The 57,225-nt window shown below is 39.3% G+C and carries 56 protein-coding genes and 1 pseudogene (2 of these 57 only partly in view); 31 read left to right on the plus strand and 26 right to left on the minus strand.

The features are described 5' to 3' along the window. A protein-coding gene (topA, locus tag HPSH112_RS00585) for a type I DNA topoisomerase (RefSeq protein WP_000681459.1) crosses the window boundary here: on the plus strand, positions 1–2,021 show its 3' portion. 190 nt of this gene lie to the left of the window's left edge; the window shows 2,021 of its 2,211 coding nt (coding positions 191–2,211); its start codon lies off the left edge, out of view; it ends in the stop codon at positions 2,019–2,021. Next, on the plus strand, positions 2,014–2,940 hold the full coding sequence (locus HPSH112_RS00590) for a radical SAM protein (RefSeq protein ID WP_001040770.1): 927 nt from the start codon (positions 2,014–2,016) through the stop codon (positions 2,938–2,940). The genes topA and HPSH112_RS00590 overlap by 8 nt, the downstream gene beginning before the upstream one ends. A gap of 149 nt (positions 2,941–3,089) precedes the next feature. On the opposite strand, the gene HPSH112_RS00595 is transcribed toward HPSH112_RS00590, so the two are convergent. Together HPSH112_RS00595 and ppsA are read right to left on the minus strand one after the other, a co-directional pair. Further along, positions 3,090–4,229 carry a DUF874 family protein gene (locus tag HPSH112_RS00595; protein ID WP_000843725.1) on the minus strand — a complete coding sequence of 380 codons (1,140 nt, stop codon included), beginning with the start codon at positions 4,227–4,229 and terminating at the stop codon, positions 3,090–3,092. Positions 4,230–4,328: 99 nt separating this feature from the next. Continuing rightward, positions 4,329–6,767: a pyruvate, water dikinase gene (ppsA, locus tag HPSH112_RS00600; protein ID WP_001269183.1), complete on the minus strand. Its 2,439-nt coding sequence runs from the start codon at positions 6,765–6,767 to the stop codon at positions 4,329–4,331. Positions 6,768–7,127: 360 nt separating this feature from the next. Here ppsA and thrS point away from each other — a divergent pair, with 360 nt between their 5' ends. The 6 genes from thrS (at position 7,128) to HPSH112_RS00640 (ending at position 12,039) form a co-directional block, all read left to right on the plus strand. Further along, entirely contained in the window at positions 7,128–8,966 is a 1,839-nt protein-coding gene (thrS, locus tag HPSH112_RS00610) for a threonine--tRNA ligase (RefSeq protein WP_001271870.1), read from the plus strand. Next, positions 8,963–9,574, plus strand: a complete 612-nt coding sequence (gene infC / locus HPSH112_RS00615) for a translation initiation factor IF-3 (RefSeq protein ID WP_000089221.1) — start codon at positions 8,963–8,965, stop codon at positions 9,572–9,574. Before thrS ends, infC begins: the two co-directional genes overlap by 4 nt. Then, on the plus strand, positions 9,555–9,749 hold the full coding sequence (rpmI, locus tag HPSH112_RS00620) for a 50S ribosomal protein L35 (RefSeq protein ID WP_001125542.1): 195 nt from the start codon (positions 9,555–9,557) through the stop codon (positions 9,747–9,749). Before infC ends, rpmI begins: the two co-directional genes overlap by 20 nt. Positions 9,750–9,843: 94 nt before the next feature. Then, a complete protein-coding gene (gene rplT / locus HPSH112_RS00625; RefSeq protein ID WP_001264172.1) occupies positions 9,844–10,194 on the plus strand; it encodes a 50S ribosomal protein L20 in 351 nt (116 codons plus the stop codon). A 200-nt stretch (positions 10,195–10,394) separates the two neighbouring features. Next, the gene (locus HPSH112_RS00630) at positions 10,395–11,255 is read left to right on the plus strand and encodes an outer membrane protein (RefSeq protein ID WP_000750206.1); all 861 of its coding nucleotides are present in this window, start codon (positions 10,395–10,397) and stop codon (positions 11,253–11,255) included. A gap of 352 nt (positions 11,256–11,607) precedes the next feature. Next, complete coding sequence (locus tag HPSH112_RS00640) at positions 11,608–12,039, plus strand: DUF1104 domain-containing protein (protein ID WP_000731667.1); 432 nt, start codon at positions 11,608–11,610, stop codon at positions 12,037–12,039. A 244-nt stretch (positions 12,040–12,283) separates the two neighbouring features. Here the strand turns inward: HPSH112_RS00640 and HPSH112_RS08680 are convergent. Next, positions 12,284–12,522, minus strand: a pseudogene (locus HPSH112_RS08680) (hypothetical protein). Here HPSH112_RS08680 and HPSH112_RS00645 point away from each other — a divergent pair. Beyond that, positions 12,446–13,315 carry a hypothetical protein gene (locus tag HPSH112_RS00645; RefSeq protein WP_000821527.1) on the plus strand — a complete coding sequence of 290 codons (870 nt, stop codon included), beginning with the start codon at positions 12,446–12,448 and terminating at the stop codon, positions 13,313–13,315. The pseudogene HPSH112_RS08680 and the gene HPSH112_RS00645 sit on opposite strands and share 77 nt — an antisense overlap. Before the next feature lie 609 nt (positions 13,316–13,924). On the opposite strand, the gene HPSH112_RS00650 is transcribed toward HPSH112_RS00645, so the two are convergent. Together HPSH112_RS00650 and HPSH112_RS00655 are read right to left on the minus strand one after the other, a co-directional pair. Next, positions 13,925–15,292: an L-serine ammonia-lyase gene (locus HPSH112_RS00650; protein WP_000146057.1), complete on the minus strand. Its 1,368-nt coding sequence runs from the start codon at positions 15,290–15,292 to the stop codon at positions 13,925–13,927. After that, on the minus strand, positions 15,292–16,533 hold the full coding sequence (locus HPSH112_RS00655; RefSeq protein ID WP_000046343.1) for a serine/threonine transporter: 1,242 nt from the start codon (positions 16,531–16,533) through the stop codon (positions 15,292–15,294). The genes HPSH112_RS00650 and HPSH112_RS00655 overlap by 1 nt, the downstream gene beginning before the upstream one ends. A 181-nt stretch (positions 16,534–16,714) precedes the next feature. Between HPSH112_RS00655 and HPSH112_RS00660 the strand changes: the two genes are divergently transcribed. After that, a complete protein-coding gene (locus HPSH112_RS00660) occupies positions 16,715–18,064 on the plus strand; it encodes a class II 3-deoxy-7-phosphoheptulonate synthase (RefSeq protein ID WP_000072722.1) in 1,350 nt (449 codons plus the stop codon). A gap of 78 nt (positions 18,065–18,142) precedes the next feature. Further along, positions 18,143–18,277, plus strand: a complete 135-nt coding sequence (locus HPSH112_RS08855; RefSeq protein ID WP_001222904.1) for a hypothetical protein — start codon at positions 18,143–18,145, stop codon at positions 18,275–18,277. A gap of 229 nt (positions 18,278–18,506) precedes the next feature. Here the strand turns inward: HPSH112_RS08855 and bcp are convergent, their stop codons facing one another. From bcp to HPSH112_RS00685, 4 genes are read right to left on the minus strand one after another with little or no spacing between them, the layout of a single operon-like run. After that, entirely contained in the window at positions 18,507–18,965 is a 459-nt protein-coding gene (gene bcp / locus HPSH112_RS00670) for a thioredoxin-dependent thiol peroxidase (RefSeq protein ID WP_000412973.1), read from the minus strand. 9 nt (positions 18,966–18,974) lie between these two features. Next, positions 18,975–19,610 carry a LutC/YkgG family protein gene (locus HPSH112_RS00675; RefSeq protein WP_000032027.1) on the minus strand — a complete coding sequence of 212 codons (636 nt, stop codon included), beginning with the start codon at positions 19,608–19,610 and terminating at the stop codon, positions 18,975–18,977. Further along, positions 19,603–21,048 (minus strand): LutB/LldF family L-lactate oxidation iron-sulfur protein, encoded by a 1,446-nt coding sequence (locus HPSH112_RS00680; protein WP_000417266.1) that lies wholly within the window; start codon positions 21,046–21,048, stop codon positions 19,603–19,605. Before HPSH112_RS00680 ends, HPSH112_RS00675 begins: the two co-directional genes overlap by 8 nt. A gap of 28 nt (positions 21,049–21,076) precedes the next feature. Then, positions 21,077–21,805: a (Fe-S)-binding protein gene (locus tag HPSH112_RS00685; protein ID WP_000867260.1), complete on the minus strand. Its 729-nt coding sequence runs from the start codon at positions 21,803–21,805 to the stop codon at positions 21,077–21,079. A gap of 220 nt (positions 21,806–22,025) precedes the next feature. On the opposite strand from HPSH112_RS00685, the gene HPSH112_RS00690 reads away from it, so the two are divergent. Together HPSH112_RS00690 and HPSH112_RS00695 are read left to right on the plus strand one after the other, a co-directional pair. Then, complete coding sequence (locus HPSH112_RS00690) at positions 22,026–23,675, plus strand: L-lactate permease (protein ID WP_000398112.1); 1,650 nt, start codon at positions 22,026–22,028, stop codon at positions 23,673–23,675. A gap of 48 nt (positions 23,676–23,723) precedes the next feature. Then, positions 23,724–25,379 (plus strand): L-lactate permease, encoded by a 1,656-nt coding sequence (locus HPSH112_RS00695; RefSeq protein WP_001288505.1) that lies wholly within the window; start codon positions 23,724–23,726, stop codon positions 25,377–25,379. A gap of 23 nt (positions 25,380–25,402) precedes the next feature. Here HPSH112_RS00695 and HPSH112_RS00700 read toward each other — a convergent pair whose 3' ends face one another. Together HPSH112_RS00700 and HPSH112_RS00705 are read right to left on the minus strand one after the other, a co-directional pair. Beyond that, positions 25,403–26,389, minus strand: a complete 987-nt coding sequence (locus tag HPSH112_RS00700; RefSeq protein ID WP_080024684.1) for an adenine-specific DNA glycosylase — start codon at positions 26,387–26,389, stop codon at positions 25,403–25,405. Beyond that, the gene (locus tag HPSH112_RS00705) at positions 26,390–27,838 is read right to left on the minus strand and encodes a DASS family sodium-coupled anion symporter (protein ID WP_000595282.1); all 1,449 of its coding nucleotides are present in this window, start codon (positions 27,836–27,838) and stop codon (positions 26,390–26,392) included. Between the two features lie 169 nt (positions 27,839–28,007). Between HPSH112_RS00705 and ccoN the strand changes: the two genes are divergently transcribed. From ccoN to HPSH112_RS00745, 8 genes are all read left to right on the plus strand, one after another. Then, positions 28,008–29,474, plus strand: a complete 1,467-nt coding sequence (gene ccoN, locus HPSH112_RS00710) for a cytochrome-c oxidase, cbb3-type subunit I (RefSeq protein ID WP_001157669.1) — start codon at positions 28,008–28,010, stop codon at positions 29,472–29,474. A 12-nt stretch (positions 29,475–29,486) separates the two neighbouring features. After that, a complete protein-coding gene (gene ccoO / locus HPSH112_RS00715; RefSeq protein ID WP_000490767.1) occupies positions 29,487–30,185 on the plus strand; it encodes a cytochrome-c oxidase, cbb3-type subunit II in 699 nt (232 codons plus the stop codon). Positions 30,186–30,195: 10 nt separating this feature from the next. Further along, positions 30,196–30,414: a cytochrome c oxidase, cbb3-type, CcoQ subunit gene (locus tag HPSH112_RS00720; protein WP_014662185.1), complete on the plus strand. Its 219-nt coding sequence runs from the start codon at positions 30,196–30,198 to the stop codon at positions 30,412–30,414. 1 nt (position 30,415) lies between these two features. After that, a complete protein-coding gene (gene ccoP, locus HPSH112_RS00725; RefSeq protein WP_000346814.1) occupies positions 30,416–31,294 on the plus strand; it encodes a cytochrome-c oxidase, cbb3-type subunit III in 879 nt (292 codons plus the stop codon). A gap of 10 nt (positions 31,295–31,304) precedes the next feature. After that, positions 31,305–31,511 (plus strand): DUF4006 family protein, encoded by a 207-nt coding sequence (locus tag HPSH112_RS00730; protein WP_000670499.1) that lies wholly within the window; start codon positions 31,305–31,307, stop codon positions 31,509–31,511. A 100-nt stretch (positions 31,512–31,611) separates the two neighbouring features. Further along, complete coding sequence (locus HPSH112_RS00735; RefSeq protein ID WP_001222054.1) at positions 31,612–32,196, plus strand: hypothetical protein; 585 nt, start codon at positions 31,612–31,614, stop codon at positions 32,194–32,196. An 11-nt stretch (positions 32,197–32,207) separates the two neighbouring features. Further along, positions 32,208–32,789 (plus strand): hypothetical protein, encoded by a 582-nt coding sequence (locus HPSH112_RS00740; RefSeq protein WP_000660354.1) that lies wholly within the window; start codon positions 32,208–32,210, stop codon positions 32,787–32,789. 87 nt (positions 32,790–32,876) lie between these two features. After that, positions 32,877–33,644 carry a hypothetical protein gene (locus HPSH112_RS00745; protein WP_000506354.1) on the plus strand — a complete coding sequence of 256 codons (768 nt, stop codon included), beginning with the start codon at positions 32,877–32,879 and terminating at the stop codon, positions 33,642–33,644. On the opposite strand, the gene HPSH112_RS00750 is transcribed toward HPSH112_RS00745, so the two are convergent. Then, a complete protein-coding gene (locus HPSH112_RS00750; protein WP_000626269.1) occupies positions 33,641–34,504 on the minus strand; it encodes a menaquinone biosynthesis family protein in 864 nt (287 codons plus the stop codon). The two genes, HPSH112_RS00745 and HPSH112_RS00750, sit on opposite strands and share 4 nt — an antisense overlap. 98 nt (positions 34,505–34,602) lie before the next feature. Between HPSH112_RS00750 and recA the strand changes: the two genes are divergently transcribed. From recA to HPSH112_RS00780, 6 genes are read left to right on the plus strand one after another with little or no spacing between them, the layout of a single operon-like run. Then, positions 34,603–35,646, plus strand: a complete 1,044-nt coding sequence (gene recA / locus HPSH112_RS00755) for a recombinase RecA (RefSeq protein ID WP_000952101.1) — start codon at positions 34,603–34,605, stop codon at positions 35,644–35,646. Between the two features lie 11 nt (positions 35,647–35,657). Further along, entirely contained in the window at positions 35,658–36,938 is a 1,281-nt protein-coding gene (gene eno / locus HPSH112_RS00760) for a phosphopyruvate hydratase (protein ID WP_000955633.1), read from the plus strand. Further along, positions 36,931–37,206, plus strand: a complete 276-nt coding sequence (locus HPSH112_RS00765; RefSeq protein WP_000146217.1) for a hypothetical protein — start codon at positions 36,931–36,933, stop codon at positions 37,204–37,206. The genes eno and HPSH112_RS00765 overlap by 8 nt, the downstream gene beginning before the upstream one ends. 15 nt (positions 37,207–37,221) lie before the next feature. Continuing rightward, on the plus strand, positions 37,222–37,818 hold the full coding sequence (locus tag HPSH112_RS00770) for an AMIN domain-containing protein (RefSeq protein WP_014662186.1): 597 nt from the start codon (positions 37,222–37,224) through the stop codon (positions 37,816–37,818). 4 nt (positions 37,819–37,822) lie between these two features. Then, positions 37,823–38,311 carry a shikimate kinase gene (locus HPSH112_RS00775; RefSeq protein ID WP_001216267.1) on the plus strand — a complete coding sequence of 163 codons (489 nt, stop codon included), beginning with the start codon at positions 37,823–37,825 and terminating at the stop codon, positions 38,309–38,311. Between the two features lie 21 nt (positions 38,312–38,332). Next, a complete protein-coding gene (locus HPSH112_RS00780) occupies positions 38,333–39,289 on the plus strand; it encodes a PDC sensor domain-containing protein (protein ID WP_000952256.1) in 957 nt (318 codons plus the stop codon). Here the strand turns inward: HPSH112_RS00780 and rfaJ are convergent. Then, positions 39,286–40,407 carry an HP0159 family lipopolysaccharide 1,6-glucosyltransferase gene (gene rfaJ / locus HPSH112_RS00785; protein WP_000022434.1) on the minus strand — a complete coding sequence of 374 codons (1,122 nt, stop codon included), beginning with the start codon at positions 40,405–40,407 and terminating at the stop codon, positions 39,286–39,288. The two genes, HPSH112_RS00780 and rfaJ, sit on opposite strands and share 4 nt — an antisense overlap. A 150-nt stretch (positions 40,408–40,557) precedes the next feature. Here rfaJ and HPSH112_RS00790 point away from each other — a divergent pair, with 150 nt between their 5' ends. Beyond that, positions 40,558–41,475, plus strand: coding sequence for a tetratricopeptide repeat protein (locus HPSH112_RS00790; RefSeq protein WP_000597861.1), 918 nt, complete (start codon positions 40,558–40,560; stop codon positions 41,473–41,475). A 753-nt stretch (positions 41,476–42,228) separates the two neighbouring features. Here HPSH112_RS00790 and HPSH112_RS00795 read toward each other — a convergent pair. The 12 genes from HPSH112_RS00795 to HPSH112_RS00850 form a co-directional block, all read right to left on the minus strand. Next, positions 42,229–42,951 (minus strand): YebC/PmpR family DNA-binding transcriptional regulator, encoded by a 723-nt coding sequence (locus tag HPSH112_RS00795; RefSeq protein WP_000532140.1) that lies wholly within the window; start codon positions 42,949–42,951, stop codon positions 42,229–42,231. Next, entirely contained in the window at positions 42,952–43,923 is a 972-nt protein-coding gene (gene hemB / locus HPSH112_RS00800) for a porphobilinogen synthase (protein ID WP_000476543.1), read from the minus strand. Positions 43,924–43,945: 22 nt separating this feature from the next. After that, positions 43,946–45,277, minus strand: coding sequence for an acid-sensing histidine kinase ArsS (gene arsS, locus HPSH112_RS00805; protein ID WP_001212428.1), 1,332 nt, complete (start codon positions 45,275–45,277; stop codon positions 43,946–43,948). A 25-nt stretch (positions 45,278–45,302) separates the two neighbouring features. Next, complete coding sequence (arsR, locus tag HPSH112_RS00810; protein ID WP_000573717.1) at positions 45,303–45,980, minus strand: acid response regulator transcription factor ArsR; 678 nt, start codon at positions 45,978–45,980, stop codon at positions 45,303–45,305. Between the two features lie 234 nt (positions 45,981–46,214). Next, the gene (locus HPSH112_RS00815; protein ID WP_014662187.1) at positions 46,215–46,676 is read right to left on the minus strand and encodes a CiaD-like domain-containing protein; all 462 of its coding nucleotides are present in this window, start codon (positions 46,674–46,676) and stop codon (positions 46,215–46,217) included. After that, positions 46,667–46,930, minus strand: a complete 264-nt coding sequence (locus HPSH112_RS00820; RefSeq protein ID WP_001127852.1) for a tetratricopeptide repeat protein — start codon at positions 46,928–46,930, stop codon at positions 46,667–46,669. Before HPSH112_RS00820 ends, HPSH112_RS00815 begins: the two co-directional genes overlap by 10 nt. Before the next feature lie 32 nt (positions 46,931–46,962). Further along, positions 46,963–48,243 (minus strand): peptidase U32 family protein, encoded by a 1,281-nt coding sequence (locus HPSH112_RS00825; RefSeq protein ID WP_001077531.1) that lies wholly within the window; start codon positions 48,241–48,243, stop codon positions 46,963–46,965. Between the two features lie 2 nt (positions 48,244–48,245). Next, positions 48,246–48,965 (minus strand): protein phosphatase CheZ, encoded by a 720-nt coding sequence (gene cheZ / locus HPSH112_RS00830; RefSeq protein WP_000189984.1) that lies wholly within the window; start codon positions 48,963–48,965, stop codon positions 48,246–48,248. Between the two features lie 74 nt (positions 48,966–49,039). Then, entirely contained in the window at positions 49,040–50,131 is a 1,092-nt protein-coding gene (gene prfB / locus HPSH112_RS00835; protein WP_000371099.1) for a peptide chain release factor 2, read from the minus strand. A gap of 60 nt (positions 50,132–50,191) precedes the next feature. Then, positions 50,192–51,367, minus strand: coding sequence for a molybdopterin molybdotransferase MoeA (locus tag HPSH112_RS00840; RefSeq protein WP_000253360.1), 1,176 nt, complete (start codon positions 51,365–51,367; stop codon positions 50,192–50,194). Positions 51,368–51,376: 9 nt separating this feature from the next. Beyond that, entirely contained in the window at positions 51,377–52,144 is a 768-nt protein-coding gene (gene fliR / locus HPSH112_RS00845; protein WP_000883704.1) for a flagellar biosynthetic protein FliR, read from the minus strand. Further along, a complete protein-coding gene (locus HPSH112_RS00850; protein WP_041199816.1) occupies positions 52,119–52,865 on the minus strand; it encodes an EI24 domain-containing protein in 747 nt (248 codons plus the stop codon). The genes fliR and HPSH112_RS00850 overlap by 26 nt, the downstream gene beginning before the upstream one ends. Positions 52,866–53,345: 480 nt before the next feature. On the opposite strand from HPSH112_RS00850, the gene cbf2 reads away from it, so the two are divergent. The 3 genes from cbf2 to efp are packed head-to-tail and all read left to right on the plus strand — an operon-like array spanning position 53,346 to position 55,770. Further along, positions 53,346–54,245, plus strand: coding sequence for a peptidylprolyl isomerase CBF2 (gene cbf2 / locus HPSH112_RS00860; RefSeq protein ID WP_000739407.1), 900 nt, complete (start codon positions 53,346–53,348; stop codon positions 54,243–54,245). 16 nt (positions 54,246–54,261) lie between these two features. Then, complete coding sequence (locus tag HPSH112_RS00865; protein WP_000960448.1) at positions 54,262–55,185, plus strand: class II fructose-bisphosphate aldolase; 924 nt, start codon at positions 54,262–54,264, stop codon at positions 55,183–55,185. A 21-nt stretch (positions 55,186–55,206) separates the two neighbouring features. Next, positions 55,207–55,770, plus strand: coding sequence for an elongation factor P (gene efp, locus HPSH112_RS00870; protein ID WP_000974265.1), 564 nt, complete (start codon positions 55,207–55,209; stop codon positions 55,768–55,770). A 538-nt stretch (positions 55,771–56,308) separates the two neighbouring features. Here the strand turns inward: efp and pseI are convergent. Beyond that, on the minus strand, positions 56,309–57,225 hold the 3' portion of the coding sequence (gene pseI, locus HPSH112_RS00875) for a pseudaminic acid synthase (RefSeq protein ID WP_000941829.1). Its footprint extends 112 nt past the window's final position; the window shows 917 of its 1,029 coding nt (coding positions 113–1,029); its start codon lies off the right edge, out of view; its stop codon occupies positions 56,309–56,311.

Raw genomic sequence — 57,225 nt, forward strand, 5'->3', positions numbered from 1 at the left:
TCAAACAAATCATTGAGCTTTCTAAAAAGGCATCTACCACCTATATCGCTACCGATGAAGACAGAGAAGGGGAAGCGATAGGCTATCATGTGGCATGTTTGATTGGGGGGAAATTAGAGAGCTATCCTAGGATTGTTTTTCATGAGATCACGCAAAATGCGATTTTAAACGCTCTAAAAACCCCACGAAAAATTGACATGTCAAAAGTCAATGCCCAACAAGCTAGGCGCTTTTTGGATCGGATCGTGGGTTTTAAACTCAGCTCGTTGATTGCATCAAAAATCACTAAAGGTTTGAGTGCTGGGCGGGTGCAAAGCGCGGCTTTAAAGCTTGTGATTGATAGGGAGAGGGAGATTAAAGCCTTTAAGCCTTTAACCTACTTCACGCTAGACGCTTATTTTGAGCCGCATTTAGAAGCGCAACTCATTAGCTATAAGGGCAACAAACTCAAAGCCCAAGAGCTTATTGATAAAAAAGAAGCTCAAGAGATTAAAAACGAATTAGAAAAAGAAAGCTACACTATTTCTAGTATTATTAAAAAATCTAAAAAATCCCCCACACCGCCCCCTTTCATGACTTCTACTTTACAGCAAAGTGCTTCCAGCCTTTTAGGCTTTTCGCCCACAAAAACCATGAGCATCGCTCAAAAATTGTATGAAGGCGTAGCCACCCCGCAAGGGGTTATGGGGGTGATCACTTACATGAGGACCGATAGCTTGAATATCGCTAAAGAAGCTTTAGAAGAAGCGAGAAATAAGATTTTAAAAGACTATGGCAAAGACTACTTACCCCCTAAAGCCAAAGTCTATTCCAGCAAGAATAAAAACGCCCAAGAAGCCCATGAAGCGATCAGACCCACTTCTATTGTTTTAGAGCCAAACGCTTTAAAAGACTACCTTAAGCCTGAAGAATTAAAGCTCTATACCTTAATTTACAAACGCTTCTTAGCTTCTCAAATGCAAGACGCTCTTTTTGAAAGCCAAAGCGTGGTTGTGGCTTGCGAAAAAGGCGAGTTTAAAGCCAGTGGCAGAAAACTCCTTTTTGATGGCTATTATAAAATTTTAGGCAATGACGATAAGGACAAATTGCTCCCCAATTTGAAAGAAAACGACCCCATTAAATTAGAAAAACTAGAAAGCAACGCCCATGTTACAGAACCTCCAGCGCGCTATTCAGAAGCGAGCTTGATTAAAGTTTTAGAAAGTTTAGGCATAGGCAGGCCCAGCACCTACGCCCCAACGATTTCCCTCTTACAAAACAGAGATTACATCAAGGTAGAAAAAAAGCAAATCAGCGCTTTAGGAAGCGCTTTTAAGGTGATAGAAATTTTAGAAAAGCATTTTGAAGAAATCGTGGATTCCAAATTCAGCGCTTCTTTAGAAGAGGAACTGGACAATATCGCTCAAAATAAAGCCGACTATCAGCAAGTCTTAAAGGACTTTTACTACCCCTTTATGGATAAAATTGAAGCCGGGAAAAAGAATATCATCTCTCAAAAAGTGCATGAAAAAACCGGCCAATCATGCCCTAAATGCGGGGGGGAATTGGTCAAAAAAAATAGCCGTTATGGGGAGTTTGTCGCTTGCAACAATTACCCTAAATGCAAATATGTCAAACAGACTGAAAACACCAATGATGGAGCCAAGCAAGAATCGTGCGAAAAATGCGGAGGGGAAATGGTGCAAAAATTTGGCAGAAACGGGGCGTTTTTAGCTTGCAACAACTACCCTGAATGCAAAAACACCAAATCGTTAAAAAACACCCCTAACGCAAACGAAATAATAGAAGGCGTGAAATGCCCAGAATGCGGGGGGGATATTGCCTTAAAAAGGAGCAAGAAAGGCTCGTTTTATGGTTGCAACAATTACCCTAAATGCAATTTTTTATCCAACCATAAGCCCATCAATAAGCGCTGTGAAAAATGCCATTATTTGATGAGTGAAAGAACCTATCGCAAAAAAAAGGCGCATGAATGCATCCAGTGCAAAGAGCGCGTGTTTTTAGAGGAAAATGATGGCTAAAGAAAATCTGCCTATCGTTTTTGGGCCTGTTTTATCCAGGCGTTTTGGGAAGTCTTTGGGCGTGGATCTATCGCCCTCTAAAAAACAATGCAATTACAATTGCATTTATTGCGAGTTGGGTAAAGCCAAGCCCATTGAACGCATGGAAGAAGTGATAAAAGTAAAAACCTTGATTAACGCCATTCAAAACGCCCTAAACAACCTCACCACCCCCATTGATGTTTTAACCATTACCGCTAATGGCGAACCCACTCTATACCCTCATTTATTAGAGCTTATCCAAAGCGTCAAGCCTTTTTTAAAGGGCGTTAAAACTTTGATTTTAAGCAACGGCTCATTATTTTATGAGCCAAAAGTCCAGCAAGCCTTAAAGGAATTTGACATCGTTAAATTTTCTTTAGACGCTATTGATTTGAAAGCCTTTGAAAGAGTGGATAAGCCCTATTCTAAAGACATTGATAAGATTTTAGAGGGGATTTTGAGCTTTTCTCAAATTTATCAAGGGCAACTGGTGGCTGAAGTGCTGTTAATTAAGGGCGTGAATGATAGCGCGAACAACTTAAAACTCATCGCTGACTTTTTAAAAAAAATCAATACCGCTAGAGTGGATTTAAGCACCATAGACAGGCCCTCAAGCTTTAAAGCCCCTAAATTGAGCGAAGACGAATTATTGAAATGCTCTTTATTTTTTGAAGGGCTTTGCGTGAGTTTGCCTAAACGATCCATTGCTCAAGCCAAAAAATTGATTTCTTGCGGTATAGACGAATTGCTCGCTTTAATTTCTAGGCGCCCTTTAAGCGCAGAAGAAGCCCCCCTAATACTGGATCCTAACGCTTTTAAGCATTTAGAAACCTTATTAAACCATCAAAAAATTACGATTAAAAAAGTCGGCTCTTTGGAGTTTTATTGCGCGTTTTAATCTTCATTTGTAACTTGTAGTTTTACCTTATTTTAGGGATAGCTTAAGCTTTTAAATAAGGATCTCTTTTATTGTCAAATAACGCCACGACACCATAAAAGATGATCTCAAAAGCCGACAGATAATTAAAAACTTAATGTTTTTAACCGCTACATCCTTTTACTATAACCATAACCCACTTTTTCTGCTTTTTTTTCAGTACTAGCCGCTACTTCTATTTCTTTATTAATATCAGCAACGATGTTTTGAATGATTGAAAAGCTTTGAAAGGGTGAAAGGTTGGCTTGTGGGTTTCTCATTTCAAGCATTTTAGCTTGAGCTTTAGAGCGTATTTTTAGATTTTCGTTTTGCCATTCTTCTGTAACATTAAAATCTCTAGGGTCTAGTTCTAAATAGGCGATAGAACTTGGTCTATAAAAATTCACTTGTTTAGCGATAGTTTTTTGTGAATAGGGCAGAGATTCTAGCTCTTTTTGCAAATAAGCTATAAGCTCTTGCGCTTTTGATCCTCTTTGAGAGTGGGGTTGTTTAGAGTTTGGAAGGTGTTTTGGCTGGATAGGGGTTTGGTTTGTTTTTGTGGGTTTAGGGGTTTTGCATTCAGCTTCTACTTCTATAGAAATACTATCTTTAATTCTTGCTTTTTTGATAAAGAATTGACCATGTTTTTCTTCGCAATTTTGTTCTAGGTCTTTAATGAAATCTTTCTGTGCTTTAATGGTCTTTTGTTTTTCTTGTTCTGTTTTTTGTCTTTCTTGTTCTAACTCTATCCCACTCTTGTTTGTCTTTTGTTTTTCTTGTTCTGCTTTTTGTCTTTCTTGTTCTAACTCTATCCCACTCTTGTTTGTCTTTTGTCTTTCTTGTTCTGTCTTTTGTTTTTCTTGTTCTAACTCTATCCCACTCTTGTTTGCCTTTTGCTTTTCTTGTTCTAGTTCTATTTGTTTATCAGTATCAACACTACAAGCGGCTAATAAGAAACTTGTCGCTATTGTTAATCCTGAATATTTCCACCAATTGATTTTATTCTCTTTTTCAGCTTGTTTGGATTTATCTTGGACTTTATCGTCTAATTCTTTTGCTTTCTTGCATGCAACATGGGTTAATACCACTAATGCCGCATTGCTTTTCTTGGGATGTTTTTTTACAAATTCTCTAACTTTCTTTGCAATTTTTGTAAAAATTCCACCAATTTGATCTGATCCTTTAAAATAAGTCTCTTTATTTGTCTTTGTGTTAGCCATCTCTGTATTCTTGCCAACTTTATTTGTTTTTCCTATTTTTACCGATTTCATTACCAACCTTTTTTTCAAAAAACAATCCTACCCATCAAAATTAAATCAATAGAAACTAATATGAAAAAATCCACTCAAGTTAGATCAACCCCTTCATTATCAATGTGCAGTTAAGCCATGGTCTTTCAATTCTTTTTCTAACTTGGCTACAGCGTTCCAAGTGGGGATCACGCTATCAGGGTTTAAAGAAATGGAAGTGATACCCTCTTTGACTAAAAACTCTGTTACTTCAGGGTAATCGCTTGGGGCTTGCCCGCAAATCCCGCAATATTTGTTGTGCCTTTTGCAAGCTTCAATCGCTTTTTTAAACATTTTTAGCATCGCTTCATTCCTTTCATCAAAGACATGGCTGACTAATTCGCTGTCTCTATCCACGCCTAAAGTGAGCTGGGTTAAATCATTAGAGCCAATAGAAAAGCCATCAAACAAGCTTAAGAAATCATCAGCCAAAATGACATTCACCGGTAATTCGCACATGATATAAATTTCAAGCCCGTTCTTACCGGATTCTAGATTGTTTTTTCTTAAGATTTCTAGGACTTTTTTACCCTCTTCAATGGTTCGCAAAAAGGGGATCATCACTTTCATGTTCGTCAAGCCCATTTCTTCTCTCACTAACGCTAAAGCTTCACACTCCCACGAAAACGCTTCATTATAGCTCTCTGAATAATACCGACTAGCCCCCCTATAGCCAAGCATGGGGTTTTCTTCATTAGGCTCATAGCTAGAGCCGCCAAGCATGCGCATGTATTCATTGGATTTGAAATCGCTCGTTCTCACAATGACAGGTTTAGGGTAAAACGCTGCGCTGATCATGCCAATACCTTCAGCGATTTTTTTCACAAAAAAATCTTTAGGGTTAGCATAGCCTGCCATAAGGTTTTCAATTTCATTTTTTTCTTTCACGCTTTTTTTGTGGTGCAAATCCACTAAGGCTAAGGGGTGGGCTTTGATTTGATTTAAAATAATCATTTCCATTCTGGCTAGCCCTACGCCGTGATTAGGGAGCTGAGAAAAGCTAAAGGCTTTTTCAGGGTTTCCAATATTGATGTAAATTTTTGTTTGAGTTTCTTGCATGTTAGAAAGCTCCACCCTTTCAATTTCATGCTCATAAATGCCCGCATACACATAGCCCTCTTCGCCCTCAGCGCAAGAAACCGTGATTTCCATGCCGGTATAAAGGCTATCAGTCGCCCCGCTCACCCCAACAATAGCTGGCACGCCAATTTCTCTAGCCACAATAGCGGCATGGCAAGTGCGCCCTCCACGATTAGTGATAACCGCGCTCGCTTTTTTCATGCAAGGCTCCCAGTCTGGGTCGGTGTTATCCGTAACTAAAATTTCGCCCTCTTTAAAAGAATTCATGTGCTCCAAATCATTGATGATGCGCACTTTCCCTGAGCCAATTTTACTCCCAATCGCTCTGCCTTGTAAGATAATCTCTTTCTTTTCGTTAGGGTTTTTGAATTTGAATTTTTCAAAGACTTGACTTTCTTCTTTGGTTTTTTGGCTTTGAACGGTTTCTGGGCGCGCTTGAACGATAAAGATTTCCCCGCTATCGCCATCTTTAGCCCATTCTATATCCATAGGGCGGTATTGTTTGGCTTCTTTAGAGTAATGTTTTTCAATTTCAATGGCGTATTTGGCTAAAATCAACACATCTTCATCGCTCAATGAAAAGGATTGCCATTCTTTTTTGGTGGTTTTAATGTTTCTGGTGGGGTGTTCGCTACCCCTCGGGGCATAGACCATTTTTTGCGTTTTATTGCCGAGTTGGCGTTTGATAATGGGGCGTTTGTTTTGCTCTAAAGTGGGCTTAAACACATAAAATTCATCAGGGTTTATCGTGCCGCCCACCACATTTTCGCCTAACCCCCACGCTGAAGTGATAAACACCGCGTCTTTAAAACCGGTTTCGGTGTCAATAGAAAACATCACGCCCGCACTGCCTTTATCCGCTCGCACCATTTTTTGCACCCCCACGCTCAAGGCGACTTTTAGATGATCAAACCCACGACTCGCTCTATAACTAATCGCTCTATCGGTAAAAAGCGACGCTAAACAGGATTTGATATAGTGGATCAATTCTGTTTTACCCTTAATGTTTAAGTAAGTGTCTTGCTGCCCGGCAAAAGAAGCGTCCGGCAAATCTTCTGCGGTAGCGGAACTCCTTACGGCCACATCGGCTTCTTTCATGTGGTATTGCTGGCTTAAAGTTTCATAAGCTTGAAAAATCTCATCTCTTAAATCGCTAGGAAAAGGCGTGCCAAAAATAAGCTCTCTGATTTGTTTGGAGCGGATTTTTAACACATCAATTTCCGTGGCATCAACATTTTCTAAAAGTTCTATGATTTTTTGTTTAGCCCCCCCTTGCTCTAAAAGATACCAATACGCTTCGCTTGTGATCGCAAAGCCATCAGGCACTTTAATGCCAATAGGCACTAATTCTTGAAACATTTCACCAATGCTAGCGTTCTTGCCCCCAACCAGATTCACATTCTTATTGTTCAACTCTTTGAAAAACTTGATATATCGCACAAAACTCCCTTAAAATTATCATTAAGTTTCTTAAACCAAAAATATAACAATGATAGCATGATAGAGCTTTAGTTTTAGCTAGTTTGTATTACTAAGCTTTTTGATAAGGGGTGTATTCTTTTTTTGGTTTATGATTTTATTGTATAATGAGCGATTAGTTAGGTATTTTTGAATAGAAAGGGTGGTTTTGTATAGGCGGTTATTGTTGAATTTGTTTTGTATGGTATTTTTACAAGCGTGTTTGAAGCCTATGAGCGACCCTAAAGCTGAGAAAGTGGATTCGCAAGTGCAATGCGGGTTTGGCTCAAAAGATTGCTAAATTTTAAGGTTTATAAGAAAGGAAATATTAAGTTTTAAAGAATGAGTGCGGAACTGATTGCTGTTTATAAAGACGAGCAAATAATAGATTTAGAGAGCGCGAAAGTCTTAGGGCTGAGCGATGGGGTTAAAGCGTTAAACGGGACAGAGCCGATATATTTTGATGATTCGCCTTTGGCTTTAGAAGTGATCAGGCATTCATGTGCGCATTTGCTTGCGCAAAGCTTGAAAGCCCTTTATCCGGACGCGAAATTTTTTGTAGGCCCTGTGGTAGAAGAGGGGTTTTATTACGATTTTAAAACCGCTTCAAAAATCAGCGAAGAGGATTTGCCTAAAATTGAAGCGAAAATGAAAGAATTTGCGAAATTAAAGCTCACTATCACTAAAGAGGTTTTAACCAGAGAGCAAGCCTTGGAGCGTTTTAAGGGCGATGAATTAAAGCATGCGGTCATGAGTAAAATCAGTGGCGATGTATTTGGCGTGTACCAACAAGGCGAGTTTGAAGATTTGTGTAAGGGACCGCATCTCCCAAACACTCGTTTTTTAAACCATTTCAAGCTCACTAAACTGGCTGGGGCTTATTTGGGCGGCGATGAAAACAATGAAATGCTCATTAGAATCTATGGCATCGCTTTTGCCACCAAAGAGGGCTTAAAAGACTATCTTTTCCAAATGGAAGAAGCGAAAAAACGAGATCACAGAAAGCTAGGCGTGGAGCTAGGGCTTTTTAGTTTTGATGATGAGATAGGGGCGGGCTTACCCTTATGGCTACCTAAAGGGGCAAGACTCAGAAAACGCATTGAAGATTTATTGAGTAAGGCGTTACTTTTAAGAGGTTATGAGCCGGTTAAAGGCCCTGAGATTTTAAAGAGCGATGTGTGGAAAATCAGCGGGCATTATGACAACTATAAAGAAAACATGTATTTCACCACGATTGATGAGCAAGAATACGGCATAAAGCCTATGAACTGCGTGGGGCATATTAAAGTCTATCAAAGCGCTTTGCACAGCTACAGGGATTTGCCCTTAAGGTTTTATGAATACGGCGTGGTGCATCGGCACGAAAAAAGCGGCGTGTTGCATGGGCTTTTAAGGGTGAGAGAATTTACCCAAGATGATGCGCATATTTTTTGCTCTTTTGAACAGATCCAAAGCGAAGTGAGCGCGATTTTAGATTTTACGCATAAGATCATGCAAGCGTTTGATTTTAGCTATGAAATGGAATTATCCACAAGGCCGGCTAAATCTATAGGCGATGATAAAGTGTGGGAAAAGGCCACTAACGCTTTAAAAGAAGCCCTAAAAGAACACCGCATTGATTATAAGATTGATGAAGGGGGAGGGGCTTTCTATGGGCCTAAGATTGACATTAAAATCACTGACGCTTTAAAGCGTAAATGGCAGTGCGGCACGATTCAAGTGGATATGAATTTGCCTGAACGCTTCAAGCTCGCTTTCACTAATGAGCATAATCACGCTGAACAGCCGGTGATGATCCACAGAGCGATTTTAGGCTCGTTTGAAAGGTTTATTGCGATTTTGAGCGAACATTTTGGGGGGAATTTCCCTTTCTTTGTCGCGCCCACTCAAATCGCTCTCATTCCTATTAATGAAGAGCATCGTGCTTTTGCTTTGAAATTAAAAGAGGAACTAAAAAAGCGCGATATTTTTGTAGAAGTGTTAGATAAAAACGACAGCTTGAATAAAAAGGTGCGATTAGCCGAAAAGCAAAAAATCCCTATGATTTTAGTGTTAGGGAATGAAGAAGTGGGAACAGAAATTTTATCCATTAGAGACAGAGAAAAACAAGCTCAATATAAAATGCCCTTAAAGGAGTTTTTAAACATGGTTGAATCTAAGATGCAAGAGGTTAGTTTTTGAGTAGAAACGAAGTGTTGTTAAACGGAGATATTAATTTTAAAGAAGTGCGTTGCGTGGGCGATAATGGCGAAGTGTATGGGATCATTTCTTCCAAAGAAGCGCTCAATATCGCTCAAAATTTAGGTTTGGATTTGGTTTTGATTTCAGCGAGCGCGAAACCTCCCGTGTGTAAGGTGATGGATTATAATAAATTCCGCTACCAAAATGAAAAGAAAATCAAGGAAGCCAAGAAAAAGCAAAAGCAAATTGAAATCAAAGAGATCAAGCTTTCCACTCAAATCGCGCAAAACGATATTAACTACAAAGTCAAGCATGCGAGAGAATTTATTGAATCCAATAAGCATGTCAAATTCAAAGTGGTTTTAAAGGGTAGGGAGAGCCAAAACTCAAAAGCCGGGCTTGATGTGCTTTTTAGAGTCCAAACGATGATGCAAGATTTAGCCAACCCTGAAAAAGAGCCAAAAACCGAGGGGCGTTTTGTTTCATGGATGTTTGTGCCTAAGGCTAAAGAAACCCCCAAAAACGAAAAGAAAACCAAAGAAAATAACCCGCCTTTTAATCGTATTAACCTTATGAAAGGAGAAAATCATGCCAAAAATGAAGACTAATCGCGGCGCGTCTAAGCGTTTCAAAGTTAAAAAAAACTTGATTAAGCGTGGCAGTGCTTTTAAAAGCCATATTTTGACTAAAAAAAGCCCCAAGCGTAAAGCCAATCTAAACGCGCCAAAACATGTGCATCACACTAACGCGCATTCTGTCATGTCGTTGCTTTGCAGGGCTTAAGAATGCTAATTAGAAAGTGGAGTTAATCCCCTTGTTTAAGGGAAAGTCGTTGTAAAAACGCACCTAAAAATATTTTAAAAAGAAAGGTAAAGAAATGAGAGTTAAAACAGGCGTTGTGCGCAGAAGACGCCATAAAAAAGTCTTAAAACTCGCTAGAGGGTTTTATAGTGGCAGAAGAAAGCATTTTAGAAAGGCTAAAGAACAGCTTGAAAGAAGCATGTATTACGCCTTTAGGGATCGCAAACAAAAGAAAAGAGAATTCAGGAGTTTATGGGTGGTAAGAATCAATGCGGCTTGCAGAATGCACAATACAAGCTATTCGCGCTTCATGCATGCCCTAAAAGTGGCTGGCGTGGAGTTAGACCGCAAGGTTTTAGCAGACATGGCGATGAATGACATGCAAGCCTTTGAGAGCGTGTTAGAGAGCGTGAAAGAGCATCTTTAATCTCTATTGGCTGTTAGGTTTTAGTTTTAGCCTAAAAAAAGGTGAGAGGATTTAGGACTTTTTACTAAAAAGTTCCTAAAATTGATTTTTGTTTCAATTTATTCTCATTCAATCGCTATATTTAATCAAAAAGAAAGCAATTTTATAGTAGAATGTAGCATTTAGAACTCAAGTAGAGAAAATGTAGAAGGAAGGAATACATGAAGAAATCTGTTATAGTAGGTGCTATCTCTCTAGCGATGACGAGCTTATTGTCAGCAGAGACCCCTAAGCAAGAAAAAGCTATTAAGACTAGCCCTACCAAAAAAGGTGAAAGAAATGCTGCTTTTATAGGGATTGATTACCAGTTGGGTATGCTTAGCACTACCGCTCAAAATTGTTCCCATGGGAATTGCAATGGTAATCAAAGTGGGGCTTATGGCTCTAACACGCCTAACATGCCTACAGCGTCAAACCCAACAGGAGGGCTTACTCATGGCGTTCTAGGGACTCGTGGGTATAAAGGCTTAAGCAACCAACAATACGCTATCAATGGTTTTGGGTTTGTTGTAGGGTATAAGCATTTTTTTAAGAAATCCCCGCAATTTGGAATGCGTTATTACGGATTCTTTGATTTTGCAAGCTCTTATTATAAGTATTACACTTATAATGATTATGGCATGAGAGACGCTCGCAAGGGTTCTCAAAGTTTCATGTTTGGCTATGGGGCTGGCACAGATGTGTTGTTTAACCCGGCCATTTTCAATCGTGAGAACTTGCATTTTGGGTTTTTCGTTGGCGTTGCGATTGGTGGCACTTCTTGGGGTCCAACAAACTATTATTTTAAGGACTTAGCTGATGAATACAGAGGGAGTTTCCACCCATCAAATTTCCAGGTCTTAGTGAATGGCGGGATCCGATTAGGCACTAAACACCAAGGTTTTGAAATTGGCTTGAAAATCCAAACCATTCGCAACAATTATTATACCGCTAGTGCGGATAATGTTCCTGAAGGGGTTACTTATAAATTCACCTTTCACCGCCCTTACGCCTTTTATTGGCGTTACATTGTAAGCTTTTAAGGTGTTTTAGGGTTAATCTTATGGGGGCATAGAAAAGGGCTTTTGCTCTTTATGGCCTTTTATGGTTTTCTTGCATCAAAGGCTTTAAAAAATCAATACGGCTACTTGGCAAAAATTAAAGCACAATCCTTACAAGCAATTGAACTTACCAACAACAGCACACAAACAAGTCTTTGAAAAATCAAAAATGGATTAATTGTTTTTGAAAATAATAATAGGGGATACAGGTTAGCTGTTTTAATGGGTGCTGATCATAAAATCTAAAAATCAATTGGCTGTTAAAGCGCTATAAGTTATCTTTAATCAATCAAATGATAGAATCTATTTTTTATTTTTGAATTGGGAGCATTTGATGAAAAAATTGGCGTTTTCTTTATTGTTTACAGGGACTTTTTTGGGGCTTTTTTTGAATGCGAGTGATTTTAAGAGCATGGATGATAAGCAACTATTAGAGCAAGCAGGGAAAGTTGCTCCTAGCGAAGTTCCAGAGTTTCGCGCAGAAATCAATAAGCGATTAGCAGTGATGAAAGAAGAAGAGCGTAAAAGTTATAAAGCGGATTTTAAAAAAGCGATGGATAAAAATTTAGCTTCTTTAAGCCAAGAAGATCGCAACAAGCGTAAAAAAGAAATTCTTGAAGCGATTGCTAACAAAAAGAAAACAATGACCATGAAAGAATACCGCCAAGAGGGGCTAGATTTGCATGATTGCGCATGTGAAGGCCCTTTTCATGATCATGAGAAAAAGGGAAGAAAAGGGAAACAATCAAGCCATCATAAGCATTAACGCTTAAGGTGTGCTAACTTTTTTTGATTTTTGTAAAACCACGCCGTAAGTTTTTAGCTTTTGGCTAGGGGATATAAGGCGTTTTCGTGTTATAATTCTATCATAGCGTTTGGCACTTAAAATAGAGGCTACCTGCTTGGTGGGTGGGCTTTGTTGATTCTAAAATCCTTTAGCTGTGAAGGGCATGCCAGTTTTTTAGAGTTAAAGTTTTTGGGGTGTTTGTATTTTTTGGATATTTATAGTATCATACCCAATAGTAAAGACCCTTTGAAAGCCTGTATTTTAAGATGACTAAAATGGCTCGAATTCTAAGGTGGTTTTTTATCAATAGAAGAAATTTCAAAAGAGAGCTTATGAAGAACGGTGTCTATTTTTGTTGCGGTTATATATTAATTAGGAGTTTGGTGTGAAACGGATTTTATTTTTTTTAGTAGCTACGGCTTTTTTGTTGAGAGCAGAAACGGATTCTGCCACTATTAACACTACAATTGATCCCAATGTTATGTTTTCTGAAAGCTCCACAGGGAATGTGAAAAAAGACCGCAAAAGGGTTTTAAAGAGTATGGTTAATTTGGAAAAAGAGCGCGTGAAGAATTTTAACCAGTATTCTGAAACCAAGATGAGTAAGGGCGATTTATCCGCTTTTGGAGCTTTCTTTAAGGGGAGTTTGGAAAGTTGTGTGGATCAAAAGATTTGTTATTATGAGCATAAAAACGGCAAGGTTTCTTTTGTGGTGAATGACAGGGAGAAGTTTTATAAACATGTGCTTAAAGACTTAGGGACAGAGCTTTCACTCCCTTTGTTTAACTGGCTTTACAAAGGCTCGGATTTTGGGGCTTTGCATGAGCAGTTTGGGGATATGTATGATGGGTATATCAAATATTTGATCAGCATGGTTAGAGTAAGCCAAAAAGAAAAGACTAGAAAACTGGATGCAGTCACTCTTAAAAAAATGGAAGATCAAGCTGAGAAAGACACTAAGGCAGCGTTTCAAAAGAGGAGCAATGGGGAGCTTGAAAGCCATACTGATAGCCCTGAATTTATAAGCTCTTCTAAGAAAACACAGAACGCTTCTAATCCGGATCTAGATTCTACGACTAATGCTAACGCACTCAAAGAAATAGCTTCAAAAGAGCCAGAAATTTCTTCCAAAAAAGAGGAAAAGTCTAAGAAAAAACGCCGCCTTTCAAAGAAAGAAAGGCAACAACAAGCCTTGCAACAAGAGTTTGAAAGGCAAATTAGTGACTCTAGTAAGTCTGAAAATATAGCAAAATAATCAGCTTACCTTTTAGGGGGCTTAAAATAAATCTCTTAAGCACTCCTTTTTAGGCTTTATATTTAGGCTTTTAGCTCTCTATCACTCCGCCTTGTGTTAGGATTATCTTTTTTAAAAACCACCGCTTTTTTAAAATCTTTAGACTTTAAGCTTTTTGGCTTTTTGCGGTAACGATTAACTTAAGGTTTTGTTACGCAAAAATCTTTGAAATATAGCGATTGATAGAGTTAAACTTAAGACATTCCAACGCATTTTATAAAGCTTATAAAAATTTTTAATGGAGTATCGGTAATCAAATTGATGCCTTTTGAGTGTTTTTACAATCAAAATAAAAGAGCCTGCACCAACAAGCTTTCTTAACATGCTCTTATAGGGTAGGGGATTTAGTTTTTGGGGGTTGTAGGGGGAATTATTTCCAAATGCCTCCTATCCCCTTATGGGTTTGAATAAACTTTTTTACTATAAAATGGAATCCAAAACGATGGAATAACGCTTTAAAACCCTATTAAAATTTTTGAAGGATATTAAAGTTGGAAAAGCTTGTTCGCATTTGATAAAAACAAAGCCTTTTTTTAGGAATTTAAAACCCCTAAAGTTTGGATTTATCCTTTAGCATTTTAAGGTTTTGGCTAATCCCCCTAACGAAGTCTCTTTGTATTTTTCATTCATGTCTTTTCCGGTCGCATACATCGTAGCGATCACTTCATCCAGGCTCACTTTAGGCTTGTATTCATCTTCTAAAGCTAGTTTAGAAGCGCTGATCGCTTTGATCGCTCCTAAAACATTGCGTTCAATGCAAGGGATTTGCACCAAGCCCCCCACGGGATCGCATGTCAATCCTAGATGGTGTTCCATAGCGATTTCACTAGCGATTAAAACCTGTTGCGTGGTCGCTTGGCACAAACAGGCTAACCCCCCCGCAGCCATAGAGCTTGCCACGCCAATTTCAGCCTGACACCCCGCTTCTGCGCCGCTCAAGGAAGCGTTTTTTTTGTAAAGATAGCCAATCGCTGCACTGGTGAGTAAAAAATCATTGATGGCCTTTTGCGATAAATTTTCAAACAAATGGTTTTTAGCGTATAAAAGCACGCTTGGCACCACCGCGCACGCTCCATTAGTGGGGGCGGTTACCACCTTTCCTCCGCTAGCGTTTTCTTCAGCGATGGCACGAGCGTAAAGCGAAATGTAATCAATCAGTGCTAAGGGGTCTTTCCCGCTTGTGGGGTGTTTTTCTAAACGAGTTTTAATGCTTGGGGCTAATCGTGTTACTCTCAAAGAACCGGGCAGATACTTTTCTTTAGAATTAGCCCCATTATCATAACACTCAAACATCGCATGATAAATTTTAGCCATCATTGCATCAGGGCGGTTTTTCAGGGCATCTTCTCTCAAACGCACGATTTCAGCGATGTTTTTTTGGTGTTTTTGGCATAATTCTAGCAATTCCTTAGCGCTTGAAAAATCATAGGCAACACTTTCATTTTCACCCTCTTCAGACAAGTTGTCTAATTCTTTTTCAGTATAGACAAACCCTCCACCGACAGAATAGTAAGTTTCTTCTTTTAAAACCTCATTTTTAGAATTGAAAGCTTTTAAAATGAGAGCGTTTTGGTGTCTGGCTAAAGGTTTATTGTCAAAAATCAAATCTTTAGAATAATCAAAATGGATGCAATGTTGGTTAGCGAGTTTTAAAACCTTGTTTTCAAGCGCTTCATGCAATAAGGCTTTTTTGGTTGTTACCTCCAATTCGTTAGCGTAAATGCCATGCAAGCCAATTAAAACCGCCTCATCGCTCAAATGCCCTTTACCGGTTAAAGCCAATGAGCCATGCAAGGTGATTTGAACGCGCATAACCTGCTCTAAAACGCCTTTTAACAACCCGCAAAATCTCGCTCCAGCTTCCATAGGCCCTATGGTGTGTGAAGAGCTAGGCCCCACGCCGATTTTAAAAATAGATAAAATAGAAAAACTAGCCATTAAAATAGTCCTAAAAACACGCTCAAAGCCGTCAAGCTCCCAAAAACAAACACAAAAATATCCACTTTAAGGTTTCTAAAACGCTTCAAACTAGAAATGCTATAAAAAGCTATCATAGGCATCACAAACAGAATGAGCGCGATAATGGGACCGCCTAAATTTTCAATAAAATCCAAGATATTAGGGTTAATATAAGCCACAAGCGTGATAGTCAGCCATAAAAAAATCGTTACGCTAACACTTAGGGTTTTAGAAGTTTTTTTCAATTTTAAACTTTGAATAATAATGCCTTCTAAACCCTCCTTAGCCCCATAATAATGCCCAAAAAAAGATGAAAAAATCGCTAAAAAAGCCACCACAGGCCCCGCATAGTTGATTAAAGGGTTGTTTAAAGTGTTAGCAAAATAGCTTAAAATGGGGATATTTTGTTCCCTTGCTTTCACAAAATCATCAGCATTCAAGCACATGACGCACGAAAACACAAAAAACATCACAAACCCTAAAAGCATCAGCGATGTCCCTAATTCAATTTGATTGAGTTTATACTCTTTGAAAGCGCCGTATTCTTTTTCTACATTTTGAGTGAAGGTTGAAATGATGGGGCTATGGTTGAATGAAAACACAAGCACCGGTAAGGTTAGCCAAATAGCTAACACAAATTCTTTAAAACTCGGCACTACAAAAAGGTTAGCGCCTTGCCAATAAGGGATAAGATACAAAGAAAAAAGCAATAAGATCAAGCATAAAGGATACACTAAAGCGTTACAAATGCGCGTAACAATCGTAGCGTTAAAAACCATCACCAACATCATTAAAGAAACTAACGCTACAGCCAGTAAGCCCCGATGGAAAGGCGCTAAATGCAACTGGTTAGTGAAAAAATGATCAAACACATTAGTGATACCCACCCCATAAGCCAAACAAATAGGATAAATCGCAAAGAAATAAAGCAAAGTGATAAGAAAACCCCATTGAGCGCCAAAATGAGAGCGAACGACCATGGTAATGTCTTCTTTATCTTTAGATCCTATGAAATAAGCTAAAGCTCTATGCCCCAGATAAGTTAAAGGGAATATAATCGCGCTCATCACCACAATAGCCCATATCCCATGCCCACCGGCTCTAATAGGCAAAAATAAAATCCCTGCCCCCACCGCCGTGCCAAATAAAGACGCCATCCAACGCAAATCAAACGCGTTGAGCTTTTTAGGATCTCTTATAAGCGCTTTTTCTTGTGCCATGCTGTTAAACCACCCTTTTATCGTGTTAAAGAGTTTTCATTGTAGCATAAAGCTTTTTATGATTGGGTTTTTTTGAGATTAGGGGGGTAGTTTTTAGCGCGCATTTATTTCCTAAAATCCACGATTTAACCCGCACAAGCTATAATAACGCTTAAAAAAAGATTAATAAAGGATTGTAGAAATGTCAAACACAACTTGGTCGCCCGCTTCATGGCATTCTTTTAAGATAGAGCAACACCCCACTTATAAAGATAAGCAAGAATTAGAAAGGGTCAAAAAAGAATTGCGCTCTTACCCTCCCTTAGTGTTTGCTGGTGAAGCGAGGAACTTGCAAGAGCGCTTAGCCCAAGTCATTGACAATAAGGCGTTTTTGTTGCAAGGGGGCGATTGCGCGGAGTCGTTTTCTCAATTTAGCGCTAACAGGATTAAAGACATGTTTAAAGTGATGATGCAAATGGCGATTGTCTTAACCTTTGCTGGCTCTATACCGATCGTGAAAGTGGGGCGCATTGCTGGGCAATTTGCCAAGCCTCGCTCTAATGCGACTGAGATACTAGATAATGAAGAAGTGCTGAGTTATAGAGGGGATATTATCAACGGGATTTCCAAAAAAGAAAGAGAGCCAAATCCTGAAAGAATGCTTAAAGCCTACCATCAAAGCGTAGCGACTTTAAACCTTATTAGAGCCTTTGCTCAAGGCGGGTTAGCGAATTTAGAGCAAGTGCATCGTTTCAATTTGGATTTTGTCAAAAACAACGACTTCGGGAAAAAATACCAGCAAATCGCTGACCGGATCACGCAAGCTTTAGGGTTTATGCAAGCATGCGGGGTGGAGATAGAAAAAACGCCTATTCTTAGGGAAGTGGAATTTTACACCAGCCACGAAGCGTTACTGCTCCATTATGAAGAGCCTTTGGTGCGTAAGGATAGTTTGACTGACCAGTTTTATGATTGCTCCGCACACATGCTGTGGATTGGCGAAAGGACAAGAGATCCTAAGGGCGCGCATGTGGAGTTTTTAAGGGGGGTTTGTAACCCTATTGGCGTGAAAATCGGGCCTAATGCGAGCGTGAGCGAAGTGTTAGAATTGTGCGATGTTTTAAACCCGTGCAACATTAAGGGGCGTTTGAATTTGATCGTGCGCATGGGTTCTAAGATGATTAAAGAGCGTTTGCCTAAACTTTTACAAGGGGTGTTGAAAGAAAAACGCCATATTTTATGGAGCATTGATCCCATGCATGGCAACACGGTTAAAACCAGCTTGGGGGTTAAAACAAGGGCTTTTGATAGCGTGTTAGATGAAGTGAAAAGCTTTTTTGAAATCCACAGGGCTGAAGGGAGTTTGGCTTCAGGGGTTCATTTGGAAATGACAGGTGAGAATGTTACAGAATGTATCGGTGGCTCGCAAGCGATCACTGAAGAGGGTTTGAGCTGCCATTACTATACGCAATGCGATCCAAGGCTAAACGCCACCCAAGCCCTAGAACTCGCTTTCTTAATCGCTGACATGCTCAAAAAACAGCGTGCTTAATTAAAAAGAGATTAATTTTTCTTTAACTCTTTTTCTTTATAATTATCGTTAGCATTTTAATATTCAAAGGAGCTTGAAATGAGAATTTCTCTTTTAGCTGTAATTTTAGCGCTATTATTTGTAGCTTGTCGTGAAACCAAACAACAAATTTTACAAAACGAAGCCGATAGCACCCCTTCAGAAAAAACCATTTGGCAGCCTGAACAAAAATAAAAATTGTAAAAACACTCAAAGGCATTTTTAAAATAAACGCAATAAAAGAGCTAGCGGGTGGTCGTCTTTTGTAAAGCGATCTTAAGGGCTATTAAAGGGGAATGATTCCAAAACACTCCCTATCTCTTATGAAGTTTGTTATCAAACAAAATTTAAAAAAACAATTTTTTAAAAGTGAGAGAATGGCTAAAAATCTCAAATTAAAATGGGCGAAAGCTAGAGAGTTAAACTACAAACTCTCTAAAACTTTTTGAGCATGGCCTTTCGCTTTGACATTGTAGAAGCATTTTTCTAAAACGCCTTGCGTGTTGATGATGAAAGTGGAGCGGATAATCCCCAAATGCTCCTTCCCATAAAGCATGCGTTTGCCATAAGCTTTGTAAAGATTGGCGGCTTTTTTATCTTCATCGCAGAGCAAAATCACATTCAAAGAGCATTGGCTGATAAATTTTTGATGCGATTGAGCGTTATCAGGGCTTACGCCTACGACAACAGCGTTTTTCTTTTCAAATTCACTAAACAGATCGCTAAAGTCTTTGGCTTCTAGAGTGCATCCGGGGGTGTTGTCTTTAGGGTAGAAATACAGCACCACTTTTTTATGGAGCAAATCTTTTAAAGAAATCTCTACGCCATCGCTGTTTTTCAACCTGAAATCAGGGGCTAATTGCCCCACTTCTAATTTTTCCATCCTTATCCTTTAATAGAGAATGATAGCGACTTTTTGAGGCCCATGCACCCCAAAAACGGTTTTTAATTCAATATCGGCTGTCCGGCTAGGCCCGCCAATAAGGAGCATGTTTGTGGGTAATACGCCGTTTTTACTTTGGTTTTTTAAAGCTTGCATGCCTTCACTCAAATTGCGCACAATGGATTCTTTTTTCAATAAGATGATGCAATTAAGGGTGATGAGCGAAAGTAACCTTGGGCTTGCATGCGAAGAAACCGCTCCAATCATGCCCAAGCTTGAAATCCCACAAACCCCATGCAATAAAGCCGTATCAATCTCAAACAGCTCTTCACGCATCGCTTCAATTTCTTTATCATAAGGTTGTAAAGTAAAATCCTTGAACGCTTCAAAATTCAAATTCAAATCTGTAGAGTGTAAGACTTTTTTGCTTTTAAAATTTTCTAAAGCCTTTAAAATTGCTTGCTCTAAATTTTCTTTAGCGCTTTCAATGACTTCAGCTTTATTCAACACTTGGAAATGCTTGTATTCTTCCACCAAGTCTTCAAACTCCACTTTAATGATATTCCTGTAAGCAGGGTTTGCTCCCTGAATGGCATGCTTGGCTCTGGCTTCTTTAATGCGCTTTAAAATAAGCTCTTTACTCATAAATCACCCCTTCTAAGTGCTGGACTTTTGCATGCAAGCTTGTGTCCATATTGGGTAAGGTTCTTACGCTCGCCCACTCTTTGACTAAAGGCAGTATGGGAGCTAAAAGCTTGCCTAAAGGCGAGAAAAATTGAGCCATTTTCAATTGGAAACGCCACTTAGCCCCATCGCTTGCCATTTTGGCAAACATTTTCATAGAGAATTTTTCCATCCCGCCGTGTTGGGTGCTTTTAGCCCCCTTAACTACGCCTCTGCCCTCGCCCACTTTATCCGATCGTAAATCTCTAATGAGCTCGGCTAAAGGGATTTCTACAGGGCAAACTTCAGTGCAACGCCCGCAAAGACTGCACAAATTGGGGATATGCCCGTAATTATTCAGGCCAAAGAGTTGGGGGGATACCACCACGCCTATAGGGCCAGGATAAGTAGAAAGATAGGCATGCCCACCGATTTTGTCATACACGGGGCAGTGGTTCAAACAAGTCCCGCAACGGATGCATGAAAGAGCGCGATAATACTTTTCATCAGCCAAAATATTAGAGCGGTTGTTGTCTAATAAAATGATGTGGGCTTCTTTAGGGCCGTCTAAATCGCCCTCTTTTCTGGGGCCTGTGATAATGTTTTGATAGCATGTGATAGGCACACCCACAGCGCTTGGAGCGAGCAGATTGTTTAAAATCGCCGCATCATCAAAGCTTTCTACTAATTTTTCAATCCCGCAAATAGCGACATGCACATCGCATGCGGTGGTGCTCATGCGGCCATTGCCTTCATTTTCAACTAACCAGATCGCACCCTCATTAGCGATAGCGAAATTCACCCCACTGATCCCCATTTTAAAGCTTTCAAATTCTTTGCGCATGTGTTTTCTGGCGATCGCATTAAGCTTTTCAGGCTCTTCTTCATAAGCGGCGTTGAGTTTTTCTTCAAAAATCTTACCGATTTGCTTGCGGTTTTTATGGATAGCCGGCACGACAATATGCACGGGGTGTTCATTAATGAGCTGGATAATCAATTCGCCCAAATCCGTTTCTTGTGCTTGAATGCCCTTTTCTTTGAGGTAATGGTTCAAGCCAATTTCTTCGCTCGCCATGGACTTTTGCTTTAAAATGCGCTTGATATTCTTTTCTTTAGCGAGGTTGTAAATGATTTCATTAGCTTCATCACCGTCTTTAGCGTAATGGATTTTAAAGCCGTTTTGAGTGGCGTTTTTTTCAAACAATTCCAAATACTCATCAAGCCTGGATAAAATTTTAAGCTTGACTTCTTTGCCTAATTCCCTTAAATTTTCCCATTCGCTGTAACGATTTTTAATCAAATTCTTACGATTAGCCCTTAAGGTGTCCATTGCAGAACGCAAATTTTCCCTTAATTGCATATCGCCTAATTGGTCGGTGATGATTTCTTCGTATTCTTGGTCGCTATGATATTTTTCCATGATTATTCCTTAAAATAATTCTTTAATGTTAAAGCCCAAGCCTTGAGGCTAAAAAGTCATAAAAATGCATGGGTTTTGTGGGAGAACCCATTTTTTGCATAGCGGTGCTGATATTCATCAAACACCCAGCGTCCGCTGAAACAATCACATCCACCTGACGGCTTTCTATGTCTTTAATCTTTTCTTTGACCATAACCGCTGAAATTTCAGGCTCTTTGACTGAAAAAGTCCCCCCAAACCCGCAGCATTCTTCTTCTTTTTCCAATTCAATGAGTTCCACATTTTTAAGCTGTCTGATGAGATTTTTCGCCGAGTCAATCACTTTAGCCACCCTTAAAGCATGGCAATTAGAATGCCATGTGATTTTAAGGGGTTCGCCCTTATCTTCATATTTGACTTGCAATTTTTTATCCAAAAACTCGCTCAATTCATACACCCTAGAGCAAAAATCTTTAACCATGTTAAATTCCGCATGCCCTTCAAACAATTCCAAATAATCATGCCGCATCATCCCCGTGCATGAACCGCTAGGCAAGATAATAGGGTAGTCGTTATTGGAATAAAGTTTGATATTGTATAAAACGACTTTTTTTGTTTCTTCATAATACCCTGAGTTGTAGCTTGGCTGGCCGCAACATGTCTGGTCTTTTTTAAAAACCACTTCCAAATTTTCCTTGCGGAGTAATTTGATAGCGTTAAGCGATGCGTTGCTGTATATGGCTGCTCCTAGACAAGTAGCAAAGAAATTGACTTTCAAAGAAGGCTCCTTAAAATTCCAAATTAAGAGTTTCAAACACAATATAATACTCAAAATTAGTAAGATTGTAATCACAAGTTGATAAACCCACTCGCTCAAACATTGTTACTAAAATAAACCACAAACCCATTAAATTTGACTTAATATTAAATGCTACTTAAAATTAGTTTTTTCTTTTAAGTAAGATAAAAAAATACTTTTAATTATTCAAGGAAAATTTATGGAATTTTATCAAGTCTATGACCCATTAGGCAATATTTGGCTGAGCGCTTTAGTGGCGCTATCGCCTATTGTGCTTTTTTTTATTTCTCTTATTGTCTTTAAACTTAAAGGGTATAGCGCTGGGTTTTTAAGCTTAGTGCTTTCAATCATTATTGCGTTGTTTGTGTATAAAATGCCTGCTCAAATGGTGAGCGCGAGTTTTTTCTATGGCTTTCTTTATGGCTTGTGGCCGATCGCTTGGATTGTGATCGCTGCGATTTTTCTTTACAACCTTTCAGTGAAATCCGGGTATTTTGAGATTTTAAAAGAAAGCATTTTAACCCTAACGCCGGATCACCGCATTTTAGTGATTTTGATTGGCTTTTGTTTTGGCTCGTTTTTAGAAGGAGCGATCGGCTTTGGAGGCCCGGTAGCGATCACAGCGGCGATTTTAGTCGGCCTTGGGCTAAACCCCTTATACGCTGCCGGATTGTGCCTAATCGCTAACACCGCTCCTGTAGCTTTTGGCGCGGTGGGTATTCCTATTACGGCAATGGCTAGCGTGGTGGGTATCCCTGAATTAGAGATTTCTCAAATGGTGGGCAGGGTGTTACCCATTTTTTCCATTGGTATCCCTTTTTTCATCGTGTTTTTAATGGATGGTTTTAAGGGGATTAGAGAGACTTTTCCTGCAGTGGCTGTTACCGGGTTTAGTTTCGCTATCGCGCAATTTTTAAGCTCTAATTATCTAGGGCCGCAACTTCCGGATATTATTTCAGCCTTAGTGTCATTGATCGCTACCACTTTGTTTTTAAAATTCTGGCAGCCCAAACGCATTTTCACCAGCAATGGCAAAGAGCCCGCAATCAGCACAGAAAAACACCATATTTGTAAGGTGGTTGTGGCGTGGATGCCTTTTGTGTTGCTCACTATTACGATTATCATATGGACGCAACCCTGGTTTAAAGCGCTCTTTAAAGAAGGCGGGGCTTTGGCGTTTTCTAGCTTTGCGTTTGAATTCAATTCTATCAGTCAAAAGATTTTTAAAACCGTTCCCATTGTTACTGAAGCGACCAATTTTCCTGTCGTGTTCAAATTCCCCTTGATTCTAACGACAGGCACTTCCATTTTTTTAGCCGCTCTTTTAAGCGTGTTTTTGTTGCGCGTGAAAATCAGCGATGCGATAGGGGTGTTTGGGGCTACTTTAAAAGAAATGCGTTTGCCGATTTTAACCATTGGCGTGGTTTTAGCGTTTGCGTATGTGGCTAATTATAGCGGCATGAGCGCCACGCTCGCTTTAGCGTTAGCGGATACTGGGCATGTTTTCACTTTCTTTTCGCCTGTTGTAGGCTGGCTTGGGGTGTTTTTAACCGGAAGCGATACGAGTTCTAATCTTTTATTTGGCTCTTTGCAAATGCTCATCGCTACACAGCTTGGCTTGCCTGAAGTGCTTTTCTTAGCGGCAAACACTTCAGGGGGTGTTGTGGGTAAAATGATAAGCCCTCAAAGTATCGCTATCGCTTGCGCGGCGGTGGGGTTAGTGGGGAAAGAGAGCGAATTGTTCAGATTTACAGTAAAATACTCTATCGCTTTGGCAATCATTATGGGGATTGTCTTCACTCTTATTGCTTATGTCTTCCCCTTTATTATCCCGGTTACTCCTACTTAATGGAGGGGGTTTAGGGGAGTAAGAGAATATTTTAAAAAGGGATTTTTAGTGTCAGAATTTCATCAAGTTTATGACCCTTTGGGTAATATTTGGCTGAGCGCTCTTGTGGCCTTATTACCGATTTTGCTATTTTTCTTATCTTTAATGGTTTTTAAACTCAAAGGTTATGCGGCGGCCTTTTTGAGCGTGGTTCTGTCAGCCATTATTGCGGTTTTAGTGTATAAAATGCCTGTTAGCATGGTGGGTTCAAGCTTTCTTTATGGCTTCCTCTATGGCTTATGGCCGATCGCTTGGATCATTATTGCGGCGATTTTTTTATACAAACTCAGCGTTAAATCCGGCTATTTTGAAATTTTAAAAGAAAGCGTTCAGTCCATCACTTTAGATCACAGGATTTTAGTGATTTTGATTGGCTTTTGTTTTGGCTCGTTTTTAGAAGGAGCGATCGGCTTTGGAGGGCCTATTGCCATTACAGCGGCGATTTTAGTGGGCTTAGGGTTAAGCCCCTTATACGCTGCCGGGTTATGTTTGATTGCTAACACCGCTCCTGTAGCCTTTGGCGCGGTGGGTATCCCTATAAGCGCGATGGCGAGCGCGGTAGGGGTGCCAGCGATTTTGATTTCAGCCATGACGGGTAAAATCCTTTTTTTTGTGAGCTTGTTCGTGCCGTTTTTCATTGTGTTTTTAATGGATGGCTTTAAGGGGATTAAAGAAACTTTTCCGGCCGTTTTTATCGCGGCTTTTTCTTTCGCTATTGCACAATTTTTAAGCTCTAATTACTTGGGACCAGAATTGCCTGGCATTATTTCAGCCCTTGTTTCACTCGTTGCAACGGCACTCTTTTTGAAATTTTGGCAGCCTAAAGTGATTTTTAGAAGTGATGGCAAAGCGGCTTCATTCACTAAGAGTAACCATCATATCTGTAAGATCTATGTCGCTTGGTCTCCTTTTGTGATTTTGGTTTTAGTGATTGTGTTATGGATACAGCCTTTTTTTAAGGCTTTATTTGAAAAAGACGGCTTGTTAGCTTTTTCTAATTTTTATTTTGAATTCAATAATATCAGTAACCACATCTTTAAAAGCCCGCCTTTTGTAGAATCCGATCAAAGCGCGAGTTTTCCGGTGGTGTTTAAATTTTCTTTAATCAACACGGTTGGCACTTCCATTTTTTTAGCCGCTCTCATTAGCATACTCGTTTTAAGGGTGCGAGTGAGCGATGCGCTGAGCGTCTTTGGCGAGACTTTAAAAGAAATGCGCTACCCCATTCTTACCATTGGTTTAGTTTTAAGCTTTGCCTATGTGTCTAATTACAGCGGGATTTCTTCCACTCTAGCCTTAGCGCTCACCCATACGGGCTTAGCTTTCACCTTTTTCTCGCCCTTGATCGGGTGGGTGGGCGTGTTTTTAACCGGGAGCGATACGAGTTCTAATCTTTTATTTGGCTCTTTACAGCAACTCACCGCCCAACGATTGCACCTCCCTGAGATTTTAACCCTAACGGCTAATACCGTGGGTGGCACTTTGGGCAAGATGATAAGCCCTCAAAGCATCGCTATCGCTTGCGCGGCAGTGGGATTGGCCGGGAAAGAGAGCAATTTATTCAAATTCACGGTCAAATACTCCCTTATTTTTGTAGCGATCATGGGAGTTGTGATTAGCGCGATTGCGTATTTGATCCCTGAAGTGGTGCCTGCGATAAAGTAGAGCCATTTTAGATTTGGCAGGGTTTAACCCCCAAATAAATTTTTTTGTTTTAAAAAATTCAAAATTTTAAGCGTCATAGAGCTTATGGGTAAGGTTTCTAAGTCTTTAAGGCTATAAAAACGAATAGGGTTTTTTAAATCTTTTATCGCAGCTAAATAGAGGTTTAAATTGAGCTTGAATTTAGTGTGGCTGTGTTTGATTGCACCTAAAAAGGGGAGCTTGTATTCTAGGTTTTCTTTGAGATTGGGGAAATGGTGCATCCCAAAATAGAGTTTTTGCTCTATTTTTTCTAAAGCGATTTGGTTATTTTGGATCACAACGCCCAAGTAATGCTCTTCTTGAATGATTTCTTGTTTTTTCTTAAGCGTGTGTTTTTCTGGATGGTTTTTACCCAAACAATAAGGGTTTAAAGGGCAAATCGCGCATTTGGGTTTAGGGGAGCAGATTAAAGCCCCTAGATCAATTAGGGCTTGGTTATGATTGAAGCTTTCATTGAGATTGAGAAAGTCATTCGCTTTAATTTGTAAGTCTTTAGCCGTGATATTTGGATCCAAACCAAAAAGCCTTAAAAGCACTCGTTTGATATTGGCATCCACGCATGCGCTCTTCTCTCTAAAACCAAAACATAAAATCGCATTAGCCGTGTATGTGCCAATCCCGGGGAGTTTCAATAGGCTTTGATAGTCATTGGGTAATTGTGAGTTGTGTTCTTTAACGCAAATTTCAGCGCTTTTTTTTAAATTTTTAGCCCTTGAATAGTAGCCAAGCCCTCTCCAGAGCAATAAAACCTCTTCTAATTGAGCGCTCGCTAAGTCTTTTAAAGTGGGGAAAGCTTCTAAAAAAGGGGAATAAAAACGCTTAACCACCGTGCTGATTTGGGTTTGTTGGCTCATCACTTCACTGATATAGACTTCATAAGGGGCGTTAATGCCCTTTAAATTCCTAAAAGGTAAATCCTTTCGCCCAAATTCTTCATACCATTTTAAAAGGGCGTTGTGTAAAGTTTCCAGCTACAACCACCTATAAGCGATGAATTTGACCCAAGGCACGCACACGCTTAAAAACACGATCAAATACACCATACCAAAAATAAACCCCCATTTCCAAAAATCCTTGCTTGAAATATACCCGCTCCCGTAATAAATGGTGGATGGGCCTGTGCCATAGGGGGTTAAAATCCCCATAATCCCTAAAGAAAGCATTAAAAACAAGCTCAATTCTTGCAAATTGACCCCTTGAATGTGCGAACCAATCCCCACAAAAAGTGCAAATAACGCACTCACATGAGCGGTGATGCTAGCGAAAAAATAATGCGACAGATAAAAGAAAGCTATAATAAACAAGACCGCTATTAACGGATCCAAGTTAGCATGCTCTAAAAAATTTTTAGCCGCATTGCCGATAAAATTTAAAAACCCTACATTTTTAAGCCCGCCAGCCATCGTGAGCAGCGATCCAAGCAATAAAAAAATGTTGAACGCGCTTTTGTTTTTGATGATGTCTTCATAGCTTACAATCTTACAAAACGCCATTAAAACCATGACAATCAAAGCCGTCGCGCTCGCTGCCAAGCCTAAAGGTTTGCTAAAAATCCAACCCAATAAAGCCAATAAAGTGAGGCTGAGCATTAAAATTTCTTTTAAAGAAAACCTCCCCATGCCCTCTAATTCTTTTTTAGCCCACAAACTCACTTCTTTTGAGCCTTTTAAGGTGGGTTTGCAGGTTTTATACGCTAATAAAGGTGCAAGCAAGATCAAAACCACCCCACAAGGCAAGAACGCTAAAAACCACGAAAACCATGAGATTTCATTCACGCCCATTTTGGTAGCGATTTCCATTGCTAGGGGGTTAGGAGCGAGAGCGGTTAAAAACATGGACGAAGTGATGCAAGTTGAAGCCAAAGCGACCCACATCAAATACGCGCCGATTTTGTCAGGGTTATCATTTGGAGCAGATCCCATTAAAGGCGGGATAGATGAAACGATTGGATAGAGTATGCCCCCACTTCTAGCGGAGTTGCTAGGGATAAAGGGGGCTAGACACAATTCGCTCAAACCAATCGCATAGCCTAAACCTAAAGGGGTTTGCCCTAAAAACCTAATGAGTAAAAGAGCGATCCGTTTCCCTAACAAGCTTTTTTCATACCCTAAACCCAAAATAAAAGCGACAAACACAAGCCACACCGTTTTATTCGCATACCCGCTCAAACCCCACGAAATAGCCTTATTAGCGCTCGCTACTTCATCGCTCGCTCCAATTTTTAACGCCACGCACAACACTAATGCGCTCAATGCCACTAAACCTGGTGGCACCGGCTCTAAAACTAGCCCTATAATCATGCCCATGAAAATACAAAAATAAAGCCATGCGTTAGGGTTTAACCCATCTGGTGCGCCTAAAAAATACAATAGCGTTGCGATAAAAAAAGGGGCAAGGATTGAGAGAATTTGTTTAATCATGTTCAGCCTTTAGCCAAAGATAGTAGTGGGTTGGCTTAAAAATGCCATTCAAATTGGATTGAGTTATTACAATGTTACAGAAAAAGATTAAAAATTAAGCTTTTTGAAAAAGATAAAATTTTATAATTATGTTTATCTTTGTTGAATTTACTACAAATAGGAGTATTGCATGCAAGAAAATGTGCCTTTGAGTTATGATTATTCCATTAGCAAATTGTTTCTTTATGCGATGGTTGGCTTTGGGATAATAGGCATGTTAATAGGGATCGTGTTAGCCTTTGAATTGTCTTTCCCTAACTTGAATTACATTGCAGGGGAGTATGGCGTTTTTGGCCGATTGCGCCCTTTACACACGAATGCGGTGATCTATGGTTTCACCCTTGGGGGGATTTGGGCGAGTTGGTATTATATCGGTCAAAGGGTGCTTAAAATCACTTATCACCAACACCCCTTTTTGAAAATTGTAGGGTTATTGCATTTTTGGCTCTGGATTACTCTTTTAATTCTAGGGGTCATTAGCTTGTTTGCTGGTCTTACTCAATCTAAAGAATACGCTGAATTGATGTGGCCTTTAGATATTGTTGTGGTTGTGGCATGGGTGTTATGGGGGGTTAATATGTTTGGGAGCATGAGCGTTAGAAGAGAAAATACCATTTATGTGTCTTTATGGTATTACATCGCTACTTATGTGGGTATAGCGGTGATGTATATTTTCAATAACCTTTCTATCCCCACCTATTTTGTCGCTGATATGGGGAGTGTTTGGCATTCTATTTCTATGTATTCAGGCAGTAATGATGCGCTCATTCAATGGTGGTGGGGGCATAATGCGGTCGCTTTTGTCTTTACGAGTGGGGTGATTGGCACGATTTATTATTTCTTGCCTAAAGAGAGCGGTCAGCCTATCTTTTCTTACAAACTCACTTTGTTTTCTTTCTGGAGCTTGATGTTTGTTTATATTTGGGCAGGCGGGCACCATTTGATTTATTCCACCGTGCCTGATTGGGTGCAAACCCTTTCTAGCGTGTTTTCAGTGGTATTAATCTTGCCTTCGTGGGGGACAGCCATTAACATGCTTTTAACGATGCGAGGCCAGTGGCACCAGCTCAAAGAAAGCCCTTTGATCAAATTCTTAGTTTTGGCTTCAACTTTCTACATGCTTTCCACTTTAGAAGGCTCTATTCAAGCCATTAAGAGCGTGAACGCCTTAGCCCACTTCACCGATTGGATTATAGGGCATGTGCATGACGGCGTGCTTGGGTGGGTAGGCTTCACTTTAATCGCGAGCATGTATCACATGACGACTAGACTTTTCAAAAGAGAGATTTATTCAGGTAGGCTTGTGGATTTCCAATTTTGGATCATGACTTTAGGGATTGTGCTTTACTTTTCGTCCATGTGGATTGCAGGGATCACGCAAGGGATGATGTGGAGGGATGTGGATCAGTATGGGAATCTCACTTACCAGTTCATTGACACGGTTAAGGTGCTAATCCCTTATTACAATATTAGAGGCGTTGGGGGTCTTATGTATTTTACCGGGTTTATTATTTTTGCTTACAATATTTTTATGACAATCACAGCAGGCAAAAAATTAGAGCGTGAGCCCAATTACGCCACGCCTATGTCTAGATAGGGGAGGTTGGAAATGTTTAGTTTTTTAGAAAAAAACCCGTTCTTTTTCACTCTTGCGTTTATTTTTGTGTTTGCGATTGCGGGCTTGGTGGAGATTTTGCCTAACTTCTTTAAATCCGCTCGCCCCATTGAAGGCTTACGGCCTTATACGGTTTTAGAAACAGCGGGGAGACAAATTTATATTAAAGAAGGTTGCTATCATTGCCATTCCCAACTCATCCGCCCTTTTCAAGCTGAGGTGGATCGATACGGTGCGTATAGTTTGAGCGGGGAATATGCGTATGATAGGCCATTTTTATGGGGATCTAAAAGGATTGGCCCTGATTTGCACAGGGTGGGGGATTATCGCACAACCGATTGGCATGAAAAACACATGTTTGATCCCAAAAGCGTTGTGCCGCACAGCATCATGCCCGCCTATAAGCATTTATTTGCAAAAAAGAGCGACTTTGACACCGCTTATGCAGAAGCTTTGACGCAAAAAAAGGTTTTTGGCGTGCCTTATGACACAGAAAACGGCGTGAAATTAGGGAGCGTGGAAGAAGCGAAAAAAGCCTATTTAGAAGAAGCTAAAAAAATCACAGCCGATATGAAAGACAAGAGGGTGTTAGAAGCGATTGAGAGAGGTGAAGTGTTAGAAATTGTGGCTTTGATCGCTTATTTGAATAGCTTGGGTAATTCCAGGATTAACGCCAATCAAAACGCTAAATAAGGGGTGAATGATGGATTTAGAAAGTGTGAGAGGTTTTGCGTATGCGTTTTTTACCATTCTTTTTACGCTCTTTTTATACGCTTATATTTTTAGCATGTATAGAAAGCAAAAAAAGGGCATCATGGATTATGAGCGATACGGACGCTTAGCGTTAAATGATGCTTTAGAAGATGAGTTGATTGAACCACGCCATAAAAACGCTCATGATAATGGCATAAAGGAAAGTTGAAATGGATTTTTTAAACGACCATATAAATGTTTTTGGCTTGATTGCAGCGCTTGTGATTTTAGTTTTAACCATCTATGAATCCAGCTCGCTCATTAAAGAAATGCGCGACAGCAAATCTCAAGGTGAGCTCATGGATAATGGGCATTTGATTGATGGGATAGGGGAGTTTGCCAATAATGTTCCGGTAGGCTGGATCGCAAGCTATATGTGCACGATTGTGTGGGCTTTTTGGTATTTTTTCTTTGGGTATCCGCTGAATAGCTTTTCTCAAATCGGGCAATACAATGAAGAGGTTAAAGCGCACAACCAAAAATTTGAAGCCAAATGGAAGAATTTGGGTCAAAAGGAATTGGTGGATATGGGTCAAGGCATCTTTTTAGTCCATTGTTCGCAATGCCATGGCATCAGCGCTGAGGGCTTGCATGGGAGCGCTCAAAATCTGGTGCACTGGGGTAAAGAAGAGGGCATTATGGACACCATTAAGCATGGCTCTAAAGGCATGGATTATCTCGCTGGGGAAATGCCCGCTATGGAATTAGACGAAAAAGACGCTAAAGCGATCGCGAGCTATGTGATGGCAGAAATTTCTAGCGTTAAAAAGACCAAAAACCCTCAACTCATTGATAAAGGCAAGGAGCTGTTTGAAAGCATGGGCTGCACAGGCTGTCATGGCAATGATGGTAAGGGTTTGCAAGAAAATCAAGTGTTTGCAGCCGATTTGACCACTTACGGCACAGAGAATTTTTTGAGAAATATCTTAACGCATGGCAAAAAGGGCAATATAGGGCATATGCCATCGTTCAAGTATAAAAACTTTAGCGATTTGCAAGTTAAAGCGTTAGCCGAATTTATCCAATCGCTAAAACCCTTAGAAGATTAAAGGAAAAGAGATGAAATTTTTAAACGGATTAGCAGGGAATTTACTGATTGTGGTTATTTTATTGTGTGTGGCCGTTTTTTTTACATTCAAAGCGATCCATATCCAAAAAGAGCAAGCCACCAATTATTACCGCTATAAGGATATTAACGCTTTAGAGACAAAAAACACCCAAAACCGGGCTAATTATGAATTAGTCAATCAAGGGAGTAAAAAATGAAATTCACGACTTTAGAAAAAATCTTAGCCTTAATGGTAGTAGCGACCATTTTAATGACGATTGTGATTTCTTTTGTGCCTAACTTGTTTTTGTTTAGCACATGAGAATCTTATGGCTTGTAATAGCCTTTGTTTGTTGTTTGGGGGCTAGTGATTATGTTTTTAATAATTCTAAGGGGCGTTTGGTAGAAAAAAGCGTTGCGTTTGTAGAGGGCGTTTCTAAAGAGCTTTATCTTAAAACAGGCGTGCGTTTTGTGATTGATATGACGGATTTTGAAAAAAATCCTATCGTTTTGGCGCTCAAAAATGAACGCCAAAATTATCAAGAGGGCTTTTTAAAGCAGCTCAAACCCCCTTTTGTGGTGTTCTTTTTCTACCATGACGCTCAAAAAATAGAATTAGTGGCTAACCCTAAAGATTTGTTAGACACTGATAAAATCTTTTTTGAAAAAATCGCTCCCTTACTCCCTACAAACCCTAAAGAATACACGCCCCAAAGGATTTCAGCCATGCTCATTAACGGCTATTCGGTCGCAGTAGATGCTTTAGCGCAAAAATATCGTGTGAATATCACGCAAAATTTTAACGCTCCTAAGGGAGCAACTTTTGTAAAGGTGGTTATTTATATTTTGTTATTGACGCTTTTAGGCGCGTTTTTGGGGCTTTATTTTTTTAAAAAATCTTAAGAGAGAAATCAATGAAAGAAAAAAACTTTTGGCCTTTAGGGATCATGAGCGTGCTCATTCTTGGGCTTGGGATCGTGGTGTTTTTGGTGGTGTTTGCCCTAAAAAATTCGCCTAAAAACGATTTAGTGTATTTTAAGGGCCATAACGAAGTGGATTTAAACTTTAACGCTATGTTTAAAACCTATGAAAACTTTAAATCCAATTATCGTTTTTTAGTGGGTTTAAAGCCTCTCACAGAAGGCTCTAAAACCCCCATTTTGCCCTATTTTTCTAAAGGCACGCATGGGGATAAAAAACTCCAAGAAAACCTTTTAAAAAACGCTTTGATTCTGGAAAAATCCAACACGCTTCATGCGCAATTGCAACCGCTCAAACCCGCTTTAGATTCGCCAAATATTCAAGTGTATTTAGCGTTTTATCCCAGCCCATCACAGCCAAGATTGTTAGGAACGCTTGATTGTGAGATCGCATGCGAGCCTTTAAAATTTGATTTGTTAGAGAGCGACAAAAGGGGGCGCTATAAGATCCTTTTTAAATTTGTTTTTAAAAATAAAGAAGAATTGATTTTAGAGCAACTGGCTTTTTTCAAGTAGCGCATTTAAAAAATGCCTTTAGCGTTTTTATTAACACGCAATCACTAAAAAGCCTAAATTTTTTATCCAAACGGGTATAATAAGGCTATGGGTTTTTTAAAAGTTTTTAAACATGACGCCTTGGGGCAAGTAGGGAATGTTGTTGTGGGGAATTTTTTAATAACGCTCACTATTTTAGCGGTTTGTTTTTATTCTCAAAGCGCTGAAGAAACGACCATGCTCACCCTAAGCTACACGCTCTTTTTTGTCTTGGGGGCGTTTTTACTGATCGCAATCAGTGTGGGAGCGATCAAAAATCTCAACGCGCTTTTTTCTAAAAGGGGGGTTTTAAGCTTTTCTTTACCCATTAGTTTAGAGTCTTTATTGCTCCCTAAAATCTTGCTCCCTATGGTGTTTTTTATCTTCAGTTTGTTCTGGTTTGTGGCGAGCGTGCGTTTGGGCTATTATCTTTTTAACGCGCAATCTAGCGTGCTGTTTATCTTGCACACCGCTTTAAAAACCTTTGTGTTAAAACCCACTAAAACCTTAGGTATCGCACTGTTTTTAGGGCTTGTTTTAATGAAATTTTTATTTGTTTTGAGCGTTTTAAACGCTACTAGGATCAAAAAAGCGCGTTTTTTACTAGGGGGGCTGTTATTCATTCTTGTGGGGGTTGTTTTGGAATTAGCGTTCAATTCGTTACTGCCCTTAATGAGTTCTAGTTTAAGCATCAATGAGGGGTTTTATTATTTCTTGCAACAACAAGAATTACAAGAAAATAAATACTACCTTTTATGGGGGGTGGATTTTTTAAAAATCCTTTTATTGTATGCGATGAGTCGTTACTTGCTTACGCATAAATTAGAACTGGATTAAGAAAAGCGGTATTGCAAATACTCATCAGTGAGCAAGCAATCTTTAGCCTTTAACAAATTGGCATAAAACCCATGCTGATAGCCTAATTCAAAAAGCTTGTCTATGGCGAGGATTTGAATCTCGCTTAAGCGCGTTGAAGTTTCATTCGCATACAAGCTTAAATAAGTTTGTAGCCGCTCCATATTGACACGAATGAGCGAGCGTTCTAACAGCATGTTAGAGAGCAAATTTTGGTGTTTTAAAGCGACTTCAACCGCTTTAATCAAAGCCTTTTTAATCAAAATCGCGCGATACAAGGGGATAGAGCGCCTAATCGCCATGCCCCCTAAAGGCAAGGGTAAATCAACTTTAATGAGTTCTTTCCAAACATCCCACAATTCTTTTTCCACTTCTAATCCATTATGAAAATCCAAGATATTTTCATGGATGAGCACGCCCGCATGCACGCTCCCTTCAAGCACCGCTTTTTCAATGTCCAAAAAATTCATGTAAGTGATGCGTGCATGTTTGTAATAGATCTTAAACAAAAGGGCGTTGGTGGTGTGATCCCCGCTTAATGCGACTCTAAAATCTTTTTTCAATTTCACACCCTTTTTTTTCACTAATTTAGGCCCATAGCCGTTCCCAAAGCTCGTCGCTGTAGGGAGCAAAGCATAATCGTTTGCAATTTTAGGGTATAGCCCAAAGCTGATTGCGCTCACATCATAAGTGTTTTTTAGGGCTTCTTGGTTTAGGGTTTCAATATCAAGGGCGATGTTGTGGAATGTTTTATTTTTAATGGGGCAATCTATCCAGCCAAACTTAATCGCATAATACATGAAAATATCATCAGCATCAGGGCTATGAGCGACACTAATCAAAGTAAAATCCTTTTGTGATAGGGTAAGTCCTTTTATTATAATAGATTTTAGGCTAGGATTTGATAGAATAAACAAATCAAATTCAATAAGGTAATTTAATGGCAATAGATGAAGACAAACAAAAAGCGATTTCTTTAGCGATCAAACAAATTGATAAGGTTTTTGGTAAGGGGGCGTTGGTGCGTCTTGGGGATAAGCAAGTAGAAAAGATTGACGCTATTTCTACAGGCTCGTTAGGGTTGGATCTGGCTTTAGGGATTGGGGGCGTTCCAAAAGGTAGGATCATTGAAATTTATGGGCCAGAGTCAAGCGGGAAGACCACTCTAAGCTTGCATATCATTGCAGAATGCCAAAAAAATGGGGGCGTGTGCGCGTTTATTGACGCTGAGCATGCCCTAGATGTGCATTATGCTAAGAGGCTAGGCGTGGATACGGAAAATTTACTCGTTTCCCAACCTGATACAGGCGAGCAAGCTTTAGAGATTTTAGAAACGATCACCAGAAGCGGAGGGATTGATTTAGTGGTGGTGGATTCCGTAGCGGCTCTTACGCCTAAAGCGGAGATTGATGGGGATATGGGCGATCAGCATGTGGGCTTGCAAGCAAGGCTTATGAGCCATGCGTTAAGAAAAATCACCGGTGTTTTGCACAAGATGAACACTACTCTCATTTTTATCAATCAAATCAGGATGAAGATTGGCATGATGGGTTATGGGAGTCCAGAGACCACAACCGGAGGTAATGCCTTAAAATTCTATGCGAGCGTTAGGATTGATATTAGAAGGATTGCGACTTTAAAACAAAACGAACAGCATATTGGCAACAGGGCTAAAGCCAAAGTGGTTAAAAATAAAGTCGCTCCGCCCTTTAGAGAAGCGGAATTTGACATCATGTTTGGGGAAGGGATTTCTAAAGAAGGCGAAATCATTGATTATGGCGTGAAATTAGACATTGTGGATAAGAGTGGGGCATGGCTTAGTTACCAGGATAAAAAGCTAGGGCAAGGCCGAGAAAACGCTAAAGCCTTACTGAAAGAAGACAAAGCCCTAGCGAATGAAATCACTCTTAAAATTAAAGAGAGTATTGGCTCTAATGAAGAGATCATGCCCTTACCAGATGAGCCTTTAGAAGAAATGGAATAGAAAGGATTTTGATGCTAACCATTAAAGATATTCATGCTTTAGAAGTGATGGATAGTAGGGGCAATCCTACCATTCAAGCCAGCGTGATTTTAAGCGATAACACTAAAGCGAGCGCGATTGTGCCTAGCGGAGCGAGCACCGGTAAAAGAGAAGCGTTAGAATTAAGGGACAATGACAAAACCCGTTTTTTGGGTAAAGGGGTTTTAAGGGCATGCGAAAATGTCAATAGCGTGATCAAACACCATTTAATAGGGCTTGAAGCGATCAATCAAGCCTTTGTGGATGAGAGGTTAAGGGCTTTAGACGGCACGCCTAATTACGCTAATTTAGGGGCGAACGCTGTTTTGGGCGTTTCTATGGCGTTAGCAAGGGCTAGCGCGAAGGCTTTAAATCTGCCATTATACCGCTATTTAGGGGGGGCTAACGCTTTGACTTTGCCTGTGCCGATGCTCAATATCATTAACGGCGGAACGCATGCGAATAATTCCATAGACTTTCAAGAATACATGATCATGCCTTTAGGGTTTGAGAGTTTTAGAGAAGCCTTAAGAGCGAGCGCGGAAGTCTATCACACGCTTAAAGAACTTTTAGATGGAAAGAATCAGCTCACAAGCGTGGGCGATGAGGGGGGTTTTGCGCCTAATTTTAACAACAATGTAGAACCCCTTGAAGTCATTTCTCAAGCCATTGAAAAAGCCGGCTATAAATTAGGCGAAGAAATAGCGCTCGCTTTAGATGTAGCGAGCAGCGAATTGGTGGATGAAAATTTCAATTACCATTTAAAGGGTGAAAATAAGATTCTAGATTCGCATGAATTAGTGGCTTATTATAAAAAGTTGGTGGCAAAATACCCGATTGTGTCTATTGAAGATGGTTTGAGCGAAGACGATTGGGAGGGTTGGGCGTTTTTAAGCAAGGAATTAGGGCGTCAAATCCAGTTAGTGGGCGATGATTTGTTTGTAACGAACGCAAGCCTCTTGCAAAAAGGCATTGAAAAAAACATCGCAAACGCCATTTTGATCAAACCCAATCAAATCGGCACCATTAGTGAGACTTTGGAAACCATAAGATTAGCCAAACACCATGCCTATCAATGCGTGATGAGTCATAGAAGCGGGGAGAGTGAAGACAGCTTTATCGCTGATTTTGCTGTTGCACTCAATACGGGAGAAATCAAAACCGGATCCACCGCAAGGAGCGAAAGGATCGCTAAATACAACCGCCTTTTAGAGATTGAGCATGAATTAAAAGGGGGGATTTATATCGGTAAAGAGTTGTTTAAGCATGGCTAGTGGCCTTTTTGAAAACGATGAAATCAAAGACAATAAAGTGCGAGATTTTTTCTATAGCCATAGCTCCCTAATTGTCTTTTTCCTTTTACTGCTTGGGTTTGGGTATTATTTAGGGAAGTTGCTTTTTGGGGGCTCTTCTTTAGAAGTTTATTTGGATTTAAGAGATAAGCATGAACGCTTGCAACAAGAAATCACCGAATTGCAAAGCAAAAATGTGCGTTTGCAAAAGCGTTTGTTTGAGTTGAGGGAATTACGGCCTAGAGATTAGTTTGAAGGAATGATCGTGTTAAAAAAGATGGTAGGTTTGGTGGTGGTTTTAAGCGTTTTATTAGCCAGAGACAACCCTTTTGAGCCTGAAATCAATTCCAAGAATTTGCAAGGGGGCTTTAATGGGATCTATGATAGTTATTTTAAAGAAATCCATGTGGATTTGCCCACGAGCGCTAGGATTTTAAAACAAATCACGCTCACTTACCAGGATATTGATGGCTCTATCCATTCTAAAGTCGTGGGCATTGATAAAAACATTGATTGGCATTACCCTTTAAAGCTTTCCCAACACCCCCTTGATCCAGCCGCCTTTGAAAAACGCTACCAGATCCAAGATTTTGATTTTTCCATGGCAAACAACACGATGATTTTGCGATCCCCTTATAAAATTTTGCGCTCTTTTGTGCTGGTCAATCCTTATAGAATCGTGTTAGACACGCAAAAAGGCCCTTTGGATATTTATCAAAATAGGGATTTAAACCAGAAGTTTTTTTCTCAAATTAAAGTCGGCACGCACAAAGATTATTACCGCATCACGCTCATTTTAGACGGGAAATACCGCTATCTTTTGGAAGAAAAAAACGGGGCGTATGAATTAAAATTGAAATAAAAGCATGCGGCATTTAGTCTTAATCGGTTTTATGGGGAGCGGTAAAAGCTCCTTAGCGCAAGAATTGGGGTTGGCTTTGAAATTAGAAGTGTTGGATACGGATATGATCATTAGCGAGAGGGTGGGCTTGAGCGTGAGAGGGATTTTTGAAGAGCTTGGCGAAGACAATTTCAGGATGTTTGAAAAAAATTTGATTGATGAATTAAAAACGCTCAAAACCCCCCATATTATTTCTACCGGTGGGGGCATTGTGATGCATGATAACCTTAAGGGTTTAGGCACAACTTTTTATCTCAAAATGGATTTTGAGACCTTGATTAAGCGTTTGAATCAAAAAGAAAGGGAAAAACGCCCCCTTTTGAATGATCTCACTCAAGCCAAAGAGCTTTTTGAAAAACGCCAAGCCCTCTATGAAAAAAACGCCTCTTTTATCATTGATGCAAGGGGTGGTTTAAATAATTCTTTAAAACAAGTGCTACAATTCATCGCATAAATTTTTTTTAAAGGCCTTTTGATGTTAAGTAGAGACATTGTCCAATATTCCAAGATCCGCACCGAGCTATACGCTTATCTTACCTATTTGTTTTCGCACAATATCCGCAACCATCTCCCTGAAATCACTTTGGATTATTTAAACAAACAGATCAAAAAAATGCATGCTGAAATCAAAATGGCAAAAAATTTTTTTGTGTTAGACGCTAAAGGCATGCTAATTCTTAAGCCAAGCCAGCTTAAAGAGCAGGGGCATAAGGAGGGGATATTAGAGCATGATTTAACAGAAGGGATTGAATTAGAATCGCATGCCAGCTTTAGCGATAAGTATTATTTTTATCAAGCCGTGAGTGAAAAGCGTTGTATTTTAACGGACCCCTATCCTTCTAAAAAAGGAAACCATTTGGTGGTGAGCGCGTCTTACCCGGTGTATGATCAAAATAATGATCTAGCGTTTGTGGTGTGCTTGCAAATCCCTTTGAGGGTGGCGATTGAAATCAGCTCGCCTTCAAAGTATTTCAGAACCTTTAGCGAAGGGAGCATGGTCATGTATTTTATGATTTCTATCATGCTCACTTTGGTGTCGTTGCTTTTATTTGTGAAATGCATTTCTAGCTTTTGGACAGCGATTGTCAATTTTAGCAGTTTTGACATTAAAGAAGTGTTCCACCCCATTGTGCTTTTAACCCTAGCCTTAGCCACCTTTGATCTGGTCAAGGCGATTTTTGAAGAGGAAGTGTTGGGTAAAAATAGCGGAGACAACCACCATGCGATCCACCGCACGATGATTAGGTTTTTAGGCTCTATCATTATCGCATTAGCCATTGAAGCGTTGATGTTAGTGTTTAAATTCAGCGTGAGCGAACCGGATAAAATCACTTATGCGGTGTATTTGGCTATCGGTGTGGCAGTGCTTTTGATCAGTTTAGCGATTTATGTTAAATTCGCTTATAGCGTGTTGCCCAAACGAGAACGCTAAGAGTTAAAAAATTTTTCTTTTAAGCGTTTGAAAATCCTATTCAATCTAAAAAAGACATATTCTAAAAGGGTTTTTGGATTGAGTAGGGGGGCAAGAAATTCAAAGGTTTTTTGTTTGTCTTTAAGGCTTAAAAATTCTGTCATTTGTTTAAGGAATTTCACGGAATATTTAGCATAAAAAGAGGTTTTTAAAAGAGTCTCATGCCATTCTTTAGAATATAAAGCAGTGGGTGAAATCCAAGGTTTTCCTACAAAATAAAAATGCAGCATGACAATTTCTTGTCGGTTAGGAATGAAGCGTTTTTGATTGGCCATGAAAGGGTGGGTGTTATAAATATAAGGCAAGATTAAAACCTTTTGATAGCATGCGAGAGTTAAAAGATCCTGTTCAGGGCAAAACACGCACTGGCCTTTTTGACGGGTTAAATTGAGTAAGCGCTCTTCTAAACGATCAGCGCGCCACAGCTTTAAATTTACGATTAAAAACCCAACATTATAGTGGTTTTCATAAAGGATTTTTATGTCTTTTTCTTTAAGGTAATGCTCATAAAGGGAAAAGGCTTGACGAGGGGCTCTCTCTCTTTCCATTTGAAAATGTTTAGGGCTTTTAGGAGAAGAAAAATCTTTAGCCGCTCCAAAATAATAGCCATCTAGCGGGATAAAAAAACTCTCGCTCACATCATTTAAAAACAAAGTGTCCGCATCAAACATGATAATTTTGTCGTATTGCAAGAATAAAGAAGCCAAAAACAAGCGGCACATGACCATTTTAGAAAAGCGAGTCTTAGCGTAAATATTGAGTTGCAAAAAAGCTTCATTGATTTTATCAATCGCAGAGAGTTCTTCTATTGAAGTGGTGTGAAGATTAGGGGTTGAAATGTCTAAAAATTCTAGGCTCATAAAAGCGCTAAAGGGGGCTAGAGTCTCTTTTAATTTGCGCTGGTTTTCAAGGCTCAAGTTATCCACCAGGCAGTGGATTTTATAAAAAAGTTTTTTACTATCATTTTGCGATTGGGGATTTTCTACTTTAGCGCAAGCTAGCATGGAATACAGGCTCACGCCAGCTGGGATCACATAGTTGTTGTCAAAAGCGATGACAATAGGAATAATAATACTCATTTTAAGTGGTTTTCCTAAAACAGGTTTTTAATCAAATTTAATCCAAAGTTGAATTTATTTTTTTGAATATTATACTATAATAACCAATTAGATTGGGGTTTTACTGATTTTTCTTTGTGTGAGCTTTGGCTTAGTTTTGTAAGGAATGAGATGATAAAGAGTTGGACTAAAAAATGGGTTTTTATTTGGTTGGTGGTGGCGGGCTGTTTCAGTCATTTGATGGCTACAACCGGTGAGGCATATTTTAAAATGGCTACTCAAGCCTTTAAGAGAGGGGATTACCATAAAGCGGTGGCTTTTTATAAGAGGAGTTGTAATTTAAGGGTGGGGGTGAGTTGCACGAGTTTGGGCTCTATGTATGAAGATGGCGATGGCGTGGATCAGAATATTCCAAAAGCCGTTTTTTATTACAGAAGAGGGTGCAATTTAATGAATCATTTGGCTTGCGCGAGTTTAGGCTCTATGTATGAAGATGGCGATGGCGTTCAAAAAAACCTTCCAAAGGCTATCTATTATTACAGGAGAGGGTGCCACTTAAAGGGTGGGGTGAGCTGCGGTAGTTTAGGTTTTATGTATTTTAATGGTACGGGCGTTAAGCAAAATTATGCCAAAGCCCTTTCTCTTTCTAAATACGCTTGCAGTTTGAATTACGGCATTAGTTGTAACTTTACAGGGTATATGTATAGGAACGCAAAAGGCGCAGAGAAGGATTTGAAAAAAGCCCTTACGAATTTTAAAAGAGGGTGCCATTTAAAAGACGGAGCGAGCTGTGTGAGTTTAGGCTATATGTATGAAGCCGGTCTTTATGTCAGACAAAGTGAAGGGCAAGCCTTGAATCTTTATAAAAAGGGTTGTTCTTTAAAAGAAGGGAGCGGTTGTCATAATGTGGCGGTGATGTATTACACGGGTAAGGGCGCTCCAAAGGATTTGGATAAAGCCACTTCATATTATAAGAAAGGTTGCACTTTAGGCTTTAGTGGTAGTTGTAAAGTATTAGAAATGGTTGGCAAGAATTCTGATAATTTGCAAGATGACGCGCAAAACGACACGCAAGATGATACGCAATAGGCCAGAGTTTAGGGGCTATGATTAAAACTATAGAAATCTTTCCACTTTCGTGCTATCAAATGGGGATTGAGTGCCTCTATTGATGGGTATTGAGATTAAAAATCCACAAATCTAGGGTTTGGATTCGCTCTCATATTGATAATAAAAACACTCAAAGGCATTTTAAAACAATAAAAGAGCTTACACAGACACAAGCGATAATTTTTTAAAGCGCTCTTAGGGGATTTATGGGGTTAAAGGGGGCGTTATTTCAAAATCCCCTATCCGCTTTAAAAAATAACTTACAAAATAAAAATTAACTATAAAAAAGCTTAAAAACAAGTTTTTTAAAAAAGGACATTGAATAAAGCTATTCATATTTGAACAAAACAAAAACCTTTATTCAATCAAAATAAGGTTAAAATCCAATAAAAAAGGAGTTTTATAACTCTTTATAGGACTTTACAAGCTTATAGCAACAAAACTTTGTTTTCATTGGCGAAGCACCCAAAGCTAAAGCGATTGGGCTTCCTGATGTTTGGGGAGAGTTTCTCACTCTGTGTCCCTAATGGATTTTACAGAATCTGAGCTCCAATGTATTCCCTACAGCTTTCACGCATCATATCTTATAAAGGCGTAAGTTTGTGCGCTTCCTGCGCTAGATGCAAATGTATGGGGGTGTTATAACAAATTAGCGGCATTCATCCCAAACGCTAAAGACGATTAGGATTTCTGCTTGGGTGGTTTAAAAAATACTTTGAGCCTTTTTGCATTTCACTCAATATTCGTATAAAGCGCGACCACATCATCATCGTCTTCAATCCTGTCTAGCAATTTTTCGGTAAGCTCCATCTGTTCGTCATTCAATTCAATGGGCGTTGTGGCGATGCGTTGCAAACTCGCTTTTAAAATGGGCAATCTCAAGCTTTCAAACCCCTCATTTAAGAGCTTGAAGCTGTTATAATCCCCCCTAATAATAATCTTGTCTTCCACTTCTTCTAATTCTTCCAAACCATAATCAATGAGAGCGAATTCTAAATCTTCTAGGCTGAGTTTTAAATTTTCCACTTCATTTTTCAAGCATTCAAACACGCTTTTTCGGTTAAACATAAACTCTAAAGAGCCATTAGGCACGATGCTTGCCCCTTGCGTTTTATTGAAATAGCTTTTAAGGTTAGCAATGGTTCTGGTGGGGTTATCAGTCATGCATTCCATAATGATTAACACGCCAAAATTCGCCTTACCCTCATAAGTGATTTCACTCAAATTCCCCTCTTTACTGCTCGCTCTTTTAATCGCTGCATCAATATTGTCTTTAGGCATGTTTTGCACTTTAGCGTTTAAAATCGCCGTTCGTAGTTTGGCGTTCGTGTCCGGCTCGCTCCCGCCCTCTTTTGCCGCTAGAGTGATCGCTTTGGCGAGCTTGGGGAAAACCTTACTCATCTTATCCCATCGTTTTTCTTTAGCCGCTCTTCTGTATTCAAACGCTCGTCCCATTCAATTCCTTTGTAATAAGTTAGCCATTTCTTTAGCATGATAGCTAATAATCATATCCGCTCCCGCTCTTTTAAAACAAGTCATCGTTTCTAATAAAACGCTTTCATAGTTGATCAGGTTGTGTTTTTGAGCGAGTTTGAGCATGGCGTATTCCCCGCTCACATTATAGAGCGCTAAAGGGAGCAAAGTGTGATCTCTGATTTCTTTAACAATATCCAAATACGCCAAAGCCGGTTTCACCATTAAAATATCCGCACCCTGTTTTTCATCTTCTAAACTTTCTAAAAGCGCTTCTTTTTTATTAGCGTAATCCATTTGATAGCTTTTGCGATCGCCAAAACTCGGCGCAGAGTTTGCCACATCTCTAAAAGGCCCATAGTAACTGCTCGCAAATTTAGTGGAATAGCTCATGATGGGCGTGTGGGTATAGCCGGCGTTATCTAGCGTTTTTCTCAAGCTTAAAACATTCCCATCCATCATGTTGCTTGGGGCTAGAATATCCACACCGCTTTCAGCCAAAATAAGCCCTTGAAGGTTTAAAATCTCTAGCGTTTTATCGTTAGACACAGAAGCGTTTTCTAAAATCCCGCAATGCCCATGGTCGGTGTATTCACAAAAACACAAATCCACTATAACGATTAAATCCTTGAATCGTTTTTTAACCTCTCTAGCGGCTTTTGCGACAATGTGATCCTTATTTAACGCATGGCTTCCTGTAGCATCCTTATGTTTAGGAATGCCAAACAATAAAACGGCTTTGATGCCTAAACCCACTAATTCTTCGCATTCTTTTAAAAGAGGCTCTACACTCATTTGATAAACGCCAGGCATGGAGTTGATCTCATTTTTAATATAACTATCGCTTTCTATGACAAATAAGGGAGCGATGAAGTCATCAATATTCAGACGCGTTTCTCTTATCATCGCTCTTAAGTTTTCGCTGCTTCGTAATCTTCTCAATCGTTTGAACATGTTCTCTCTTTATTGTTTTTCTTTAACCCCACAATTGGCTTTTTCTATCCCCTTCATTCCGCTCACCTCTCTCAAATTTTCGGGGGGGGGGGGTAGGCTCTTCATCATCTTCTTCTAAATCGTAAAAATGATTAAAAACGCAATCATGGATAGTGAAACAAATTCTTCCATTGCTGTAATGATAGCTCAAATTCAATCCCATAGCCTCTAAAGCGTTTTTAATGATATACATGCCTAACCCAAAACCATGGGCTTGGCTGGGGTTAGAAGATTTGAAGTAGGGTTGCAAATATTTTTCAAAATCTTCTTTTAAAGGTTCGCTTTTATTGGACACCACTAAATTATTTCCTATGAAATCCAAAAACACCTGTTTGTCATCACTGTATTTGATCGCATTATCTACCATGTTTTTTAACGCTATAGAAAACAATTCAAAATCCGCTTCAATGATGTAATTTGAAGAGGGTACATGGATAGGGCTTTTTTTATCCTCATCAATTAAAAGCATTTTTTCAATCTTGTCTATCAAATCGCTCATTAAAAATTTTTCTTTATTGCTCCCATAATTTTTGGAAGCGAACTGCTCAATGCGGGCAAATTGCTCAATTAACATGTTCAAGTGATCAAATATAGATGAAAGGCGTTTGTAAGACAGCTCTTCTTTGAGCATAGAGCTTAGTATCTTGCCCTTAGTGATAGGGGTGCGTAATTCATGCATGATAGAGCGCAAAAACAAAATCCGAGATTCATTCATCGCATTGATTTTTTGGATGCAATTGTCAAATTCGTTAGCCAGATCCCCTATTTCATCTTTTTGCTTGCTTTTACAACTCACGCTTTTATCCCCTTGAGCGAAGCGTTTCACTTGAGATCTTAACTCTCTTAAGGGCAATAAACTCTGCAAAACAAATAAAAAGAGGAATAAAATCAATAATAAGCCCACCGTAATAGCTAAGAAATAATTCTTATAAGAAACCGAATGCAAATCTTTATAAAGCACAAAATGCTCATCCTTTTTTAAAAGGATAAAAACCATATCGCTGAATTTAAACACTTCAGCATACCCAATATTCCTATGGTGCAACTGGTGGCGTCTTTTGGCTAAAACCTTTTCTAAATTTTCCATTGTGGTTTCTTTAAAACCAATTTTATAGAGGTAATCTTCTATGGCTCTATAATCAGAGTAGTTATTTAAAATTTCATTGATAGTGGTAACAAACTGATAATGGCGCATTTCGTTTTGATAGTTTTCATGATTGATTTGAGAAGACACGAAATAGTAAGCGAACGCTCCAAAACTAAAGAGCGTTATCATAAACAAAGCGACAACTTTAAAAAAGATAGAAAAACGCAAAACCCCTTAACTCCTTATTAGAATGTCAGTATTCTAATTTATAACCAATCCCTCTAACAGAGATGATGTATTGCGGTTGCTTAGGGTTTTTTTCAATCTTGGATCGCAAACGGCCAATGATCACATCAATGCTTTTATTAGAGCTTTCAGGGTTGATGCTCTCGCTCTCAATCGCAATGCTTTCACGGCTAAACACATAACCTTTTTTGCTAATGAGAAGCGAAAGGATTTCATATTCAGCCCTAGTTAAGTCTAGCTTTTTTTCATGCATATACACTTCTCGGCTGTCCTTATCTACCCTAAAGATATTCGCATCGCTTGGCTCACTCACTTCTTCTTTTTTATGAGAACGCCTGAGTAAGGACTGGATGCGAGCTAATAATTCTTTAGGATCATAGGGTTTAGGGAGGTAATCATCAGCCCCATAATCTAGCGCTTTAATCTTATCTTCCACATCGCTTCTTGCTGAAGAAATAATAATAGGGATATGTTTTTGTTTGGAGATGCGCCTACACACTTCAAGCCCGTCTAAATTAGGCAAAGTTAAATCCAATAACAACAAATCATAATTTTGTGTGTTAGCCGCACTAATGCCGGTATATGGCTCATCGTAATTGGTTACATGAATGCCATGTTGGAGCAAAAACTCGCTCAAAAACTCGGCTAATTCTATATCATCTTCTATCATTAAAACTTCTATCATACTTCAATTAACTCCTTCAACGATTTTTGCAACTTTAAAAACGATTAACTTTGTTAATGTTTTAAGGGACTAATTCTAACATTTTATTATTAAAGATACCTTGAAAATATCTTAAAAATAAAAATTCAAAACATTATCATAGTTATTAATGGAATTTAAGGCTTTGTTTTCATGGAATATTGAAAATGAAAGTCTTATTTTTTAATGTTTTTAAAAAATTCCTTTGCCCATTTTTCACTCTGTGTTTTCTCGCTCCAAAGATTCTAATCGTTTTTCAAGCACGCTCAATTGGTATTGCAAGAAACGCGCCACTAAATCCAAACGCTTCAGCGCTTCTTTTTCTTCTAAAGCTTGCATGCCTTTAAATAACACTAAGGTTCTCTCTAATAAGCCTTTTAAAAAAACCCGCTCGTTTGGAATTAACGCTTGCATGGGGTTTTCTTGCGCGATTTCTTCTGTAATGATTTCTGGCGTCTCTTCTTTTTCTTCTGTGATTTTTTCTTGCGTTTCTATTTTAGCAGCGTTTTTTGGCTCTAAAGGGGCATTAGCATTTTGAGAGCTTGGGGTGTTTTGCAAATCTTGGGGCGTTTTGAAAAAAGAGGGCGTTTTTTGCGCCGTATCAAAACCATCACCAATGGTTTTAGCCATTTTTTCAATTTCATTAAGGGTTTCTGAAATAATGTTTTTCAATTCCATTCTACCAGCCATTTTTCTAAATTCTCAACGCTCAAATAATCCCCTTTGATAAAATTTAAATAGTGCCGCTCCAGTGTTGCATCGTGTTTGAAAGGAGCGAGATTTTTTTGGATTTTTTCCAAACGCTTTATTTGTTTTAACGCCTCTGTATGATCAGGGGTTTTTTTTAAAATATTAGTATAAATTTGCAACGCTTCTTCAAAAAACCCTTGTTCTTCATAAATACTAGCGAGCGTGATCGTTTCTAAGGGCATGCGTTCCTCTTAATCGTTTTAATACCTAATCTCTAAACGCCATTTTTAGGCTCTACTTGGGTGCGTAAAAAACTAAAAGCCGGTAAGGGTGCGGGCAGTCGCACTAAATTCACATTCCCGCTATGGATAGTTTCTAACTCGGTGTTATTTTCTAAAAGGATTTTATACAGCACTAAATAAGAGCGTTTTTCAAAGGTATAAATCTTGCCAATTTCATTGACTATGGGCGTGATAGCCGCATTTTTGGGAGCGATGATTTCATAAGCGGCGTTAGTGGTCGTGGTGAATTTGCATGCAAAAAAACGCCCGTCTTCTGTTATTTCGCCATTGACTTGAAAATCCCCTTCGCTAATGGCTGTTTGGTGGTTTTGAGTGTCCAATCTTTCAAAAGGCCTTCGCATCAAATAGCCGTCGGTGAAACCCCTGTTTTTAAGCGTGTTCAATTCGCTAGCATAAAAACTCGGCTTAAGAGTGTTGTTATAAAAATCATCAACCGCTAAACGATAGATGCGCGTGGTTTGTGCGGCGTAATAACTGGACTTGGTGCGCCCTTCAATCTTAAGCGCACTAATGGCGTTTGAACTTAAAATTTCAGCGATATGATTAGAGAGATTCAAATCTTTAGCGTTAAAAATATGCGTGCCTACGCCCTCTTCTTCAACCAACCTCATCATCACGCCGTTATCCGGGTTTTTCACATAATATTCATAATCAAACCGGCAATCATTCGCGCAACTCCCTCTATTAGGCACGCGCCCCTTTTGTAAGGCCGAAATCAAGCAACGCCCTGAAAAGGCAAAGCACATGCTCCCATGCACAAAGATTTCTAATTCTAAATCGGGTAAGGCTTTTTTAATTTCAATCGCATCATTCAGGCTCAATTCTCTAGCGCACACAATGCGTTTAACCCCTAGATCATAAAACACTTGCGCATCTAATAAATTCAAGACATTCGCTTGCGTGGATAAATGGATAGGGATATGCGGGGCGATTTTTAAAGCGAGTTTGATTACCCCAGGCGCAGCGATAATAAAAGCGTCTGGCTCTAATTCTGCCATTTTATAAATATGTTCTTCTAAAAGTTTGAGCTGTGAATTGAAAGGGAAACCATTGATCGTGGCATAGACTTTTTTATTTAGCGCATGGGCGTAGTCAATCCCTTCTTTAAAGGTCTTTAAAGTAAATTCCTTGCTTGCGCGATTACGCAAAGAAAAATGGCTCACTCCCCCATAAACCGCATCAGCCCCATAGCTGAGAGCGATTTTAAGTTTTTTTAAATTACCGGCTGGAGAGAGTAATTCAACTTGGTTCAAAACTACTTGGCTCCAAAAGAAGCGATCAAGGCTTCAATATCATCCGCGCTGGCTAAATCTTTATCGTCATCGCCGGTGATATAAGTCGCTGAACTCACGCGCTTAGAATCATCAATTTTGCCTTCAAAAAGCGAATTCATGTATTGGCTGAGCGCTCGCATGACATTGACCACTCGTTCAATTTTTTGGCGGTGAATGTCTTGAAACTGCATAATATCCATCGCTTGCATGGAGCTATCAGAGCAATTAGCGGCTTCTTCTTCAATGCTTTTAAGGGCGTTTAGGATTTCTTGTTGCTCATTGAGCGCGGTTTTAAAAGATTCAATATTGGGGAAATGGCTATGCAAATTGTCAAAAATTTCTTGGTGTTTTTGCAAAGGTTCTTGGATTTTTTTAACCATTTTAGCGATCTTTTCAGCGCTAGCCCCAATCAAATCCAATTGATCAAAAATTTGCGTGGCTTTCACTTCAGAATCTCTTGTAACATCGTCTAATTGATGCACGACTTTATGCTCTTCAGTGGGGGGAGGGGGAGGCCATTCGTTAGGGCTAATCTTGCCGTATTTTTCAGCGTCTTCTTTTTTGACGGTCATTTTTTCACTATGATTGGAATTTTCTTTAACCTCTTTAGGCTCCTCTTTAGTTTCTTCTTTAGCCTCTAGGGCTTCCAAATTTTCTAAATCGCCACCATTCATCAAAGCGTCTAATTCTTCTTGTGTCATTGTTGTTCCTTGCCAATTGGTTTTAAAAAGCGTTTTATAGTAACCATAATTTATTAGCTGTCATTTTAGCGCACTTAAGCTTTAGCAATCAAAACGCCCTCTAAAATCGCATCAATATCGCCATCTAGTATCGCTTCCACATTGCTATAAGCGGTGTTGGAGCGCGCGTCTTTGACTTGCTGGTAGGGGGCTAGGACATAACTTCTTATTTGATGCCCCCAGCCGATCTCGCTTTTTTCTTCATTTTTGGCGGTGCTTTGCTGTTTTTCTAATTCCAATTCATAAAGCTTGGATTTAAGCATTTTTAACGCGCTCGCTTTGTTTTTATGCTGGCTCCTGTCGTTTTGGCATTGCACCACAATACCGGTAGGGAAATGCGTGATCCTAACTGCGCTTTCTGTTTTATTGACATGCTGACCGCCCGCCCCACTGGCTCTATAATAATCATAACGGACATCTTTTTCATCAATTTCAATATCAATATCATCGTCTAATTCAGGGCTAATTTGCACGCTCGCAAAACTCGTGTGCCGTTTGGCGTTCGCATCAAAGGGTGAAATCCTTACAAGCCTATGCACCCCATTTTCATTTTTCAAATAGCCATAAGCGTTTTCGCCCTTAATGATAAAGGCGACCCCTTTAATGCCCGCTTCTTCGCCATCTTGATAATCTAAAATCTCGCTTTTAAAGCCCCTTCTTTCTGCCCACCTCAAATACATGCGATACAAAATACTCGCCCAATCCTGGCTCTCTGTTCCCCCCGCTCCAGGCTGAATGGTGATAATAGCGTTTGAAGCGTCGTTTTCACCGCTTAACATGATTTCAATTTCTACTTTTTGGACGCTGTGCTCTAAAACAGGAGCCTCTTCATAGAGCAAGGATAAAGTAACCTCATCGTTATCGTTTTGGGCGAGTTCAAACAATTCTGTGCTTTCATCTAAAGAATTTTTGGTTTTTTGATAGGTTTCTAGCAAGCGGTTTAGGCGCACTTTTTCTTTATTAGTGTCTCTAGCCTTTAAGACATCTTGCCAAAAATTAGGGTCTTCTTGCTCTTTTTCAATGCGTTCTAATTCTTGTTTGATCTTTTCAGGCTTGATGATTAAAGCGATATTATCGCATTTGTTTTGCAAGCTTTTTAACAATTCGCTATAGGTGTAGTTATCCACAAACAGAACCTTTATGAGTGGGGTTTTAAACTTGCCATTATAGCATTGTTAAAAGCCATTTTAATTTTCAAACCTTAAAATTTCAATTTCGCCCTGAACTAATCCCACCCCTTCATCAATCAAAGCGATAGAATCAACTTGCGCAAGGGCTTGAATCGCTCCTGATTCATAGCGGTTGTTGTTGTAAGGAATGAATTGGTTGTTTGAATAGTTGCCTAAAATTAAATGCGTTCGTTCGCCTTTAAGCTTTAAGGGGGCATTGATTTGAGCCTTAAAGGGTTTTAGTTTAAAATCTTTATTTAAGGATAAGCGCTCCAATAAGGGTAGAATCAAAACTCGTAAAACCAATAAGCAGCTTAAAGGATTACCCGGTAAGCCTATAATAATACTTTGATTGAGTTTGGCTAAAGTTACCGGTTTTCCAGGTTTGAGGTTGACTTTTTCATAATAAAAAAGGGCGTTTTTTTCTTTCAAAGCGTCTTTAAAAAAGTCTTTATCCCCCACACTCACCCCCGCGCTTGAAAGGATGACATCATAGTCTTGTGATTCAAGTGGTTTAAGCTGTAAATCTTTATTATCTTTTAAAACCCCTAAAAAATGCGTGTTGTAGTTTTTAAGCATGTTAAAAATACCCACTGAATTAACATCATAAACTTGGCATTCTAGGGCGTTTTGCCCTAAAGGCACTAATTCATCGCCGCTACTGAATAAAGCGATTTTTAATTTCCTAAACGCTTTGATTTCTTTTAACCCTTGAGAGGCAATGAGCGCGATATGCCCGTAATTCAAACGGGTATTTTTAGGGACTAACACGCTGTTTAAAGAAGCGTTTTCGCCCTTTTGACGGATATTGGCGTTTATTTTAAAATCTTTGGGAGCTAGGGCGAAATTTGTATGGCTTTCTAGCATGCATTCTATAGGGACAATCGTTTCTATTCCCTTTGGCACCATCGCTCCAGTCATGATTTTAACGCATTCATTTTCTTTAACTTCTAAAGCGCTCACATCATCTCCGGCAAAGATGCGCTGAATGACTTGAGTTTTTTTGCCTAAATCTTGCATTTTAAACCCATAGCCATCCATTGCACTTTGATTGAATTTAGGCAAGGCGTGAATGCAAATAATATCCTCTGCTAAAATGCGCCCTATGCTTTCAAACAAAGAAATAATCTCTATTTCTAAGGGTTCTAGGGGAATGCTAGAATGGATTTTTAGAGCTTCTTTAAAACTAACCATATTGATCCTTTAAAAGATTTTGCTAATGGTGCTAAAGGCCAGGCTGATTTCTTCTTTAAAACGCCCCATGATAGCTGAAATGATTAAGATAATGCCCACAAACCCGATCGCAATTTTAACCGGAAACCCGATCGCAAGCAGGTTGAACTGAGGGTGGGTTTTCATGATCATGCCAAAAATAATATCGCTCAATAACACCAAGCATAAAATAGGGAACGCCATAGAAAACCCTATGACAAACAAGTGCGAAAAGGCTTTGATAATGTTTTTAGCTAACGCTGGCTCAAAGACAAATTGCCCTAAAGGGACGGCTTTTAAGCTGTGATCCACAAACAAAATGATTTGATGGTGGAACGATAAATCCAATAAAATTAAAATCGCTAACAATAAAAGGGCTTGCCCTACAATGGGTTTTTGCGATCCTGAAATAGGATCATACGCGCTCGCCATCGTAAGCCCCATAGAAAAGCTGATGCTATCGGTTGCAAACACCAAGCTTGCAAAGACGATTTGCAAAAAGATAGACGCGCACACCCCTAAAAACAGCTCGCACAAGCAAGCAATAATAAAACCCTCTGGCGTGTAAGCGGCGTTTGAAAATTCTAAAGTGGGGTAAAAAATCGCGCTCACATACAAGCTCAAAGCCCCACGCACCGACAAAGGCACTAAATGGTTTTCAAAAAAAGGGAAAAAAGACAGCACGCCACTAACCCTTAAAAACAACAAGAAAAAATCCCTAACATGGGGGGTGCTAAGCTCTTGAATAAAATCTAGCATTCTTTTTCTTAAGGATAAAAAAGTAGTGCGTTAGCATTAGGGTTTGCAATAAAGTGGCAAAAAAATTAAAAAAAGGGATTAAGGAAAAAAGATAGCAAAAAAACGAAAAACGATAATGCTTTAACCGGTGCTGTTTGAGTAAATTTTGATAGCTTTGATGATTAAAAATCATGCTGGCTATATCCAAACTCATGGTGTTTTTGAAAAAAAGAAAATGCGGGATTATGGAAAAGAAGACCCCAAAGACCCCTATAAAGGGAATGAAATACAAGGGCGTTAAAACCGCCATCCATAAAAGCATAAAAATGAGCGATTTTAAAAAATATTTAATAGAAAAAAGAATAGAGCCAAATTCTTCTAAAACAACATGGGGATAATATTTTTGGTGCAAATAAGAAACCACCAAAGGGGTGTAAAAAACAGACGCAAAAATATTGATGACTAAACTCAAAAGAATCACGATCCAAAAAACAAGAAAATACACTAACGCTTTAAAGACCCATGCGAACACGCCAGCAAAAAAGCCTTGAGAATGGGAATAGTCATTCAAAGATTGCGGTAATAAAGTTTGGCAATAACCCACAATATTTGCACCATTGTAGTAAAAAACAGCTCCAAAAAACGCCAAACTCAAAAGGATAGGACCAAGATTGATTAAAAGCATTCTAGCGCTTAAAAAATCATTAAAGCTTTTTTTAAGGATAGATAAAGACAAAACCATAACTTGAAATCCTTCTTCACTCACTTTGCTAGGGTAATTTAAGCGCAAAGTCCCTTAATCTTACATAGTAGGCTTATAAATATGAGATTGACTAAAAGAATATAGAAGTTATTTAATATGGACATAACATGTAGTAATAAAAACATTATGGGGTAAAACAATACCATCAGTATCCAAGGATACAAAATGATTGCAGCAACAATGGTAAATATAACATTCATCATTGTCTTATAAAATTTTGAATCTTCTTTAACACCCTTTTTCTTTCCAAAATAGAATATAACTAACACCAAATAAATACAATAAATATTATTACAATATCTGCGGCGAACATTTTTACCCACTTTTAACGGAATGAATAACTTTAAGCATTTCTTACCCTTAATGTGAGTTTTCTATAATCATGATAGCTGATTTTGTTTTAAATTTGCTATAATGTGAATTTAATGATGAAAATTAGTTTAGAGTGGAGAACACACAATGAAAAAAAATATCTTGAATTTAGCGTTAGTGGGCGCGTTGAGTGCGTCGTTTTTGATGGCCAAGCCGGCTCATAACGCAAATAACGCTACGCATAACACAAAAAAAACGGCTGATTCTTCAGCAGGCGTGTTAGCGACAGTGGATGGCATACCTATCACTAAAAGCGATTTTGATATGATTAAGCAACGAAATCCTAATTTTGATTTTGACAAGCTTAAAGAGAAAGAGAAAGAAGCCTTGATTGAGCAAGCCATTCGCACCGCGCTTGTAGAAAATGAAGCTAAAACAGAAAAGCTCGATCAGACTCCAGAATTTAAAGCGATGATGGAAGCGGTTAAAAAACAGGCTTTAGTGGAATTTTGGGCTAAAAAACAGGCTGAAGAAGTGAAAAAAATCCAAATCCCAGAAAAGGAAATGCAAGATTTTTACAACGCTAATAAAGATCAGCTTTTTGTCAAGCAAGAAGCCCATGCTAGGCATATTTTAGTGAAAACCGAAGATGAGGCTAAACGGATTATTTCTGAGATTGACAAACAGCCAAAGACTAAAAAAGAAGCCAAATTCATTGAGTTGGCTAATCGGGATACGATTGATCCTAACAGCAAGAACGCGCAAAATGGCGGCGATTTAGGGAAATTCCAAAAAAACCAAATGGCTCCGGATTTTTCTAAAGCCGCTTTCGCTTTAACTCCTGGGAATTACACTAAAACCCCTGTTAAAACAGAATTTGGTTATCATATTATCTATTTGATTTCTAAAGATAGCCCTGTAACTTACACTTATGAGCAGGCTAAACCCACCATTAAGGGGATGTTGCAAGAAAAGCTTTTCCAAGAACGCATGAATCAACGCATTGAGGAACTAAGAAAGCGTGCTAAAATTGTTATCAACAAGTAATTGATGAGGTGTTATCATGTTAGTTAAAGGCAATGAAATCTTACTGAAGGCCCATAAAGAAGGCTATGGGGTAGGGGCGTTTAATTTCGTGAATTTTGAAATGCTAAACGCTATTTTTGAAGCAGGAAATGAGGAAAATTCCCCACTTTTCATTCAAGCGAGTGAAGGAGCGATCAAATACATGGGGATTGATATGGCGGTGGGCATGGTGAAAATCATGTGCGAACGCTACCCGCACATTCCTGTAGCCTTACACTTAGATCATGGCACGACTTTTGAAAGTTGTGAAAAAGCCGTGAAAGCGGGTTTCACCTCCGTGATGATTGATGCGTCTCATCATGCTTTTGAAGAAAATTTGGAATTGACTTCTAAAGTGGTCAAAATGGCGCATAACGCTGGAGTGAGCGTGGAAGCGGAGTTGGGGCGTTTAATGGGGATTGAAGACAACATTTCAGTGGATGAAAAAGACGCGGTGTTAGTGAATCCTAAAGAAGCGGAGCAGTTTGTCAAAGAATCTCAAGTGGATTACTTAGCCCCAGCCATTGGGACAAGCCATGGAGCGTTTAAGTTTAAGGGCGAGCCCAAATTGGATTTTGAACGCTTGCAAGAAGTCAAAAGGCTCACTAATATCCCTTTAGTCTTGCATGGAGCGAGCGCGATACCAGATGGTGTGAGGAAATCTTATTTGGACGCTGGAGGCGATTTGAAAGGCTCTAAGGGCGTGCCTTTTGAATTTTTACAAGAATCCGTAAAAGGGGGGATCAATAAGGTCAATACCGACACGGATTTAAGGATCGCTTTCATCGCAGAAGTGCGCAAGGTGGCTAATGAAGATAAGAGCCAATTTGATTTGAGAAAGTTTTTTTCTCCGGCCCAATTAGCGCTTAAAAATGTGGTCAAAGAGCGCATGAAACTTTTGGGCAGCGCTAATAAAATTTAACCAACAAGGAAAGAGTGTAACATGGCAATTGGGATGAGTGAGCTCAAAAAGGGCTTGAAAATTGAGTTGGGCGGTGTGCCTTATAGGATCGTAGAATACCAGCATGTCAAGCCCGGCAAGGGTGCGGCTTTTGTGCGTGCGAAAATCAAGTCGTTTTTAGATGGCAAGGTGATTGAGAAAACTTTCCATGCGGGGGATAAGTGCGAAGAGCCTAATCTGGTTGAAAAAACGATGCAATACCTTTATCACGATGGCGATACATACCAATTCATGGACATAGAGAGCTATGAGCAAATCGCCTTAAACGACTCTCAAGTGGGCGAGGCTTCTAAATGGATGCTAGACGGCATGCAAGTGCAGGTTTTATTGCATAATGACAAGGCGATTTCAGTGGATGTGCCGCAAGTTGTGGCTTTAAAGATTGTGGAAACAGCCCCTAATTTTAAGGGCGATACTTCAAGCGCGAGTAAAAAACCAGCGACTTTAGAAACCGGTGCGGTCGTGCAAGTGCCTTTCCATGTTTTAGAGGGTGAGATTATTAAAGTCAATACGGAAACAGAAGAGTATCTTGAAAAGGTGAAGTGAGATTATCTTTTTATTGAGTTAGCGCTTTAGGCACAGCTTTTTTGTCATAAGGGGTTGTTTTATTAGCCCCTTATTTTGACTTTATTTAATGAGCCTTATTTGAAGCGTGCGTGAAATCTGTGATTAAAAATTATTTAGAATTTCTTTTCTCTGTTCTTATTTGGAATTGATCATAAAATATAAAAAATGCTTTAGTATTTTTACAATCTAAAAAGAGCTTGATTGAACCAAGCAAATAATCTCTTAAGAAAGCTGTCTTTGGGGGTTAGGGGATTTGATTGGAGGTTAGTGGGTATTAAGCACAAAGCATTTCTTTATCCCCTTAAAAAATGGGTTTTATTATAAAATTTAAAACGATAACGACAAGGTAATCCTAATTTTTATTAAAAATTAAAGTTAATTGAAATTTAAATAAGGTTTTAGTTGCAATATGTGACGAGAACGATGCCCCTATCCCCTTAAGAGTTTAAAATAAAGAAAATGAGTCTAAAATCAAATCTAAAACCACAAAACAAAATTTAAAACCCCCATTTTTTAATCAAACCTGCAATGAGCGTTCTATACCATCAGCGCTTAAAGGAGTGTTGGCTTTTAAGAATTTTGATGCCTTTTGGCCTAAAATTTCTTTATAAAATTTAGGGTGTAAGCCAAGGTTGGGGCGTAAGGCTTTGATATTATCGCTAGTCAATGCTTCGCCTTTTTGAATATCCTTAATGACAAATAAAGAGCGCATAAAGAATCTCCGCTCCTCTAAAGTCTTTGGATTGATTTTAGGCTCTTCTTCGCCCAAGGCTAAAACGCTTTGTTTGATGGCTTCAACCATGCTTTTAAATCCGTTAAAATCCATGCTAAAAGCGCTGTCTGGGGTTTGTAAGGATTTGTTTAAAATGAAATGCTTTTCTATCATGCTCGCCCCTAAAGTGGTGGCTAGAATGGGGCAAAGAGAGCCAATCGTGTGATCGCTCAAGCCAAATTTAACGCCAAAGGTTTCGCCTAATTTAACCATGCTCAATAAATTAGCGTCTTCTATTTTACTGGGATAAGCGCTCACGCATTTTAAAAGGGTGATGTCAAAATTACCCGCTCCTTTGCACAATGAGATAGCGTCTTGCAATTCGGTGTGTGTAGCGATACCGCTAGAAAGGATAATGGGTTTTTTTGTGCGAGCGACCTTTTCAATCAAGTCTAAATCAACGATTTCAAAACTAGCGATTTTATACATGGGGCAATTTAGGCTCTCTAAAAGTTCTAAAGCTTTTGAGCTAAAAGGCGAGCTAAAAATGCCTAAATCAAGCTTTTTAGCCAATTCAAACAATTCAGCATGCCATTCTAGGGGGGTGGAAGCCTTTTGATACAATTCATACAAATTTTCTTTATCCCATAAAGTGCCTTGGATGATGAAAGGATCTTCTTTAGAGTTTAAAGTCATGCAGCTTGGCGTGTAGGTTTGGAGCT

Origin of the sequence: Helicobacter pylori Shi112, from assembly GCF_000277405.1 — a bacterium.
Lineage (GTDB): Bacteria > Campylobacterota > Campylobacteria > Campylobacterales > Helicobacteraceae > Helicobacter > Helicobacter pylori_C.

Excerpts from the sequence above, each read along its gene's own strand:
- HPSH112_RS00590 (WP_001040770.1), top strand. The coding sequence starts at position 2,014 with ATGGCTAAAGAAAATCTGCCTATCGTTTTTGGGCCTGTTTTATCCAGG.
- HPSH112_RS00595 (WP_000843725.1), bottom strand. The coding sequence starts at position 4,229 with ATGAAATCGGTAAAAATAGGAAAAACAAATAAAGTTGGCAAGAATACA.
- thrS (WP_001271870.1), top strand. The coding sequence starts at position 7,128 with ATGAGTGCGGAACTGATTGCTGTTTATAAAGACGAGCAAATAATAGAT.
- rpmI (WP_001125542.1), top strand. The coding sequence starts at position 9,555 with ATGCCAAAAATGAAGACTAATCGCGGCGCGTCTAAGCGTTTCAAAGTT.
- rplT (WP_001264172.1), top strand. The coding sequence starts at position 9,844 with ATGAGAGTTAAAACAGGCGTTGTGCGCAGAAGACGCCATAAAAAAGTC.
- HPSH112_RS00630 (WP_000750206.1), top strand. The coding sequence starts at position 10,395 with ATGAAGAAATCTGTTATAGTAGGTGCTATCTCTCTAGCGATGACGAGC.
- HPSH112_RS00640 (WP_000731667.1), top strand. The coding sequence starts at position 11,608 with ATGAAAAAATTGGCGTTTTCTTTATTGTTTACAGGGACTTTTTTGGGG.
- HPSH112_RS00650 (WP_000146057.1), bottom strand. The coding sequence starts at position 15,292 with ATGGCTAGTTTTTCTATTTTATCTATTTTTAAAATCGGCGTGGGGCCT.
- HPSH112_RS00655 (WP_000046343.1), bottom strand. The coding sequence starts at position 16,533 with ATGGCACAAGAAAAAGCGCTTATAAGAGATCCTAAAAAGCTCAACGCG.
- HPSH112_RS00660 (WP_000072722.1), top strand. The coding sequence starts at position 16,715 with ATGTCAAACACAACTTGGTCGCCCGCTTCATGGCATTCTTTTAAGATA.
- HPSH112_RS08855 (WP_001222904.1), top strand. The coding sequence starts at position 18,143 with ATGAGAATTTCTCTTTTAGCTGTAATTTTAGCGCTATTATTTGTAGCT.
- bcp (WP_000412973.1), bottom strand. The coding sequence starts at position 18,965 with ATGGAAAAATTAGAAGTGGGGCAATTAGCCCCTGATTTCAGGTTGAAA.
- HPSH112_RS00675 (WP_000032027.1), bottom strand. The coding sequence starts at position 19,610 with ATGAGTAAAGAGCTTATTTTAAAGCGCATTAAAGAAGCCAGAGCCAAG.
- HPSH112_RS00680 (WP_000417266.1), bottom strand. The coding sequence starts at position 21,048 with ATGGAAAAATATCATAGCGACCAAGAATACGAAGAAATCATCACCGAC.
- HPSH112_RS00690 (WP_000398112.1), top strand. The coding sequence starts at position 22,026 with ATGGAATTTTATCAAGTCTATGACCCATTAGGCAATATTTGGCTGAGC.
- HPSH112_RS00705 (WP_000595282.1), bottom strand. The coding sequence starts at position 27,838 with ATGATTAAACAAATTCTCTCAATCCTTGCCCCTTTTTTTATCGCAACG.
- ccoN (WP_001157669.1), top strand. The coding sequence starts at position 28,008 with ATGCAAGAAAATGTGCCTTTGAGTTATGATTATTCCATTAGCAAATTG.
- ccoO (WP_000490767.1), top strand. The coding sequence starts at position 29,487 with ATGTTTAGTTTTTTAGAAAAAAACCCGTTCTTTTTCACTCTTGCGTTT.
- HPSH112_RS00720 (WP_014662185.1), top strand. The coding sequence starts at position 30,196 with ATGGATTTAGAAAGTGTGAGAGGTTTTGCGTATGCGTTTTTTACCATT.
- ccoP (WP_000346814.1), top strand. The coding sequence starts at position 30,416 with ATGGATTTTTTAAACGACCATATAAATGTTTTTGGCTTGATTGCAGCG.
- HPSH112_RS00730 (WP_000670499.1), top strand. The coding sequence starts at position 31,305 with ATGAAATTTTTAAACGGATTAGCAGGGAATTTACTGATTGTGGTTATT.
- HPSH112_RS00735 (WP_001222054.1), top strand. The coding sequence starts at position 31,612 with ATGAGAATCTTATGGCTTGTAATAGCCTTTGTTTGTTGTTTGGGGGCT.
- HPSH112_RS00740 (WP_000660354.1), top strand. The coding sequence starts at position 32,208 with ATGAAAGAAAAAAACTTTTGGCCTTTAGGGATCATGAGCGTGCTCATT.
- HPSH112_RS00745 (WP_000506354.1), top strand. The coding sequence starts at position 32,877 with ATGGGTTTTTTAAAAGTTTTTAAACATGACGCCTTGGGGCAAGTAGGG.
- recA (WP_000952101.1), top strand. The coding sequence starts at position 34,603 with ATGGCAATAGATGAAGACAAACAAAAAGCGATTTCTTTAGCGATCAAA.
- eno (WP_000955633.1), top strand. The coding sequence starts at position 35,658 with ATGCTAACCATTAAAGATATTCATGCTTTAGAAGTGATGGATAGTAGG.
- HPSH112_RS00765 (WP_000146217.1), top strand. The coding sequence starts at position 36,931 with ATGGCTAGTGGCCTTTTTGAAAACGATGAAATCAAAGACAATAAAGTG.
- HPSH112_RS00775 (WP_001216267.1), top strand. The coding sequence starts at position 37,823 with ATGCGGCATTTAGTCTTAATCGGTTTTATGGGGAGCGGTAAAAGCTCC.
- HPSH112_RS00780 (WP_000952256.1), top strand. The coding sequence starts at position 38,333 with ATGTTAAGTAGAGACATTGTCCAATATTCCAAGATCCGCACCGAGCTA.
- rfaJ (WP_000022434.1), bottom strand. The coding sequence starts at position 40,407 with ATGAGTATTATTATTCCTATTGTCATCGCTTTTGACAACAACTATGTG.
- HPSH112_RS00790 (WP_000597861.1), top strand. The coding sequence starts at position 40,558 with ATGATAAAGAGTTGGACTAAAAAATGGGTTTTTATTTGGTTGGTGGTG.
- HPSH112_RS00795 (WP_000532140.1), bottom strand. The coding sequence starts at position 42,951 with ATGGGACGAGCGTTTGAATACAGAAGAGCGGCTAAAGAAAAACGATGG.
- hemB (WP_000476543.1), bottom strand. The coding sequence starts at position 43,923 with ATGTTCAAACGATTGAGAAGATTACGAAGCAGCGAAAACTTAAGAGCG.
- arsR (WP_000573717.1), bottom strand. The coding sequence starts at position 45,980 with ATGATAGAAGTTTTAATGATAGAAGATGATATAGAATTAGCCGAGTTT.
- HPSH112_RS00815 (WP_014662187.1), bottom strand. The coding sequence starts at position 46,676 with ATGGAATTGAAAAACATTATTTCAGAAACCCTTAATGAAATTGAAAAA.
- HPSH112_RS00820 (WP_001127852.1), bottom strand. The coding sequence starts at position 46,930 with ATGCCCTTAGAAACGATCACGCTCGCTAGTATTTATGAAGAACAAGGG.
- cheZ (WP_000189984.1), bottom strand. The coding sequence starts at position 48,965 with ATGACACAAGAAGAATTAGACGCTTTGATGAATGGTGGCGATTTAGAA.
- HPSH112_RS00840 (WP_000253360.1), bottom strand. The coding sequence starts at position 51,367 with ATGGTTAGTTTTAAAGAAGCTCTAAAAATCCATTCTAGCATTCCCCTA.
- fliR (WP_000883704.1), bottom strand. The coding sequence starts at position 52,144 with ATGCTAGATTTTATTCAAGAGCTTAGCACCCCCCATGTTAGGGATTTT.
- HPSH112_RS00850 (WP_041199816.1), bottom strand. The coding sequence starts at position 52,865 with ATGGTTTTGTCTTTATCTATCCTTAAAAAAAGCTTTAATGATTTTTTA.
- cbf2 (WP_000739407.1), top strand. The coding sequence starts at position 53,346 with ATGAAAAAAAATATCTTGAATTTAGCGTTAGTGGGCGCGTTGAGTGCG.
- HPSH112_RS00865 (WP_000960448.1), top strand. The coding sequence starts at position 54,262 with ATGTTAGTTAAAGGCAATGAAATCTTACTGAAGGCCCATAAAGAAGGC.
- efp (WP_000974265.1), top strand. The coding sequence starts at position 55,207 with ATGGCAATTGGGATGAGTGAGCTCAAAAAGGGCTTGAAAATTGAGTTG.